This window comes from Salinibacterium sp. TMP30, from assembly GCF_038397785.1.
Classification (GTDB): domain Bacteria; phylum Actinomycetota; class Actinomycetes; order Actinomycetales; family Microbacteriaceae; genus Rhodoglobus.
Window position 1 is genome coordinate 2,011,194 of record NZ_CP151642.1, and the last position, 56,962, is coordinate 2,068,155.

General features: G+C 60.4%; 59 protein-coding genes and 1 tRNA gene (2 of these 60 only partly in view). 19 read left to right on the plus strand and 41 right to left on the minus strand.

All coding sequences use genetic code 11. The annotated features are described in order from the left end of the window. Positions 1–930 carry the 5' portion of a VWA domain-containing protein gene (locus AADH44_RS09715; protein WP_341952604.1) on the minus strand. 759 nt of this gene lie to the left of the window's left edge, so the window shows 930 of its 1,689 coding nt (coding positions 1–930); the start codon lies at positions 928–930; the stop codon falls past the left edge of the window. A gap of 217 nt (positions 931–1,147) precedes the next feature. Continuing rightward, the gene (locus AADH44_RS09720; protein ID WP_341952605.1) at positions 1,148–1,537 is read right to left on the minus strand and encodes a PPOX class F420-dependent oxidoreductase; all 390 of its coding nucleotides are present in this window, start codon (positions 1,535–1,537) and stop codon (positions 1,148–1,150) included. 81 nt (positions 1,538–1,618) lie between these two features. Between AADH44_RS09720 and AADH44_RS09725 the strand changes: the two genes are divergently transcribed. Then, positions 1,619–2,548, plus strand: coding sequence for a hypothetical protein (locus tag AADH44_RS09725; protein WP_341952606.1), 930 nt, complete (start codon positions 1,619–1,621; stop codon positions 2,546–2,548). 4 nt (positions 2,549–2,552) lie between these two features. Here AADH44_RS09725 and AADH44_RS09730 read toward each other — a convergent pair whose 3' ends face one another. The 4 genes from AADH44_RS09730 to AADH44_RS09745 all read right to left on the minus strand — a co-directional run bounded on the left by AADH44_RS09730 (position 2,553) and on the right by AADH44_RS09745 (position 5,098). After that, positions 2,553–2,912: a zinc ribbon domain-containing protein YjdM gene (locus AADH44_RS09730; RefSeq protein WP_341952607.1), complete on the minus strand. Its 360-nt coding sequence runs from the start codon at positions 2,910–2,912 to the stop codon at positions 2,553–2,555. A 99-nt stretch (positions 2,913–3,011) separates the two neighbouring features. Then, a complete protein-coding gene (locus AADH44_RS09735) occupies positions 3,012–4,031 on the minus strand; it encodes a Ppx/GppA phosphatase family protein (RefSeq protein ID WP_341952608.1) in 1,020 nt (339 codons plus the stop codon). Positions 4,032–4,075: 44 nt separating this feature from the next. Then, a complete protein-coding gene (locus tag AADH44_RS09740) occupies positions 4,076–4,477 on the minus strand; it encodes a hypothetical protein (RefSeq protein WP_341952609.1) in 402 nt (133 codons plus the stop codon). A gap of 9 nt (positions 4,478–4,486) precedes the next feature. Further along, positions 4,487–5,098, minus strand: coding sequence for a nucleotidyltransferase domain-containing protein (locus tag AADH44_RS09745; RefSeq protein ID WP_341952610.1), 612 nt, complete (start codon positions 5,096–5,098; stop codon positions 4,487–4,489). A gap of 250 nt (positions 5,099–5,348) precedes the next feature. On the opposite strand from AADH44_RS09745, the gene AADH44_RS09750 reads away from it, so the two are divergent. Continuing rightward, a complete protein-coding gene (locus tag AADH44_RS09750; RefSeq protein WP_341952611.1) occupies positions 5,349–5,933 on the plus strand; it encodes a nitroreductase family protein in 585 nt (194 codons plus the stop codon). 23 nt (positions 5,934–5,956) lie between these two features. Here the strand turns inward: AADH44_RS09750 and ychF are convergent, their stop codons facing one another. The 3 genes from ychF to AADH44_RS09765 all read right to left on the minus strand — a co-directional run bounded on the left by ychF (position 5,957) and on the right by AADH44_RS09765 (position 9,622). Next, a complete protein-coding gene (gene ychF, locus AADH44_RS09755) occupies positions 5,957–7,033 on the minus strand; it encodes a redox-regulated ATPase YchF (protein WP_341952612.1) in 1,077 nt (358 codons plus the stop codon). Positions 7,034–7,095: 62 nt separating this feature from the next. After that, entirely contained in the window at positions 7,096–8,592 is a 1,497-nt protein-coding gene (locus AADH44_RS09760; protein WP_341952613.1) for a CoA-acylating methylmalonate-semialdehyde dehydrogenase, read from the minus strand. Between the two features lie 109 nt (positions 8,593–8,701). Next, on the minus strand, positions 8,702–9,622 hold the full coding sequence (locus AADH44_RS09765) for a LysR family transcriptional regulator (RefSeq protein ID WP_341952615.1): 921 nt from the start codon (positions 9,620–9,622) through the stop codon (positions 8,702–8,704). An 80-nt stretch (positions 9,623–9,702) separates the two neighbouring features. Here AADH44_RS09765 and rmuC point away from each other — a divergent pair, with 80 nt between their 5' ends. Then, complete coding sequence (gene rmuC / locus AADH44_RS09770; protein ID WP_341952616.1) at positions 9,703–11,010, plus strand: DNA recombination protein RmuC; 1,308 nt, start codon at positions 9,703–9,705, stop codon at positions 11,008–11,010. Positions 11,011–11,034: 24 nt separating this feature from the next. Here rmuC and glpX read toward each other — a convergent pair whose 3' ends face one another. Continuing rightward, positions 11,035–12,024 carry a class II fructose-bisphosphatase gene (glpX, locus tag AADH44_RS09775; RefSeq protein WP_341952617.1) on the minus strand — a complete coding sequence of 330 codons (990 nt, stop codon included), beginning with the start codon at positions 12,022–12,024 and terminating at the stop codon, positions 11,035–11,037. Positions 12,025–12,235: 211 nt separating this feature from the next. Here glpX and fbaA point away from each other — a divergent pair, with 211 nt between their 5' ends. Then, positions 12,236–13,261, plus strand: coding sequence for a class II fructose-bisphosphate aldolase (gene fbaA / locus AADH44_RS09780; protein WP_341952618.1), 1,026 nt, complete (start codon positions 12,236–12,238; stop codon positions 13,259–13,261). 90 nt (positions 13,262–13,351) lie between these two features. Here fbaA and AADH44_RS09785 read toward each other — a convergent pair whose 3' ends face one another. Then, positions 13,352–13,969: a DUF6264 family protein gene (locus AADH44_RS09785; protein ID WP_341952619.1), complete on the minus strand. Its 618-nt coding sequence runs from the start codon at positions 13,967–13,969 to the stop codon at positions 13,352–13,354. A 3-nt stretch (positions 13,970–13,972) separates the two neighbouring features. Beyond that, positions 13,973–15,019, minus strand: a complete 1,047-nt coding sequence (locus tag AADH44_RS09790; protein WP_341954981.1) for a 4-hydroxy-3-methylbut-2-enyl diphosphate reductase — start codon at positions 15,017–15,019, stop codon at positions 13,973–13,975. Between the two features lie 135 nt (positions 15,020–15,154). Here AADH44_RS09790 and xseA point away from each other — a divergent pair, with 135 nt between their 5' ends. From xseA to AADH44_RS09815, 5 genes are read left to right on the plus strand one after another with little or no spacing between them, the layout of a single operon-like run. After that, positions 15,155–16,375 carry an exodeoxyribonuclease VII large subunit gene (gene xseA / locus AADH44_RS09795; protein ID WP_341952620.1) on the plus strand — a complete coding sequence of 407 codons (1,221 nt, stop codon included), beginning with the start codon at positions 15,155–15,157 and terminating at the stop codon, positions 16,373–16,375. A gap of 19 nt (positions 16,376–16,394) precedes the next feature. After that, the gene (locus AADH44_RS09800) at positions 16,395–16,649 is read left to right on the plus strand and encodes an exodeoxyribonuclease VII small subunit (protein ID WP_341952622.1); all 255 of its coding nucleotides are present in this window, start codon (positions 16,395–16,397) and stop codon (positions 16,647–16,649) included. Continuing rightward, complete coding sequence (locus AADH44_RS09805; RefSeq protein ID WP_341952623.1) at positions 16,649–17,290, plus strand: DUF4245 domain-containing protein; 642 nt, start codon at positions 16,649–16,651, stop codon at positions 17,288–17,290. The genes AADH44_RS09800 and AADH44_RS09805 overlap by 1 nt, the downstream gene beginning before the upstream one ends. Beyond that, positions 17,287–17,928, plus strand: a complete 642-nt coding sequence (locus AADH44_RS09810; RefSeq protein WP_341952624.1) for a carbonic anhydrase — start codon at positions 17,287–17,289, stop codon at positions 17,926–17,928. The genes AADH44_RS09805 and AADH44_RS09810 overlap by 4 nt, the downstream gene beginning before the upstream one ends. A 55-nt stretch (positions 17,929–17,983) precedes the next feature. Continuing rightward, positions 17,984–19,381, plus strand: a complete 1,398-nt coding sequence (locus tag AADH44_RS09815; RefSeq protein ID WP_341952625.1) for a class II fumarate hydratase — start codon at positions 17,984–17,986, stop codon at positions 19,379–19,381. Here AADH44_RS09815 and AADH44_RS09820 read toward each other — a convergent pair. The 3 genes from AADH44_RS09820 to AADH44_RS09830 form a co-directional block, all read right to left on the minus strand. Beyond that, positions 19,378–20,145: a fumarate hydratase gene (locus AADH44_RS09820; protein ID WP_341952626.1), complete on the minus strand. Its 768-nt coding sequence runs from the start codon at positions 20,143–20,145 to the stop codon at positions 19,378–19,380. The genes AADH44_RS09815 and AADH44_RS09820 overlap by 4 nt on opposite strands. A 73-nt stretch (positions 20,146–20,218) precedes the next feature. Further along, positions 20,219–21,496, minus strand: a complete 1,278-nt coding sequence (locus AADH44_RS09825; RefSeq protein WP_341954983.1) for a PhoH family protein — start codon at positions 21,494–21,496, stop codon at positions 20,219–20,221. A gap of 288 nt (positions 21,497–21,784) precedes the next feature. Then, entirely contained in the window at positions 21,785–22,570 is a 786-nt protein-coding gene (locus AADH44_RS09830; protein ID WP_341952627.1) for an isoprenyl transferase, read from the minus strand. Positions 22,571–22,633: 63 nt separating this feature from the next. On the opposite strand from AADH44_RS09830, the gene AADH44_RS09835 reads away from it, so the two are divergent. Next, entirely contained in the window at positions 22,634–23,383 is a 750-nt protein-coding gene (locus AADH44_RS09835) for a hemolysin III family protein (protein ID WP_341952628.1), read from the plus strand. Here AADH44_RS09835 and AADH44_RS09840 read toward each other — a convergent pair. Next, positions 23,364–23,705, minus strand: coding sequence for a hypothetical protein (locus AADH44_RS09840; RefSeq protein ID WP_341952629.1), 342 nt, complete (start codon positions 23,703–23,705; stop codon positions 23,364–23,366). The genes AADH44_RS09835 and AADH44_RS09840 overlap by 20 nt on opposite strands. 96 nt (positions 23,706–23,801) lie before the next feature. Here AADH44_RS09840 and AADH44_RS09845 point away from each other — a divergent pair, with 96 nt between their 5' ends. Both AADH44_RS09845 and greA read left to right on the plus strand, forming a co-directional pair. Beyond that, positions 23,802–24,266 (plus strand): DUF4307 domain-containing protein, encoded by a 465-nt coding sequence (locus AADH44_RS09845; RefSeq protein WP_341952630.1) that lies wholly within the window; start codon positions 23,802–23,804, stop codon positions 24,264–24,266. A 67-nt stretch (positions 24,267–24,333) separates the two neighbouring features. After that, the gene (gene greA, locus AADH44_RS09850) at positions 24,334–24,825 is read left to right on the plus strand and encodes a transcription elongation factor GreA (protein WP_341952631.1); all 492 of its coding nucleotides are present in this window, start codon (positions 24,334–24,336) and stop codon (positions 24,823–24,825) included. Here the strand turns inward: greA and ilvA are convergent. The 6 genes from ilvA to AADH44_RS09880 form a co-directional block, all read right to left on the minus strand. Beyond that, a complete protein-coding gene (gene ilvA, locus AADH44_RS09855; RefSeq protein ID WP_341954984.1) occupies positions 24,822–26,060 on the minus strand; it encodes a threonine ammonia-lyase in 1,239 nt (412 codons plus the stop codon). The two genes, greA and ilvA, sit on opposite strands and share 4 nt — an antisense overlap. After that, positions 26,050–27,144, minus strand: a complete 1,095-nt coding sequence (locus AADH44_RS09860) for an AI-2E family transporter (RefSeq protein ID WP_341952632.1) — start codon at positions 27,142–27,144, stop codon at positions 26,050–26,052. The genes ilvA and AADH44_RS09860 overlap by 11 nt, the downstream gene beginning before the upstream one ends. Before the next feature lie 136 nt (positions 27,145–27,280). After that, positions 27,281–28,363 (minus strand): ABC transporter ATP-binding protein, encoded by a 1,083-nt coding sequence (locus AADH44_RS09865; RefSeq protein ID WP_341952633.1) that lies wholly within the window; start codon positions 28,361–28,363, stop codon positions 27,281–27,283. After that, entirely contained in the window at positions 28,360–29,238 is an 879-nt protein-coding gene (locus tag AADH44_RS09870; protein ID WP_341952634.1) for an ABC transporter permease subunit, read from the minus strand. Before AADH44_RS09870 ends, AADH44_RS09865 begins: the two co-directional genes overlap by 4 nt. After that, positions 29,235–30,107, minus strand: coding sequence for an ABC transporter permease (locus AADH44_RS09875; RefSeq protein ID WP_341954985.1), 873 nt, complete (start codon positions 30,105–30,107; stop codon positions 29,235–29,237). The genes AADH44_RS09870 and AADH44_RS09875 overlap by 4 nt, the downstream gene beginning before the upstream one ends. A gap of 106 nt (positions 30,108–30,213) precedes the next feature. Then, on the minus strand, positions 30,214–31,326 hold the full coding sequence (locus AADH44_RS09880; RefSeq protein ID WP_341952635.1) for an ABC transporter substrate-binding protein: 1,113 nt from the start codon (positions 31,324–31,326) through the stop codon (positions 30,214–30,216). Positions 31,327–31,521: 195 nt separating this feature from the next. On the opposite strand from AADH44_RS09880, the gene AADH44_RS09885 reads away from it, so the two are divergent. Then, a complete protein-coding gene (locus AADH44_RS09885) occupies positions 31,522–32,763 on the plus strand; it encodes a crosslink repair DNA glycosylase YcaQ family protein (RefSeq protein WP_341952636.1) in 1,242 nt (413 codons plus the stop codon). Positions 32,764–32,811: 48 nt separating this feature from the next. Here AADH44_RS09885 and AADH44_RS09890 read toward each other — a convergent pair whose 3' ends face one another. The 6 genes from AADH44_RS09890 to AADH44_RS09915 all read right to left on the minus strand — a co-directional run bounded on the left by AADH44_RS09890 (position 32,812) and on the right by AADH44_RS09915 (position 38,992). Continuing rightward, the gene (locus tag AADH44_RS09890; RefSeq protein ID WP_341952637.1) at positions 32,812–33,699 is read right to left on the minus strand and encodes a M48 family metalloprotease; all 888 of its coding nucleotides are present in this window, start codon (positions 33,697–33,699) and stop codon (positions 32,812–32,814) included. Between the two features lie 37 nt (positions 33,700–33,736). Continuing rightward, a complete protein-coding gene (locus AADH44_RS09895; protein ID WP_341952638.1) occupies positions 33,737–34,303 on the minus strand; it encodes a LemA family protein in 567 nt (188 codons plus the stop codon). Positions 34,304–34,393: 90 nt separating this feature from the next. Continuing rightward, positions 34,394–35,536: an FAD-dependent monooxygenase gene (locus AADH44_RS09900; protein ID WP_341952639.1), complete on the minus strand. Its 1,143-nt coding sequence runs from the start codon at positions 35,534–35,536 to the stop codon at positions 34,394–34,396. 27 nt (positions 35,537–35,563) lie between these two features. Further along, a complete protein-coding gene (locus AADH44_RS09905; protein WP_341952640.1) occupies positions 35,564–36,886 on the minus strand; it encodes a D-arabinono-1,4-lactone oxidase in 1,323 nt (440 codons plus the stop codon). After that, the gene (locus AADH44_RS09910; RefSeq protein WP_341952641.1) at positions 36,883–38,109 is read right to left on the minus strand and encodes an amino acid deaminase/aldolase; all 1,227 of its coding nucleotides are present in this window, start codon (positions 38,107–38,109) and stop codon (positions 36,883–36,885) included. The genes AADH44_RS09905 and AADH44_RS09910 overlap by 4 nt, the downstream gene beginning before the upstream one ends. A gap of 142 nt (positions 38,110–38,251) precedes the next feature. Beyond that, positions 38,252–38,992 carry a hypothetical protein gene (locus AADH44_RS09915; protein ID WP_341952642.1) on the minus strand — a complete coding sequence of 247 codons (741 nt, stop codon included), beginning with the start codon at positions 38,990–38,992 and terminating at the stop codon, positions 38,252–38,254. Between the two features lie 55 nt (positions 38,993–39,047). Between AADH44_RS09915 and AADH44_RS09920 the strand changes: the two genes are divergently transcribed. Further along, positions 39,048–39,350 carry a putative quinol monooxygenase gene (locus tag AADH44_RS09920; protein WP_341952643.1) on the plus strand — a complete coding sequence of 101 codons (303 nt, stop codon included), beginning with the start codon at positions 39,048–39,050 and terminating at the stop codon, positions 39,348–39,350. On the opposite strand, the gene AADH44_RS09925 is transcribed toward AADH44_RS09920, so the two are convergent. Continuing rightward, positions 39,347–39,592, minus strand: coding sequence for a PLDc N-terminal domain-containing protein (locus AADH44_RS09925; protein ID WP_341952644.1), 246 nt, complete (start codon positions 39,590–39,592; stop codon positions 39,347–39,349). The two genes, AADH44_RS09920 and AADH44_RS09925, sit on opposite strands and share 4 nt — an antisense overlap. Before the next feature lie 63 nt (positions 39,593–39,655). Next, on the minus strand, positions 39,656–40,342 hold the full coding sequence (locus AADH44_RS09930) for an MIP/aquaporin family protein (protein ID WP_341952645.1): 687 nt from the start codon (positions 40,340–40,342) through the stop codon (positions 39,656–39,658). A 66-nt stretch (positions 40,343–40,408) separates the two neighbouring features. Here AADH44_RS09930 and AADH44_RS09935 point away from each other — a divergent pair, with 66 nt between their 5' ends. Both AADH44_RS09935 and AADH44_RS09940 read left to right on the plus strand, forming a co-directional pair. Beyond that, positions 40,409–41,356, plus strand: coding sequence for a metalloregulator ArsR/SmtB family transcription factor (locus tag AADH44_RS09935; protein ID WP_341952646.1), 948 nt, complete (start codon positions 40,409–40,411; stop codon positions 41,354–41,356). 63 nt (positions 41,357–41,419) lie between these two features. Next, positions 41,420–41,842 (plus strand): arsenate reductase ArsC, encoded by a 423-nt coding sequence (locus tag AADH44_RS09940; RefSeq protein ID WP_341952647.1) that lies wholly within the window; start codon positions 41,420–41,422, stop codon positions 41,840–41,842. A 48-nt stretch (positions 41,843–41,890) separates the two neighbouring features. Here the strand turns inward: AADH44_RS09940 and AADH44_RS09945 are convergent. The 10 genes from AADH44_RS09945 to AADH44_RS09990 all read right to left on the minus strand — a co-directional run bounded on the left by AADH44_RS09945 (position 41,891) and on the right by AADH44_RS09990 (position 50,971). Next, positions 41,891–41,963 (minus strand) — tRNA-Leu (locus AADH44_RS09945). 34 nt (positions 41,964–41,997) lie between these two features. Further along, the gene (locus AADH44_RS09950) at positions 41,998–43,314 is read right to left on the minus strand and encodes an NAD(P)/FAD-dependent oxidoreductase (protein WP_341952648.1); all 1,317 of its coding nucleotides are present in this window, start codon (positions 43,312–43,314) and stop codon (positions 41,998–42,000) included. 38 nt (positions 43,315–43,352) lie between these two features. After that, positions 43,353–44,600 carry a S8 family serine peptidase gene (locus AADH44_RS09955; RefSeq protein ID WP_341952649.1) on the minus strand — a complete coding sequence of 416 codons (1,248 nt, stop codon included), beginning with the start codon at positions 44,598–44,600 and terminating at the stop codon, positions 43,353–43,355. Beyond that, positions 44,597–45,181, minus strand: a complete 585-nt coding sequence (locus AADH44_RS09960) for a DUF501 domain-containing protein (RefSeq protein WP_341952650.1) — start codon at positions 45,179–45,181, stop codon at positions 44,597–44,599. Before AADH44_RS09960 ends, AADH44_RS09955 begins: the two co-directional genes overlap by 4 nt. Then, positions 45,178–45,684: a septum formation initiator family protein gene (locus AADH44_RS09965; protein WP_341952651.1), complete on the minus strand. Its 507-nt coding sequence runs from the start codon at positions 45,682–45,684 to the stop codon at positions 45,178–45,180. The genes AADH44_RS09960 and AADH44_RS09965 overlap by 4 nt, the downstream gene beginning before the upstream one ends. Before the next feature lie 30 nt (positions 45,685–45,714). Next, positions 45,715–46,995: a phosphopyruvate hydratase gene (gene eno, locus AADH44_RS09970; RefSeq protein WP_341952652.1), complete on the minus strand. Its 1,281-nt coding sequence runs from the start codon at positions 46,993–46,995 to the stop codon at positions 45,715–45,717. Between the two features lie 61 nt (positions 46,996–47,056). Further along, positions 47,057–48,016 carry a CPBP family intramembrane glutamic endopeptidase gene (locus AADH44_RS09975; RefSeq protein WP_341952653.1) on the minus strand — a complete coding sequence of 320 codons (960 nt, stop codon included), beginning with the start codon at positions 48,014–48,016 and terminating at the stop codon, positions 47,057–47,059. A 53-nt stretch (positions 48,017–48,069) separates the two neighbouring features. Continuing rightward, complete coding sequence (hisS, locus tag AADH44_RS09980) at positions 48,070–49,362, minus strand: histidine--tRNA ligase (RefSeq protein ID WP_341952654.1); 1,293 nt, start codon at positions 49,360–49,362, stop codon at positions 48,070–48,072. A 36-nt stretch (positions 49,363–49,398) separates the two neighbouring features. Continuing rightward, the gene (locus AADH44_RS09985) at positions 49,399–49,998 is read right to left on the minus strand and encodes a TetR/AcrR family transcriptional regulator (RefSeq protein WP_341952655.1); all 600 of its coding nucleotides are present in this window, start codon (positions 49,996–49,998) and stop codon (positions 49,399–49,401) included. A 277-nt stretch (positions 49,999–50,275) separates the two neighbouring features. After that, on the minus strand, positions 50,276–50,971 hold the full coding sequence (locus AADH44_RS09990; RefSeq protein WP_341952656.1) for a MazG family protein: 696 nt from the start codon (positions 50,969–50,971) through the stop codon (positions 50,276–50,278). Between the two features lie 97 nt (positions 50,972–51,068). Here AADH44_RS09990 and AADH44_RS09995 point away from each other — a divergent pair, with 97 nt between their 5' ends. The 3 genes from AADH44_RS09995 to AADH44_RS10005 all read left to right on the plus strand — a co-directional run bounded on the left by AADH44_RS09995 (position 51,069) and on the right by AADH44_RS10005 (position 53,471). Next, on the plus strand, positions 51,069–51,542 hold the full coding sequence (locus tag AADH44_RS09995) for a hypothetical protein (protein ID WP_341952657.1): 474 nt from the start codon (positions 51,069–51,071) through the stop codon (positions 51,540–51,542). A 391-nt stretch (positions 51,543–51,933) separates the two neighbouring features. Then, positions 51,934–52,572, plus strand: a complete 639-nt coding sequence (locus AADH44_RS10000; protein WP_341952658.1) for a thermonuclease family protein — start codon at positions 51,934–51,936, stop codon at positions 52,570–52,572. Positions 52,573–52,607: 35 nt separating this feature from the next. Continuing rightward, the gene (locus AADH44_RS10005) at positions 52,608–53,471 is read left to right on the plus strand and encodes a CPBP family intramembrane glutamic endopeptidase (RefSeq protein WP_341952659.1); all 864 of its coding nucleotides are present in this window, start codon (positions 52,608–52,610) and stop codon (positions 53,469–53,471) included. A 22-nt stretch (positions 53,472–53,493) separates the two neighbouring features. Here the strand turns inward: AADH44_RS10005 and mfd are convergent, their stop codons facing one another. Then, positions 53,494–56,962, minus strand: the 3' portion of a protein-coding gene (mfd, locus tag AADH44_RS10010; RefSeq protein ID WP_341952660.1) for a transcription-repair coupling factor. 173 nt of this gene lie beyond the right edge of the window; the window shows 3,469 of its 3,642 coding nt (coding positions 174–3,642); its start codon lies beyond the right edge, outside the window — the gene reads right to left on this strand; the stop codon is at positions 53,494–53,496.

Here is a 56,962-nt window from a genome sequence, read left to right on the forward strand (position 1 = left end):
GGCGTTGAGCACTTGGTCGGAGCCACGAACTAGTTTTGCGAACCCCTCAAGCAACGAGGCACGATTAGTTTCTGCTTCGGCGAGGACGGCGCGTTCTTCGTCTGTCATCCGCGACTCTTCGAGTGCTGAGACTGATGAGTTGGCAACAAGGATGAAGGGATAGGTGAGCGCTGCTGTTCCCTCGGAGGGGTAGAGAGCTACGAGCGGTTCCTCAGGCTTCGACGCATTGTGCGCGACGATCTCTCGCTCGGTTGCAAGAGCGACCATGCGAGAGTCTGAGATGTGAAGCTCAGTGAAGGCTGCTTGTGTCGAGTCGGGGATGGATCGGCCGAGATTTATGAGTGCGCGGTCGAAATCGGCGGGGTCACCGGCGGTAGCCAGATCATCAAGCGTTGCGAGAGCGATCATACTGGCGGCGGAAACTTGTGGATCGGGCAGGAGCGTGCGGTAGCGCCCGGCGAGCATGGCACCCCATCCGACTTCAGTGGCCTCAAATTCGGCAACCTTGACGGCGGGTGTCGCGAACACGAGAGGGCTCGACGCGATCGAGTCCCATTCTTGCGTTGCGGGAACTTCGCGGCCGAGTGACACAGCAGTGCTTTCAACCCGGTTGAGCCATAGGGGTGAGTCAGGAATCCACGCATCGGCACCAGTAGAGGTGCCCGAAGCGAGCAGGGCTGCGGTATCAGCGGAACGCTGCGTAACGACCTTCGCCGACAAACACTTGCCGACATGCTCGGCGTTGTAGGCATTGGCGACGGTCTGCACTGTCGACGAGATAGTGGGATCGGCAACGACAACGAGTTCGGTTGCGTTCGGGCATCCGAAAGTCTGGGCGACAAAGTCGTCGAGCTTGTTTTGCGCGGCCAGCGCCACAAGCGCGCCCCCACCGGCGAGCGACAGGGTGAGCAGGGTGGCAAGGGCGGGCATGCTTATGCGGATAAGCCAGGATTTAAGCGTTCTGGAACGGTGGCGGGGTCGGGACACAGGGACTCCATCGATCACGGGTGCTACTCGGCTTCGGGGGAACCGAGGGTTCACCCCCTTTCAGGGGCAATGCACGATAGTGGCACGAAATCGCACCCCTAAAACGGTTGTCCACAGGTTATTTTCCGACTTTGCGATTGTGCCGGGCCGCCTGGGGTCGCTACGGGCGTAGCGAGACAGCGACGGATTGGCCCGCAGTTCCGCGTACTTTTTGTGCGAGTCGGATCGCAGCGTACTTGGCACCATACTTTTTTTGGAGTGCGGCATGCATCGCACCTAAAGTCTCGGCATCCTCGTGAACCGCTGCCGTCGCTGTCACCGTTAAGGCGCCATCAAGGACATTGCCGCGCATGTCACAGGGGGTCAGCTCTACGCGAATCGTGTGCCGGATGCGCTTCACCTTGCCCGAGGTCGGCGCAGTAGTGACGAGCAGTCGATCGCCCGCGGCGACAATCCACACCGGCGTCGCCACGGCATCCCCTGACTTGCGGAATGTGGTGAGCGAGACGTAGGTCGCCTCGGCGAGCGCAAAAAGGTCATGAGAAGTCATCGTTCCATTATGGCTGGCATACATCCCTGCGATTCCCCCAATAGCCTGTGCGCGCTGCGCCCCGAGGAGTACTGTGGCGCCATGGATGTCATGACATGGTTGTTAGACTCCGACCCGGCAATTCGTTGGCAAGTGCTTCGAGACCTGATGGATGCACCTGCCGAGGCCGTCAGCGCGGAACGCTCCCGGGTGGCAACCTCCGGGAGTGGTGCGCGGGTGCTTGACCTTCAGGGTGCCGATGGCCAATGGGAGGGCGGCGCCTACTTCCCTGAACACGACGATCAGCCTGGGCAACCATGGACGGCGACCGCATTCAGCCTGCAGTTTTTGCGCGAGCTGGGCATTGATCCTGTGGATTCACGTGTGCAGGGTGCTGTCGAACGCGTGCGGGAGAACAGCCACTGGGAGTACGACGGTTCACGCTTCTTCGACGGTGAAGTCGAGCCGTGCATCAACGGACTGACCGTCGGCATCGGTGCGTATTTTGGTATGCGCGTTGAGGGGATTGTCGAGCGGCTGCTTGGCGAACAAATGGCCGATGGCGGTTGGAATTGCGAAGCCGAGAACGGTTCTGTGCGCAGCTCGTTTCATACCACCCTCGCGGTGCTCGACGGGTTGCGCGAATATGAAGATGCCGTTGACGGCAATGATGCGGTAACGGTGGCGCGTCTGCGTGGTCACGAGTACCTCCTCGACCGTTACCTCATGCGTCGGCTGAGCACCGGCGGGCTCATCAACGAGCAGTGGCTGCAATTCTCGTTTCCTCCGCGCTGGCACTACGACGTGCTGAGCGCACTGGACTACTTTCGGGCATCCCGCACAAGCTATGACCCCCGAATGGATGAAGCGCTCGCCGTTGTTGAAAGCAAGCGCGGCACGGATGGGCGTTGGTTGCTCGAGAACACCCACCCCGGCAGCGTGCACCTCGAAATGGAAGATGGCGACGGCAAGCCGAGCCGCTGGAACACTTTGCGGGCGTTGAGAGTGCTGCGGTCGTTTGGGCGGTCCTGAGAGGTTAACTCTTCTTAACTACGCTCGACTTCAACTGCATCTGGCCGAAACCGTCCACCTTGCAGTCGATATCGTGGTCGCCAACTCCATCAACGAGACGGATGTTGCGCACTTTAGTTCCGACCTTGATCGACGTCGGGCTGCCCTTGACCTTGAGGTCCTTGATGATGCTCACCGTGTCACCATCGGCGAGCGGCGTGCCGAACGCATCCTTGATAACCGCAGCGCCCTGCTCAGCCTCGGCAGCGGCATCCGCCTCACTCGGCGACCACTCGTGCGCACACATTGGGCACACCAAGAGCGCGCCCATCTCGTAGGCGAGATCGCTTGAGCAGTTCGGGCAGAGCGGTAGAGCGTCAGGCATGAGTCACTTTCGGTTCAGCACGCAGTCTGCGGCGTCACCCAATCTACGCCCCATCGCGAGGGCTAGTTGCTGAGACGGTACTCTGCGGTGCCTCTGCCGCTACTCGTTCGGTGAGCCAGAACCCGCGACCACGTCATCCGGTGCAAGTGACAGCGCGACTCCATCGAGGATGTCGTGCTCACTGGTCGTTACCCACTCGAGCGGTCGCCCGGCGGCGGCCGTGGAACCCGCTACCCGCTGCAGAATGGTCGACCAGATGACAGCACCGGCGGTGATGACGTCGACCCGACCGGGATGCATATACGGCAGAGTCGCTCGTTCGGCGCGGGGCATGCGGCTGAGCGCATCACAGGAGCGAAGCACGTCAGCCAGTGGGAGGCGGCTGCCGCTGATGGCCTCTGGGTCGTAGGAATTGAGGCCGAGGGCGTGGGCAGTCACAGTGGTTACGGTGCCGGCCACTCCGATCACCTCGGTAGCGCGGGAGAGATCGACGGTGGCGGTAGCTACGTCGAGGGCTTCGGTGACGTCACGGCGGATGTCGTCGAGTTCGGTCTCGAGCGGCGGGTCACTGTGGATGTTGCGCTCGGCCAGGCGCACGCATCCGACATTCATCGAATAGGCAGAGTCTGGGGTGGTGTTGCCGCGCACTAGTTCGGTGGATCCACCACCGAGGTCAACGACGAGGTACTGAGCTGCGGGCTCGTCGGTGCCGGATGCTGCGGGCTCGTCGGTGCCGGATGCTGCGAGCGCAGTGAGTGCGCCGCGGAACGACAACGCTGCCTCCTCAGTGCCGGGGATTACTTCGGCCGGAACGCCCAGAATCTCGCGGACTGCGTCGGTGAACTCGCCACGGTTGGCAGCATCGCGTGTCGCAGAGGTTGCCACAAAGCGGATGCGCTCGACATCATGCTCGCGGCAGAGGTCGGCGAACTTCTGGATTGCGGCGAGGGTGCGTTCGAGCGCGGCCGCACTGAAGCGACCCGTTCGGTCGACGCCCTCACCGAGCCGAACCAGCTCGAGCGTTCGCACCACATCGCGCAGCCCGCCCTGCCCGTCAAGATCGGCAATGAGAAGGCGGATCGAGTTCGTTCCGCAATCGAAAGCGGCAACACGGGTCATGGGGGCTCCTCATTCGGGGCAATAGCTTCGAGGGTACGCGAGTACTACAGCGATGCCTTATCGACTAGGGCCCGCGCTGCCTTCTCGGCGCGCGCGAGTTGTGACTTGCTGATGGGGTCATGGCCATACCCGGCGCGAGTTTTCATTCCCAGCAAGACATTCAGTGATATTGATGCTTGGTTGTCTACGGCTGCGAGCAATGTAACCGCATCGTGGTGGCTGCTCCCTTTCGCATGTTTCCCGAGGGCGGCTGCGCAAATTGCGTCTGCTGCCGCGATTCCCGCGTGAACATAAAGAGTGACGACAGCGTCTCGCACGTCTTCTTCGTCTGATAGCTCACGGACATCCTCTGCGACGTTCAAGAACTGCTTCGCTTTAGCGCGTCGCCCCTGCTCAACGGCTTTGTCGGCCGCCACCGTTGTGACCTTGTCAGCCTTCGGATTCACGCGCGCTCCTTAACTGCTTCGAAGCCGCTTTCGCAACCACGAGTGGTCTCCAGCGATCTCGACCCCTTCGCTGAGCACGGAGTCGAAAATCGCGGCAGGCTGAACCTCTGAATCGCGGTACACCAAAGGACGCACATCATTGCCTGTCCACACGGTAACTTGGGCAGCAAATTGCTGCACGGACTCTTCCACAGCTTCATCGGCTGCCGAATCCGGCACTACGACCAAGACGTCGATGTCGCTGTCCGTGCGCATTTCGTTGCGGGCAGCCGAACCAAAAAGAGTGACCGTGAGAGGCTGAAACTGCCAACCAGAAATGGTGTGAACCATCCGGACGATCAGCTCACGCTTGGCATCAGCAATCTGCACAATGGCGCCAGCCAGAAGGTGCTCGCGATTGAAGGCGAAAGCATGGCCCCGCCCCGTGATGCGCTGCATGACAACGCCCTGTTCAACGAGTCGCGCCACCGACAGCCGCACTCCCTGATGGGAGCCGTCTTCGGGCAGCAGCTGATGGATCTCGCGAATTGTGAGGTGCTGCTCAGTGCGAACGAGCACCGAGAGCACCTGCGAGTCGATGCCCGTGGTGCTTATTGCTGAGAACGGGTTCTGCAGTCGCATGGCGCCTCCCTCGAGTGCTGCTGGATATCAACCAGCGTTACATAAAAATAGATGAATGTCTATAAATAAAGACGGACGTACTTAAAAATGGATACCACTTCGATATCAGCTGAGCCGTTCCTGCTCCCTTGAGCTTGAGGTCGTTGGCGCTGCAAATAGGTTCACAGAATCGGAATACCTACAGCGATGCCCCGGTTGCACCCAGCGACATTGCAGATCATCTCTGCTCAGCATCTGAAAGGCCCTCTTTATGACCATGCTTCGCGACCGGCTCGCTGCTACCGACTCCCCCATCCTTGATGTGCTTGCCGAGCGGTGGAGTCCCCGCCACTTTGACGCGACCGCGCCGCTCGATGAGGAGGCGCTCAGCAGCGCTCTAGAAGCAGCACGATGGGCGCCGTCCGCCTACAACGGGCAGCCGTGGCGATTGATCATTGCGCGCCGGGGCACTGCTCAGCATGCAGCCATTATCGAGACCCTCATCGGGTTCAACAAATCGTGGGCTGGATCCGCCGCAGCGCTAGTCGCCTTCGTCACAGAACGCACCAACGCTGATGGCAAGCCGCAACCTACTGCCTCGTATGACACCGGTCAGGCCGCCGCCTACTTCACGATCCAGGCGCAAAGCCACGGACTCTTCAGCCACCAGATGTCAGGGTTCGATGCCGACGCACTTGCGGCAGCGTTCGAAGTCGAGAGCCGGTTCACCCCAACGACCATCATGGCCATCGGCGCGATTGGCGATCCGTCCACGATCCCGGAACACCTTCACGAACGCGAAACCACACCCCGCGCACGACGTGCAGCTGCTGAATCGGTACTCGTCAACGCCTAACACTCGATGGCGCGTGGAGTCCGCTAGTTGTTAAAGCGGAACTCCACGACGTCGCCGTCGTTCATGACGTACTCCTTGCCCTCAACGCGCGCCTTACCCTTGGCGCGGGCCTCAGCGATGGAGCCGGTGGCGACGAGGTCATCGAAGCCGATGACCTCAGCTTTGATGAAGCCCTTTTCAAAGTCCGTGTGAATGACACCGGCAGCCTGGGGTGCCTTGGCGCCTTTCGGGATCGTCCAGGCGCGCGACTCTTTCGGGCCAGCAGTGAGATACGTCTGCAGGCCGAGAGTGTCGAAGCCGATGCGGGCGAGCTGGTCGAGACCGCTCTCTTCTTGGCCTGTGCTGGCGAGAAGTTCGGCGGCATCATCTTCGTCGAGGTCGATGAGTTCGGCCTCCAACTTGGCATCGAGAAAGATTGCCTTCGCGGGGGCAACAAGGGCTGCCAGTTCGGCGAGCTTATCGGCGCTGCCGAGCACCGCTTCATCCACATTGAAAACGTAAATGAATGGCTTGGACGTGAGCAAACCCAATTCGCGAATCGGCTCGAAATCAAGCTTCGTCGCGGACGACAACGGCTTGCCCTCGTTCAGCACCGTCTGAGCGGCGAGTGCAGCCTCGAGAACAGCAGGTTCGATGCGCTTAGTCTTGAGCTCCTTCTCGTAGCGAGTAATCGCCTTCTCGAGAGTTTGAAGATCAGCCAGAATCAGCTCAGTGTTGATGGTCTCCATGTCGGAGGCAGCATCCACCTTGCCGTCAACGTGAATAACGTCCGGGTCGCTGAAGCCACGCACGACCTGCGCGATAGCGTCAGCTTCGCGGATGTTCGCCAAGAACTTGTTGCCCAGACCTTCACCCTCGCTGGCGCCCTGCACAATGCCAGCGATATCAACGAAGGAGACTGGAGCAGGCAGAATGCGCTCGCTCTTGAAGATTTCGGCCAGCACCTTGAGGCGCGGGTCGGGCAGGTTGACGATGCCCACGTTAGGTTCGATGGTTGCGAACGGATAGTTCGCGGCGAGCACCGAATTCTTGGTCAGGGCGTTAAAGAGGGTGGACTTGCCGACATTCGGGAGTCCAACGATTGCAATAGTGAGAGCCACAGAAGTCAATCCTACCGGCGATAGCGCCCCCGAGGAACGGGGCCGCTATCGCCGAGCAGAAGCTAGCCGTTGGTTTGCGGGAAGCCCAGGTTGATTCCGCCGTGGCTGGGGTCGAGCCAACGACTCGTCACAGCCTTCTGGCGGGTGAAGAAACGGATCGCGTCGGGACCATACGCCTTAGCGTCCCCAAACATCGAATCCTTCCACCCACCAAAGGAGAAATACGAAACAGGCACGGGAATCGGCACGTTGATGCCTACCATGCCGACCTGCACTTCGCGCTGGAAACGGCGAGCCGCTCCCCCATCGCTCGTGAAGATCGCGGTGCCATTGCCATACTGCGAGGAGTTAATCAGTTCAAGACCCTCGTCGTAGCTGGCGACCCGGATAACCGAGAGCACAGGCCCGAAGATCTCGTGCTTATACACATCAGAATCAGTTGAGACACCGTCGATTAGCGTCGGGCCCAACCAGAAACCATTCGCGTCGCCATCAATCTCGATGCCGCGTCCATCAACAACAACCGTTGCGCCGTCAGTCGTGGCCAACTCGATGTAGCTCGCAACCTTGTCGCGGTGCTGCTGCGTGATGAGCGGACCCATGTCGCAAGAGCGGGTTCCATCCCCGACCGTGAGGCCAGACATCCGCTCCCCGATCTTTGCAATGAGTTCGTCAGCAACGGGTTCGACCGCAACGATGACCGAAATCGCCATGCAGCGTTCGCCAGCGGAACCAAACCCAGCGTTGACAGCAGAGTCTGCAACAAGGTCGAGGTCGGCATCGGGCAGCACCAGCATGTGGTTCTTAGCACCACCGAGAGCCTGAACGCGCTTGCCGTGGTGGGCTGCGGTCTCGTATATGTACTTGGCGATCGGCGTGGAACCAACGAAAGAAACGCTGGCAACATCGGGATGCTCGAGCAGGGTGTCGACGGCGAGCTTGTCTCCGTGCACCACGTTGAACACACCGTCAGGGAGCCCAGCCTCGGTGAAGAGTTCGGCCATCCAAATCGCGGACGATGGATCTTTTTCGCTCGGCTTCAATACAACAGTGTTACCCGCGGCAATTGCCATCGGGAAGAACCAGAGTGGCACCATTGCGGGAAAGTTGAACGGGCTGATGACCGCGGCTACACCCAGCGGCTGCTGCAGGGAATAAACGTCAACACCCGTCGACACGTTTTCGCTGTACTCGCCCTTGCTGAGCGTGGAGATCCCGCACGCGTACTCAATAACCTCAAGGCCACGAGCAATCTCGCCGGCGGCATCCGACAGCACCTTGCCGTGCTCGGCCGTAATGATCGCGGCAAGCTCATCTTTGCGAGCGTTGAACAGCTCACGGAACGCAAACATCACGCTCGTGCGCTTCGCGAGTGAGGTCGTGCTCCAGTCGGCGAAGGCGGCCTTAGCAGAGGCAACACCAGTGTTGACATCAGCGGCGGATGCCAGAGGAACAGTGCGAGCAACAGCGCCCGTAGCGGGATTGAAGACATCGCCGCGGTTGGGCGAATCGCCCTCGGTCGCGGAGCCGTTGATCCAGTGCGGAATAGTGGAGTACATGGGCCTACTTTCGATCGGAGGTGTGCCCAGTCTGCGACTCTAGTGATCTGCAATCAAGACCTAGTCATGCACGGACAATCTGCAAAAACGCACATTTGTGTCTGGCCCGCTAGCGCGGCGGCAACAATTCAGCACCGCGCCGAGCAACCTCACGATGCAACGCAGCACGGACCAACTGCACGGCTTCGACCTCCGCAGCTTCCTTTCGCACCGAAAGCGCAAACTCCAAACGAAAATCCACCGCGTCAGGCAGCACAGCAACCAGCCCCGGATCGTGGGCTGCCATGAACACATGCAGCAGCCCAACCCCGGCTCCCCGGCGTGTAGCCTCCAGTTGCGCAAACACACTCGTGGAACCAAAGCCCACCCGCATGCCGCCGAGCACCGGGGCCAGGTCGAGCTCGCGAACCGTGAGCAGTGCATCCACATAAAAAACGAGCGGATGCCTGTCGAGGTCAGCGACAGAACGAATCGGCGGATGCGCAGCCACATAGTCCGGCGAGGCGTACAGCCGCAGCGCGTAGGCCGCGAGAGGTTCGGAGGCGAGACGCGACGTCGCCGCGGAGCCGATCGTGATCGCCAAATCGAATCCGGCGCCGCGCAGGCTGAGCGGGCGGGTCGACGTGACCAATTCGACGGTGATGGCCGGATGCTCCGCCTGAACTGCCGCGAGCGCTGCGGTGACAAAGGTGGCCCCGAATCCATCGGGCGCAACGATGCGTACGGTGCCGCGCACTTCATCGGCTCCCCCGCTGGCTGCGCCGACCACGTTTTCGACAATGTTTTCGAGTCCGGCAGCCCGGGTGGCGACTTCGCGGCCGATGGCGGTGAGTTCCCAGCCGTCGGCCCCGCGGTCGAGCAACCTCACCCCAAGCGCGGCTTCGAGCCGGTCAATACGGCGGCGCACCGTGGTGTGATCGACGCCAAGAAGGGTTGCGGCCGATACCATCCGCCCGGCCCTTGCGACGGCGATGAGGTAGCGCAAATCGTCGGTGCTCACATCAAGCGGATGCACGGAATCGCTGGCCATTCCCCCAGCCTAGAGCGGGGAACCGCTTGCCCTCCCGCATTGCTCCCCGAAATGTCCGCGCAGGCTGGCACACTGGCGGAATGGATCCCCTCCTCGCACTCATCATCGGTCTGCTCATCGGCGCTGTTCTTGGCATCGTTATCGGGCTGCTCGTCGCCCGCGTGCGCGCGACAACGCCGACAGACCATGTCGACCCCGAAGTGCTTGAGGCACGCCACCAAGCTGCGATCGCGCAAGTGACCGCCACAGAGAAGGAGCAGCAGTCTCGGCTTTCGGCTGAATTGGCATCCATCACTGCCCGCGCTAGCGCACTGGGCGAACAGGTTGCTTCGTTGCAACAGCAATATAGAGAGACCATCGACCGCCAGCGTGATGAAGCTCAAGCTTTGGCTGAGCGCGAGCGCCGAGAATCAAAAGTCCTCCAGGCGCTCACTCCTGTGCAGGAGACGCTGCGCACAATGCAAAACAAGGTCACCGAGTTGGAGTCGCAGCGCAGCCTGCAACACGGTGAACTGAGCCAACAGCTGAAGTCGGCAACAGAATCTGAAGAGCGTTTGCGCAGCACCGCCGAGTCACTAGCATCGGCTCTGCGCAACAACTCCACCCGTGGCGTGTGGGGCGAGACTCAGTTGCGCAACGTCGTGCAAGCGGCAGGCCTTATCGAGCGCGTCGACTTCGACGTGCAGTCGAGCATCAATTCGGATGCTGGCGCTGGCCGCCCCGACATGGTCGTGCACCTCCCCGGCGGCAAGAACATTGCCGTAGACGCCAAAGTACCGTTCACCGCCTTCTTAGAGGCAAGCCAAATCTCCGTCACCGCCACCGGCGAAGAAGGTGCTCGCCGTGAGGCCCTCATCAAGCAGCACGTCAAGGTGATGCGCGGCCACATCGACACCCTGGCCAGCAAGGCATATTGGGCCGGACTCGACGCCTCCCCCGAACTCGTCATCGCCTTCATCCCCAGCGAATCGCTTGTGTCATCCGCAATGGAAGCTGACCCCTCGATCATGGATTACGCCTTCGGCAAACGCGTCGCCCTCGCCTCCCCCGTGACCCTGTGGTCGGTGCTCAAAACTGTCGCGTTCTCGTGGCAGCAAGACGTGCTCACCGATCAGGCCAAGACCCTGTTCGACCTCAGCAAAGAGCTCTACCAGCGACTAGCCACCCTCGCCGATCACGCCGACAAACTGCGTCGCTCAATCGACACCACCGTGAACAGTTACAACCAGTTCGCGAACTCTCTCGAAACTCGCGTGCTCGTGACCGCCCGCAAGCTCAACGCACTCGACGAATCAAAAGTCATCGGCACCACGAACACGGTCGAGGGAACGCCGAAGCACATCACGGCAGTCGAAATGGAACTCGAACTACCCGAAGAAGGCGCCTAGGTCAGTCGCTCCGCACCAACAGGACTAGTGGTCGAGCCACTTCTGTGCGAGGTGATCTGCAGTGATGCGACGGATCGTGCCCGAATGTGACCGAAGAACAATCGACTCCGTACGAATAATGGGGCCCATCCGGCGCACCCCTTTCACGAGTCCGCCATCGGTAACCCCCGTCGCCACAAAGAACGTGTTGTCACCGGAGACCATCTCGTTCGCGGTATAGACGTGGTCAAATTTCAGGCCGGCATCCACCCCCCGTTGACGTTCATCGTCAGTCTGCGGGGACAGAATTGTCTGGATCTCGCCGCCCAGAGCTTTGATGGCACACGCGGTCGCAACACCCTCCGGGCTGCCACCGATACCCACACACATGTCGATACGAGTGCCATATAGCGCCGCGTTGATTCCACCGGCAACATCGCCGTCGAGCATGAGCCGAGAACCCGCACCGCTGGCACGGATGTCTTCGATGAGTTGAGCATGACGAGGGCGGTCAAGCACCGCAACCACCACATCCTCGACCGGCTTACCCTTTGCCTTCGCGAACGCCCGAATGTTCTCAGCTATCGGCTTGCGGATATCGATAACACCGACACCCTCAGCGCCGGTAACAATCTTGTCCATGTAAAAAACGCTGGAGGCGTCGAGCATTGTTCCGCGGTCAGATACCGCGATCATTGAGATCGCATTCTGCCTTCCGGCGGCGGTCAGCGAGGTGCCGTCAATAGGGTCTACCGCAATGTCACAGGCGGGGCCACGACCGGTGCCCACGTGCTCTCCGTTGAACAGCATGGGAGCCTTATCTTTCTCCCCCTCACCAATCACCACGAGGCCGTCGAAATCGACGGTGCCCAAGAACTTGCGCATCGCATCAACTGCGGCACCATCGGCACCGAGCTTGTCGCCCTTGCCAATAAAAGGAACCGCGCGAATCGCAGCCGCTTCAGTAGCTCGCACGAGCTCAAGAGCGAGGTTGCGATCGGGGTGGAGGAAAAGCGTGCCGGTTTCTAAACTCACCTAGAGGCATCCTTCGTAGATAGTGGTCGACTGGGGACGCGCCGGTGGTGGTCAGCGCAGCGCCCAGCCTACCGGAATCAACGTTCACCCTCGCCAGCCACTGGTACCGCCGTCCCGCGCCGCAACAGTTCGCACCCGCCCAGTGGGGGTGGATAGAATCGACGCGAGCCGGACCAGAGCGGTAGTCGGTACCGTATGAGGAGAGACAACAATGCCCGTCGCAACCCCAGATCAGTACTCAGAGATGCTCGACAAGGCTAAGAAGAACTCTTTCGCCTACCCCGCCATCAACGTATCGTCGTCCTCGACGATCAACGCCGTGTTGCAAGGACTCAGCGATGCTGGCTCTGACGGCATCATTCAGGTAACTACCGGTGGCGCCGACTACTTTGCCGGCCAGTCGGTTAAGGCACGCGCATCCGGAGCTCTCGCCTTCGCAGCATTCGCCACCGAGGTTGCCAAGAACTACCCGGTGACCGTCGCGCTCCACACAGACCACTGCCCCAAGAACGCTCTCGATGACTTTGTTTACCCGCTGATCGCGGCATCCGAAGCTGAGGTCAAAGCCGGTCGCAACCCGATCTTCCAGTCGCACATGTGGGATGGCTCGGCTGTTCCACTCGACGAGAACCTCGCTATCGCGCGCGAAATCTTGCCTCGCATGAGGGCAATCAACTCGATTCTCGAAGTTGAAATTGGTGTTGTCGGCGGCGAAGAAGATGGCGTGAGCCACGACATCAACGACAGCCTCTACACCACGCTGGATGACGTCATCGCCACTGTAGAAGCGCTCGGTCTGGGCGACCAGGGTCGCTACATCGCCGCCCTCACCTTTGGCAACGTGCATGGTGTGTACAAGCCAGGAAACGTCAAGCTGCGCCCCGAACTGCTGGGCGAAATTCAGGCCGGTATTGCCGCAAAGTATGGCACGGGCGCGAACCCTCTCGACCTCGTATTCCACGGTGGATCAGGTTCGACCGACGCCGAAATCGCTACCGCTGTTGCGAACGGTGTCATCAAGATGAACATCGACACCGACACCCAATACGCCTACAGCCGGTCAATCGCCGACACTGTTCTGCGTAACTACGACGGCTTCCTGAAGGTCGACGGCGAAGTCGGAAACAAGAAGATTTACGATCCGCGCGCCTGGGGCAAGATCGCCGAGTCCGCCGTCGCAAAGCGTGTTGTTGAGGCGACTCAGCAGCTCGGCTCGGCTGGCCACTCCGGCAAGTAATCATTCACGCTAGACGGGGTCGACTTTCGGGTGGGCCCCGTTGCGTCGTTAACGCGCCCGACAACGCAGTGTGTGTAGAGCTCTCGATTACTACGGCTGCTGCTGAAGGCCGTCGACGTATGCCATGAATCCCGGATCGCTCATGACCGTAACAAGGATCGCGACGACGAGGGCTATTCCAGCAATTACGGCACCGACGATGGGGATCCAAAACGCGATGCGTTTGCGTTGAATCTGAATGAGCGAGAAAACGATGGCGAGCACCAGCACCACAAGGCGAACGATGTTGGCTGCGCCTCCCGCCTCGGCCGCCAAGGCCTCTGATGAGAATGACTCGACGCCCTGACCCGCAAGTCCCTCCCGCAACGCAGGGCCCAAGTTGGAGACGGTGCTGAAGGTATTGATGACATCCACAACGCCGAAGAGCAACAGGGTTGAGGTGAGCAAGACGTCCCACATGCGTCGTTTGCGCTCGGGCGCGATCGCAGCATTCGCCGTGTTGGCAAAATGTGGCTGCGCTGCATCGGGACGGTGAGTGGACGAAGCCGAGCCGAGGTCTCGCGGTGCCACCGGAGGAGCCGGCTGTTGCGGTGTCACGGATGCATCCGAGCTCTGCGAATCAACGGCACCATCACTAGGGTGTGACGGCGCAGCGATTGGCAGCGGTGCGTACTCGCCGTATTTTGGTCGGGGGCGCGGGTCAGTCATTATTTATTGCCAATCGAGTTTGCGATTGCGCCCGCCGAGGCCACGTTCGTCAGGGTTACCTGCGGCATCAGTGCGCAGTTCTTTAGGGAGCGAAAACATGAGATCTTCCTCGGCGGTTACGACGCTAGACACATCACCGTAACCTGCGTCCGCAAGGTCGGCGAGCACTTCTTGAACAAGAACTTCGGGAACGGATGCGCCGCTCGTGACACCGACGGTCGAGATGCCGTCGAGCCACTCCTGTTTGATTTCGCTCGCATAGTCAACGCGATAAGCGGCCTTGGCGCCGTACTCGAGGGCAACATCCACCAGTCGCACGGTGTTTGAGCTGTTTGCGCTCCCAACGACGATGACGAGTTCTGCCTCTTCGGCGACCTTCTTAATCGCGACTTGACGGTTTTGGGTGGCGTAGCAGATGTCGTCACTCGGCGGATCTTGCAGAGTGGGAAAGCGTTCGCGCAGCAAGCGCACCGTTTCCATGGTTTCGTCAACGCTCAGCGTGGTTTGTGATAGCCACACGAGGTTGTCGGTGTTGTCGATGACAATATTGGGCACATCGGCGGGACTGTTCACGAGGATGGTGCGTTCGGGTGCATGACCCATCGTGCCTTCAACCTCTTCGTGCCCGTCATGGCCGATTAGTAAGATTTGGTAGTTGTCGCGTGCGAAGCGAGTGGCCTCGCGATGCACCTTGGTGACAAGAGGACACGTCGCATCGATTGCGTGCAACTCGCGGTCGGCAGCGCCCTTGACCACTGCAGGAGAGACACCGTGGGCAGAGAATACGACCGTCGACCCCTCGGGCACTTCGTCGACATCATCCACAAATATCGCGCCCTGTGCTTCAAGGGTGGTCACGACATGAATGTTGTGCACAATCTGCTTGCGTACGTAGATGGGAGCGCCATAGTTGGCGAGCGCTTTCTCGACCGCGATGACCGCCCGATCTACTCCTGCACAGTAGCCGCGAGGAGCAGCCAGCAGCACACGTTTGACACCGGCAACCGGTAGATCTTTCAACTGTTCGCGGCGTGCAGGCATCTGGGGCATCGCTAGCGCTTGGGCGCTTCCGTTAGAAATGGTGCTCACCCAATTGATTCTACCGAAGAGTGCTGCACGAACGCCGAGCGCACTGCGGTATCGGCGGCATCCTCTACCCTGTAATGACGAGCTTGAGGAGGCTAGGTGACGATCACAGAGGGCCCGCCCACCGTTGATACTCCGTGGCCGGTGTCGGTGCTGTCGCACAAGATTCGCGGTTGGATCGAACGTCTGGGCACCGCCTGGGTTGAAGGTGAAATCACCCAGTGGGGTGGTTCGGGCGGCAACATCTACGGCAAGCTCAAAGACCTCGACGTGGATGCCACCATTTCGTTCACGATTTGGTCATCGGTGCGCACCAAACTTCCCAACGACCTGAAGCAGGGCGACCGCGTCGTCGCGCTCGTCAAACCCAACTATTGGGTCAAGGGTGGAACGCTCACAATGCAGGTGCTCGAGATGCGGCACGTTGGTCTTGGCGATCTGCTTGAACGCCTCGAACTGTTGCGCCAGAAACTGCGCGCGGAGGGTCTCTTCGACCACAAGAAACCGCTGCCGTTCTTGCCCAACTGCATCGGCCTTGTTACCGCGAAAGATAGTGACGCTGAAAAAGATGTGCTGCGCAATGCACAATTGCGCTGGCCGGCCGTAAAGTTCCGCATGGCCTACGCGGCGGTGCAGGGCGAACGCGCCGTCAAGGAAGTCTCTGAGGGGATCAGAGTGTTGGATGCCGACCCTGAGGTCGATGTCATCATCATCGCCCGCGGAGGTGGAGACTTTCAGAACCTGCTCGTGTTCAGCGACGAATCGTTAGTGCGCACGGCTGCGGCCTGCCAGACTCCTCTAGTTTCTGCGATCGGGCACGAGAATGATCGGCCCTTGCTCGACGAGGTCGCCGACCTGCGAGCATCCACCCCCACGGATGCCGCCAAAAGGGTCGTCCCCGATGTTGCTGAAGAGTTGAGCCGGGTGCAGCAGGCACGCGCGGGGATGCGGCTGCGCATCACTCAACGCTTGGGGCATGAGGGTGATCGCTTGGAGTCTTTGCGCACCAGACCGGTGCTGGCGAATCCGGTGTCGCTCGTTGATGCGCACGCCGATGAGCTTTCCCGTTACGTTTCTCGCAGCAACGAGTTGGTTGAGCGTGCGATCGAGAAGGCGCATGCCGGGGTGACCGAACTCACGGGTCAATTGCGTGCCCTTTCTCCACAGCGCACTCTGCAGCGTGGCTATGCGATTGCGCAGCTTCCGGATGGCTCTGCCGTGCGTTCGCGCGCCGATGCCCCCGACGGCACCGAGTTGTTACTCACGGTGGCCGACGGCAAGATTTCCACCACTGTCACCGGCCAGCCGGCAGACACCTAGAGAACAGTAGAATTACATCGTGGCTACCCCCAGTGAGACTCCCGTCAGTGACCTCAGTTATGAACAAGCTCGGGATGAACTCATCTCCGTTGTCAATGAGCTAGAGCAGGGTTCTGCGACGCTTGAACAGTCACTCGCCCTGTGGGAGCGCGGCGAAGCGCTGGCACAGCGGTGTGAGGAATGGCTGATCGGAGCGCGTGCTCGCCTCGATGCCGCGAGAAGTGTTGCGCCGACGGGTGCTGATGCCACGGGTGACACGAGTGCTGACCAATAATGGCAAAGAGCACTGGACCACGCGTCGTCGCAGAACTGGGCCGCCCCGAAACGCCTGACGAGACGTTCGCACGTAAGGCCGAGAACTCGCGCAAGCACCGAGCGAACCAGACGCTGTTCAACCTTGTCATCGCAACGGTTGCTTCTCTCGGCATTGTCTTATTTCTTGTGTTGGTCGTGGTCCGCCCGACCAGCGAGGAGCCTGTCACTGCGGACTACCAAACCATTGCCGCTGACGCCCAGACGAATGCCAGCGAGCCCCTTCTCGCGCCGACCCTGCCCGCTGTGTGGTACGCGAATTCGGCTCGGCTCGGTACCACCTCGTCAGTTCAGACCTGGTATGTCGGCTTCGTGACACCGGCATCACCGTCGTCGCAGTTTGTTGCTCTTGAGCAGGGCATCGACTCGAACGAGACCTGGCTCTCAATCGTTACCGACGGTGCGCTCGCGACCGACACCACGACGATCGGTGGAATCGATTGGACAATCTACGACCGTCGCTCGTCCTCAGACACCGGAAACTACGCATACTCCATGTCAGCGCAGATTGCAGGCAGCACGGTTGTATTGCACGGAACGGCCACAAACGAAGAATTCGAACTACTGGCGGCCGCGATCGCTGCCGAGTCGGAGAGTGAATGACGAATCCCACCAAAACACCGGCACAGGTGTGGAACGAGATGGCGCGCGGCAATGAGCGTTTCGTTGCTGGCGAGCCCCACCATCCTCGCCAAGACGTTGAGCGTCGCACCGAACTCGCGCTGGCTCAAGCGCCTCACGCTGCGCTGTTCGGGTGCAGTGACTCTCGCCTCGCTGCTGAGATCATTTTTGACAAAGGTCTCGGCGATCTTTTTGTTGTACGCAACGCCGGCCAGATCATCTCCGACTCCGTGATCGGCTCCCTCGAGTACGCAGTCGGCGTGCTCAACGTGCCACTCATCCTCGTGCTCGGGCATGACGAGTGCGGTGCGGTTGCGGCAGCGATCGAGTCGCAGGTGGCAGACGCTCCTGTGCTCCCCCCACACATCGAGTCACTCATCGCGAAGATCGTGCCCGCCGTGCGCCGAGTGGCCGGTAGCGAAACTGGCGCCATCGACATGGCGACGATCAGCTCGACTGATGTCGGCCGCGAACACTTGCGCGAAACGATCGCCGAACTAGTGAGCTCCTCTGAACTCATCAGTGATGCGATCGCCGCGGGTACGCTTGCAGTAGTGGGCGCAAACTATCGCTTGCTTGAAGGTAGGGCTGTGCCTGACGTCGTCGTCGGCATGGTCTAGCGCTCTCCACCACGTTCTCACACCAATTCGCTCGCAAACAAAGGACTAGAACGCTGTGACGAGTTCAACCGAATACCGCATCGAACACGACACCATGGGCGAGGTACGCGTGCCCAAGGATGCCCTCTACGGCGCTCAGACCCAGCGTGCCGTTGAGAACTTTCCCATCTCGGGCACTGGTCTAGAGCCAGCCCAGATCGTCGCTCTCGCGCGCGTCAAGCGCGCAGCAGCGATCGCCAACAACGAACTCGGCAAGCTTGATCCGGCCATCGCAGACGCCATCGTCGGCGCCGCAGACCAGATCATCGACGGCCAGCACCACGACCAGTTCCCGGTAGACACCTACCAGACCGGCAGCGGCACCTCCTCGAACATGAACATGAACGAGGTGCTCGCCCGTCTCGCGAGTGACTCGCTCGGCAGCGTCGTTCACCCCAACGACCATGTGAACGCTTCGCAGTCATCAAATGACGTGTTTCCCACTTCGGTGCACCTCGCCGTGACCGGTGCGCTGATTGGTGACCTCATCCCTGCCCTTGAACACCTCGCTGCAGCGCTCGACGTCAAGGCAGAGCTGTGGAAAGGTGCGGTAAAGGCTGGCCGAACGCACCTCATGGACGCAACCCCCGTAACCCTCGGCCAGGAATTCGCGGGCTACGCTCGCCAAATTCGTCTCGGTGTCGCGCGCGTGCAGTCGAGCATCCCGCGGGTCGCAGAAGTACCGCTCGGCGGAACCGCAGTCGGCACCGGAATCAATACCCCGTTGGGCTTTCCGCAACGCGTGATCGCAATTCTTGCCGAGAACTCAGGGCTGCCGATTACGGAAGCCGAAGATCATTTCGAAGCTCAGGGTGCGCGCGACTCCCTCGTTGAAGCATCGGGCGCACTGCGAGTGATCGCCGTCTCCGTCACCAAGATCTGCAACGACCTGCGCTGGATGGGCTCAGGCCCCAACACGGGCCTCGGCGAACTACACATCCCCGACCTCCAGCCCGGCTCTTCGATCATGCCCGGCAAGGTCAATCCCGTCATTCCCGAAGCCGTGCTGATGGTGTGCGCACGCGTCATCGGCAACGATGCCACAATCGCCTGGGGTGGAGCATCCGGAGCATTCGAACTCAACGTGGCTATTCCTGTCATGGGAACCTCGCTGCTCGAGTCGAGCCGACTGCTGTCTAACTCGCTGCGAGCACTCGCCGACAAAACCGTCGACGGCCTCGAAGCGAACCTGCCGCGTGCACTCGCATTGGCCGAGTCGTCGCCGTCAATTGTGACACCGCTCAACAAGATCATCGGCTATGAAGCCGCCGCCAAGATTGCCAAGCACTCGGTTGCAGAATCGATGACGGTGCGCGAAGCAGTAATTGACCTCGGTTTCGTCGAACGCGGCGAAGTCACCATCGACCAGCTGGATGCCGCACTCGACGTACTGTCGATGACTACACCCGGCTAGTCTCCGAGATCCACCAGCGTGAGGGGCGCACCGTCGAGAGCTTCGACGGTGCGTTCTCCTATGGGGTCACTCAACGAGATGGGAATTAACACTGATCCGGTGAGGTCGTCACCCACCGGGCACCCCACAATGTTGTCAGGCGTCGAACCATCACTGGGCGTGGGAAGCCCGTAGAGCACAGCAAGCTGAACCCGTTCGGGCGTCTCGATCACCACTACACGTCGCGGAATGCACAGCAGCGGCCCCCGCACCTTGACAACCACATCCGCGCCACTAATCGTCGAATCTGTCTCGTTGGGCGGACTGCCGATATAACCCGGGATGTTGGTGGTTCCGAGGCGGGAGAACGGCTCGAGATTGAGCAGATATAGCGGCGCTCGTTCTTCGTCGTTCACCGGCAAATAGCTGTCGATCGGCACATCAACGAGAGTGTCGTCTGTCGACTGGTTCGTTTGAAAACTGCGGTACACGAGCAGCGGCTGTGGCGTTCCCCACGTCTGCTCGATGTCGTTGGTGCGTGGCAACTCAACAGGTTCTCGACCGGCAGACCACATCATCGCGAGCACAATTGTCAGTAGCGCTACGCCAAGGGCTATCGCGGAAATGAGCCGACGGTAGGCGTAGGCGGCACCGCCCGGTTCAGAACTGTGCACGTCGGTTACAGACCACGAAAAAAGGCTGCGCCACTGGTTTCGGGGAGCAAAAATCGCCCACGCAGCGGCCACCCCTAAGGGAACCGCGATTAACCACCAGACCCAGCCCACGAAAAAACCTTACGTTGTCTGAGCGTGACTCGCTGACACTCGCACGGCACGCTCAGACTTCGAAAGGCAATTCTTAGGTGAGTTCGTTACCCTCCAAGAGCTCGGTGACGAGGGCCGCAATCGCAGAACGCTCGGAGCGAGTGAGAGTAATGTGCCCGAATAGCGAGTGGCCCTTCAGCGTTTCAATGACCGAAGCGACACCATCGTGGCGTCCAACACGGAGGTTGTCACGCTGTGCAACATCGTGGGTCAGAACGACACGAGAGTTCTGACCGATACGGCTGAGCACTGTCAACAGAACGTTACGTTCGAGCGACTGTGCCTCATCCACGATCACAAAGGCATCGTGCAACGAGCGACCGCGGATGTGCGTGAGCGGAAGCACCTCAAGAAGGCCACGATCAAGCACCTCTTCAAGAACATTCTCAGAAACAACCGAACCCAGAGTGTCAAACACCGCCTGAGCCCACGGGTTCATCTTCTCGGAAGCATCACCGGGCAGGTACCCCAACTCCTGGCCCCCCACCGCGTAGAGCGGCCGGAACACCATGATCTTGCGGTGCTGCTGCTTCTCCAGCACAGCCTCGAGGCCGGCGCAAAGCGCGAGAGCCGACTTGCCGGTTCCTGCCCGACCACCGAGGGAAACAATTCCGAGTTCCGGATCGAGCAACATCTCGATCGCCAGACGCTGTTCAGCGCTGCGCCCGTGAAGACCGAAAATGTCGCGGTCGCCACGTACGAGCGACATCTTGCCTCGCGCCGTTACCCGCGCAAGTGCCGACCCCCGCTCCGAGTGCACGATGAGCCCCGTATTGATCGGCATGTCACCGACAGTGCGTGAATGGAGTTCCTCTTTGTCGTATAGTTCGGCGACCTGCTCGCCACTCAACTCGATTTCCGCCTGCCCTGTCCAGCCAGAGTCAACCGCAAGCTCGGCGCGGTACTCCTCAGCGGCGAGACCGATGGATGCCGCCTTTACCCGCAAAGGAAGATCCTTTGAGACGACCGTGACATCCAATCCCTCGTTTGCGAGGTTCAGCGCAACAGCAAGGATTCGCGAATCGTTGTCGCCGAGCTGCAGCCCAGACGGCAACACCGACATGTTGGAGTGGTTGAGCTCGACGCGCAGAGTTCCGCCATCCTCACCGACCGAAATCGGAAAGTCGAGGCGCTCATGCTTCACCCGCATCTCGTCAAGATTGCGCAACGCTTGCCGCGCAAAATACCCAATCTCAGGGTCATTTCGTTTGGCTTCGAGTTCGGTGATCACCACTACGGGTAAAACAACATTGTGTTCGGCGAACCGCTTGATCGAACTCGGATCGGAGAGCAATACGGAAGTGTCGAGCACGTAGGTGCGCTCGGCTTGTCGTTGGGCCCGCCCTCCCGCCTTCGACGTGGTGTTCGTGGTCTTGGGGGTAGCTAGCTCGGCCAACGTGCACTCCATCCCCGGGTGCGCGAGCACTCGGATCCAGTCTGCGAAGACGGCCAGTACTTTACGAAAACGAACTTACGTGGCCGTCTCGATCAGGTGCCATACCTGATGTGTGAACGCTAAACCTGTCGTGCAATCTGGGCGCAACGACACGCCATGAGAAACCATTGCGTCACAAACTGGGGCCAAAGTTCATGTCGCCGACTATTGGCCAAAACGGCGGTGGCGACGCGCGAAGTCTCGCAGCGCTCGCAAAAAGTCAACCTCACGCAAATCGGGGCCGAGTGCCTCAACAAAGTACAACTCGCTGTGCGCCGTCTGCCACAACATGAAATCACTAATGCGCTGCTCACCCGATGTGCGGATCACGAGATCGGGGTCGGGCTGACCCCTCGTATACAGGTGCTCGCCGATCAGTTCGGGAGTCAATAACTCCGCCAACGCCTCAAGGCTGTGACCCTCATCGCTGTGGTTGCGCACGATATTGCGCATCGCCTCGGCAATTTCGTGGCGGCCACCATAACCAATCGCCAAATTCACGTGGAGCCCAGTGTTCGTGGCTGTTCGATCACGGGCCGCAGTGAGCTGAGCTTTAAGTTGCTCGGGGAGCCCGGCATCCGATCCGACGTGTTGCACACGCCAGTCGCGAAAGTGCGAAAGATCTTCAGCCAAATCGCCGATGATCGTGAACAACTCGCCCAGCTCTTCGGGGGAACGCCCCGTGAGGTTGTCATTGGACAGCAAGTAGAGAGTGGCAACCGAGATGTCGAGGTCGTCACACCAGACCAGAAATTCTCGGTACTTGGCAGCACCGGCACGATGACCGTGCGCTGCCGTTTCGAGGTCTTTCAACTTCGCCCAACGCCTGTTGCCATCAATGATCATGGCGACGTGGCGCGGCAATTGCTGGCCCTCTAGTTGGCGCCGCAACTTCTTCTGGTAGAGACCGTAAAGAAAACCACGACCGAGGGGAAACTTTCGCTGACTCACGGAACTACGTTAGACCACTGCGGTGCGCAGCGAGTGAAAGTGCGCCGGGCGTAAACTGTGCACATGAATTATGACGCCTCAGAAACTGCCGCGCTCGAGGCCGTCGACCAGGAGGATGCTGCAGGTCTCCCCCAGCTCCCTCTCGTCGAGGACGCGATCGCTTTCGACGCCGTAGAGAAGAAGCCAACGTGGCGTGGCTGGATTCACGCCGGCACCTTTCCCGTGGCGATCATCCTTGGCGTAATCCTGCTGGTACTGGCCGAAGGAGTCGCCGCTAAGGTGAGTTCCGCAGTCTTTGTTGCATCGTCGCTCATGCTGTTCGGGATTTCGGCGCTCTACCACCGCTTCAACTGGAGCGAGAAGACGCGAATGCTGCTCAAGCGTTTCGATCACTCGAACATCTTTTTGTTGATCGCTGGCTCATACACGCCCATCACGGTGCTCGCCCTACCGCCAGAGAAGGCAGCCATACTGCTCACGATTGTCTGGACGGGAGCGGCTCTCGGAATCGGGTTCCGCATCTTCTGGGTTGGCGCCCCACGCTGGCTCTACGTTCCCCTCTACATTCTGCTCGGGTGGGGAGCGATGATGTTCATCGTCGACTTCTTCCAAGCCAACTGGATCATGATGACGCTGATCTTGGTCGGCGGACTCTTCTACACCATCGGAGCCGTCATTTATGGCCTCAAGCGCCCCAACCCGATCCCCGGAGTCTTTGGATTCCACGAAATCTTTCACACGCTGACGCTATTGGCGTTCCTATGCCACTGGGCAGGAATCTTCCTTGTGGCGACTAATCCGCCCGTTGTGTAGGAGGACCATCGGTGTCAGGCGCGCGGCTCGTGTCGATACCCTCGACATCGCCACTTCCCTCAATCGCACCATCAGCAAGCGTCTGCTCATTGCGAATGGTTTCTTGAGCGAGCTCCCGGTAACGGACTCGTCGAACGCGGCGATTCATGTCCACGATGATGAGCAGCGTCGCAACCGCGATAAAGAGCGTCGCGACGAAGCCCACAACGCCGGGGGTAACCAAATTAACGTCACCGTTGTACTCCGGGTACAGGCTCGGCTCAGGACTCGGAGTCGCGGTCCAGAGAATCGCGCTGTGGGCGAGCGAAGTGAAAGAAATCAACTGTTGTCCTCTGAAATGTACACCCGATGATTCCATCATCCGAGTTTGCGAATAGCCTTGTAATCACCAGAATACCGTCGCCACAAGGAGCAACGCGTGCCCGAATCATCCACTAGCAACTCAGGCACCGCTAACAGCGCTGACGCCACACCAGTTGAGGGGCCCGCACGCACCGATCTCGACGCACGGTATGGCCGAAGCCCGAAAGCAAAACGCAACAACCGCCTCATTGTCGTGACTGTCGCGATTGGATTCGTTGCCGTGTTCACTGCCTGGCTGGTCTGGGGCGGACTGCTGGAGGCGCCCGCCCAATTCGAAGCCAAAGACACTGGCTTTGACCTCATCGACGATTCCACTGTCACCGTTCGCTGGCAATTCAACGTGCCAGAAAACACGGATGCTCGCTGCGCTGTCCAAGCGCTCAACTCAACATTCGCCATCGTGGGCTGGAAAGTCGTCGACGTTCCCGCCAGCGATCTGCGCAACCGGGCGCTCAGCGAAACAATTCGCACAACGGAACAAGCAGTGTCTGGCTTGATCTACCGGTGCTGGCTCACCTAGGCTGGAGCAAATCATCTCGAAACCGGCCAATAGCGGCCGGTTTCTCTTTTGTATAGGGAGAAGCACAGTGGCTGCACAAGATAACGTCACGTGGTTGACCCAGGAGGCGTTCGATCGTCGCACCGCCGAACTGGAGCAGCTCACGGGTGAAGCACGGTACGAAATTGCCAAAAAAATTGAGGCCGCCCGCGAAGAAGGCGATCTCAAGGAGAACGGTGGCTACCACGCTGCCAAGGAAGAGCAGGGCAAGATTGAGGCCCGCATCCGCGTTCTCACCGAACTACTGCGTCACGCCGTTGTCGGCGATGTGCAAGATGCTGACGGTCTCGTCGAGCCGGGTATCCTCGTCACAGCCAACATCATGGGCGACGAAAACGTCTTCTTGCTCGGAAGCCGCGAAATTGTCGCTGACGACAGCGACCTCGACGTCTACAGCGAGAAGAGCCCGCTCGGCATGGCAATCAACGGTCTCAAGGTGGGCGAATCGACCACGTACACTGCGCCCAACGGCAAAGAGATCACCGTTGAAATCCTGAAAGTAGCAACCTACTCAGGCTAGAAGTCGACCTGAGGGTCAAAGCCTTCGTCCCTGAGCCGTGAGAGCACTGACTCCGCGTGCTCAGGGCCACGGGTTTCAATGTGCAGTTCGAGCTGAACCTGGCTGAACTGCGCTTTGTTGTTGTGTCTGCTGTGCAGCACCTCAACCACGTTCGCATTCGCCTCGGCAATGATGCCGGAGATTCGCGCAAGCTGGCCGGGTCGGTCAGGGAGCGGAATGCGCAAACGCAAGTACCGTTCGGATGCAGAGAGCCCGTGACTGATGATGCGTTCCATGATCATGGGGTCGATATTGCCGCCGCTCAACAGAACAACCGTGTTGCCGCTCGGCGGGATCTTGCCCGAGAGGATGGCGGCTACTCCGACGGCACCCGCCGGCTCCACCACCTGTTTGGCGCGCTCCAGAAGTACCACTAGCGCGTAGGCGGTCTGGTCTTCGGTAACGGTGATGACTTCATCGACGAGATCGCGCACCATGGCGAAGTTCAGTTCGCCAGGCTTGCTGACCGCGATACCGTCAGCGATGGTGGGTGACGTCTTTATTTCTACGATCTCGCCCTTGTCGAGCGAGGGTGGGTAGGCGGCTGCGTTGGCCGCTTGCACGCCAATCACACGAACAGTGCGGCCTTCCTCACGCGCGCGAAGCTTAATCGCTCCAGCAACACCAGAAACGAGTCCGCCGCCCCCAATAGGCACAATGACCGTATCGACGTTAGGTACCTGGTCAAAGACCTCCAACGCCAGGGTGCCTTGGCCGGCAACAATATCGAAGTGGTCGAAGGGGTGGACGAGTACGGCACCGGTCTCTTCAGCGAACCGTGCGGCTGCGCGCAGTGGTTCGTCTACCGTGTTGCCTCGCAAGATGACCTCGGCCCCGTAGTGACGAGTTGCCTGCAGCTTGGGAAGGGGCACACCCACCGGCATGAAAATGGTGGACTTGATGCCCAACTCACGAGCCGCGAACGCGACGCCTTGAGCATGATTGCCTGCCGAAGCTGCGACCACGCCCCGGGCCTTTTCTTCGTCCGTTAGACCAGCAAGTCGATTGTAGGCACCGCGAATCTTGAACGAGCCCGTTCGCTGAAGGTTTTCACACTTCAAGAAAACAGGTGAACCGAGAATCTCCGCGAGAAACCGCGACGTTTGCATGGGCGTTACATCAGCAACTTCCGCGACCCGCTCACGTGCTTTCTCATAATCAGCAAGTGTGGGGCCGGGCATCCGATTATCTACCATCGTCGAGGACATAGCTCAAGGTGGGGCGAGGGTTCGTGCGCCAGTCGCCACTGGCAATGTACTCGGTCATAACATTCACTACGGCCACGAGCGGAACTGCGAACAGGGCCCCCGGAATGCCTGCGATGAAGGAACCCGCGGCTACCGCAAACACGACGGCGAGGGGATGAACTTTCACGGCGGTGCCCATGATGAGTGGCTGAAGAATGTGCCCCTCAAGTTGCTGCACGAGCAAGACAATACCGAGCATGATCACTGCAGGAATCGGGCCCAAGAATACGAGTGCGATAAAGATCGCGAGCGCTCCCGTGATGAGGGCACCAACAACGGGAATAAATGAACCCAAGAAGACGGCAACAGCAATCGGGATGACAAGAGGAAAACCACCGTAGAACAATCCCAAGATCCACGCACCAACGCTGATGCCCACGGCATCTACTGCGGCAACCAAGATCTGCACCTTGACAAATGTGGTGAGTGTGAGCCAACCCGCTTGGCCTGAACCGTCAACCGCGGCACGCGCCCGACGCGGGAAGAGTCGCACGGTCCACGCCCAAATGCGCTTGCCATCGATGAGCACAAAGATGGTGGCGAACACGCTGAGAAGTGCTCCTGCCAACACGTGGCCGGCTGTGGACCCGAAGGAGAGGATGCCCGAAACGAGTGCTTCGCTGTCTCGCTGAATAACATCGGTCAGTTGTGTCAGATAGCCATCGATGTCTTTATCGCTGAGCTGCAGCGGCGAATCGCTCAAGAACGTGCGGAAACTCTCGTAGGCCGCAATTGACTGCTGCTGAAGTGAGGGCAGCCCCAAACGCACCTGGCTGACGACCACGACAATGAGACCAGAGACAATCGCAAAGAATCCGAGCAGGGCAACCGTGACTGCGAGCCACTTGGGCCACTGGTGACGTTCGAGAAAGTGGACCAACGGCACGAGAAGCGCACCAATCAGGGTCGCGATGAGGAACGGGATCACGATGTATTTGAGCGTGATGATCAAATAAACGACTACCGCGAGCAGGCCCAAAATTACGAGCAGTCGCCATGAGTACGCAGCAGCGATCGAGAGCGCTTCGGGCACGGCTGCCGGCTCCGCGGTGTTGGCGCGTGACTGTACCCGGCTGGTTGGTTTTGTACGTCGTCCGAATAGCACGTGCCCATCCTAGTTGTGCTTGCGTGTGCTCCTGCTGCGCGTTACTTTGTGCTCGCGCGCGCAGCTACTTTTTCGGTTTCGGCGGCAGCACACTCACCGGTGCACCCTTCAAACGCACCGACACTGGTTCCCCGGGCAGGGGATGCCGTTCCACCTCATGCTGGATCGCGACGACCGTTCCGTCGCTCAGTCGCACGCGCGTGCGCCGCAACGAGCCGAGGAAGCTTGAGGCAATGACGGTGCCCGCGATGCCGTCCGCTGCGAGAACCATGTCCTCCGGCCGAACCAGCGCGATGACGGGGCCATCGGGCATCGGATCGCCGAGAAGATTGAGGTTGCAGCCGTGCAGCGTGACTGTGCCGTCGATGAGGTTTGCGGGCATCCGGTTGCTGAGGCCAACAAAGTCAGCAACGAAGGCGCTGGTGGGGGTCGCGTAGAGCTCTTCTGGAGTGCCGATCTGCTCGATGCGACCATCTCGCATGACGGCGACGCGATCGGCGACGGCGAGCGCCTCCTCCTGGTCGTGGGTCACGAAGACGGTCGTGATTCCGAGCTCGGTTTGGATGCGGCGGATCTCTTCGCGCAACTGCACCCTAACTTTGGCATCCAGCGCGCTGAGCGGCTCGTCGAGCAGCAGCACTCTTGGCCGCGTGACGAGGGCACGAGCGAGGGCAACGCGTTGCTGTTGTCCGCCGGAAAGTTGGTGGGCGAAGCGGTCGCGGTGCTTCGTGAGACCGACCATGTCGAGTGTTTCGAGGGCGCGCTCACGACGACGAGCGGCCGGGACTTTGCGCATCTTGAGCCCAAATTCCACGTTCTCCAGCACCGTCATGTGCGGGAACAGCGAGTAGGCCTGAAAGACCATCCCGATGTCGCGTTTGTTCGTGGGGGTGTCTGCGACATCCTCGTCATCGATCAGGATGCGCCCGCCGTCGATGCTCTCTAGGCCCGAGATGCTGCGCAGCGCCGTGGTCTTTCCACAACCCGAGGGCCCGAGCAGTGCGACGAGCTCACCGGGGGCAACGCTTAGGTCGATGCTATTGAGCGCTGTGTGTCCAGCGAAGGCTTTCACGACGGCGCTGAGCTGAACGGTCGCTCCGGTAACGAGTGCACTCGTTGCACGACTCTCGGTGAGCGTTGTGGTCATGATTTTCTCCTAGAGGGCGTCGCTGATCCGAGTCGACCAATGATGAGTAGCAATACGAAGGCCAGGGCGAGCGCGAAGAGCGCAAAGATCACCGCAACCCAGGGGTCGGACTGCGAGACCTGCAGCAGCGCGGTCTGAAGGTTGCGACGGTTGAGCAGGCTGGCGATCGTGAACTCGCCAAGCACTACTGCAATGGAGATGAAGGATGCTGCCAGCACTCCCCGACGCAGGTTCGGCAGCAACACGAGCCAGAGCACGGTTATCCAGCCGGCGCCGAGAGTACTGGCCGCTTCGCTGAGGGTCTTCACAGGGATCGCGTCAAGGTTCGACTGGATAGCGCGATACGCGTAGGGCAGCACGGTGATGCCATAGGCGAAAGCGAGAGTCCAGGTTGAGCCACCGAGCACTTGCACGACTACCGAGTAGACCGGGGCGAGGCCCACAACGAGAACGATGGCCGGCACCGTGATGGGGATGATGCAGATGAACTCGAGCGTGCGCTTGAGGCGCGGAAACTGCAGGTGTACGAGCACCATGGTCGGCAGCAGCAGTACGAGCACGATGCCGACGGTGACGGCGGCCAGCACGAGTGAGTTCTCAATCGCTTGGTAGAGGCCACGGTAGGTGCGCGCACTGTCTTCGCTGAAGAGTCCCGTCCAGTGGACGACGGTGTAGCCGCCGGCGAGACCGTCCCGGAACGTGAACTCGATCATCGCGATTACGGGAATCAGGAAGATCGTGCCAATACTGCCGAGGATGATACGACGAGCGAGGGCGCTGGGTTCGGCTCCGATGCGCACGGCATGGTTTGCTGGCTTCGTGCGTGTGCGCGGCGGCTCGACCGGATGCACGGGGGCCGCGACGTTGGCGCTCACTGTTGCCACCGTGAGGTGCGGGACTGCAGCACTGAGTATGCCCACATGACGACGACCATGACCACGATCATCCCGAGCGCGAGTGCACCGGCCATGTTTTCGCGGCCCAGTACGGTCTCGCTGACGAGCGCCGAACGGATCTGCAGCGGAACGATTTGTGACCCCTGGCTGATGAGGGCAGCGGCGGTTGCGAAGGACGAGAACGCGTTGGCAAAGAGCAACAGCAACGATCCCAAGAAGGCGGGGGTGAGCACCGGCGCCGCGATGTGTCGCCAGTAGGCAAAGCGTGTGCCGCCGAGAGTTGCGCTGGCCTCAGCCCACTGCGGTCGCAGCGCGGTGAGTGCAGGTAAGAACGTGATTACCATGAGGGGAACCTGAAAGTAGACGTAGGGCAGGATGAGGCCCGGCACTTGGTAGAGCCAAACACCATCAGCAAAAATGTCGATACCGAAGGTGTCACGCAGGATAACCGTGACGAGTCCCTGAACGCCAATCGTGGCGATGAACGCAAAAGCGAGCATCACGCCACCGAACTGGGCGAGCACGCTTGCCGCTGACTCGATGACGGTTCGCAGCAGTCCGCCGACTCTGGTGCCGAGCATCGCGTAACAAATGATGGCGCCCACGACGGCGCCGATCACGGCGGTGACTCCCGAGAGCCAGAACGAACTACCGAAGGTGGCGAGGATGGTCGGGGTAAATAACCCCGTCACATTATCGAAAGTCAGCGTACCGTCGTCGGAGAAGAAGCCCGTGACGACCGCGAGGATGGTGGGGAGAGCAAGAAAAATGAGAACGTAGGCCGCAAATGGCGTGAGCCCCACATAGGCGAGGCGTCGACGCCGATTCGATGGCTTGGCCGGTGCCACCCGAGGATGGTGCCGAGCGGAGTGCTCGACACCATCCTGTTCGGGCGCTGGCGCAGTTGCTAGCGACACGATGTATTTTGTGAGATGAGCTCTAGCGGAATGGGCGTTAGCCGATTGCCGCAGCCCACTTTTCCGCCAGGATGGTTGCGTTCTTCGCTGCCTGTTCCGGCGTCGGAGTCACAAGTTCACCCTCAAGCGCGCCAAGGGCGTCGAGTGCGTCGGTGTCAACCGTTCCGGCATCCTGCATCGCCTGGATCGTTACGGGGTAAGCGCCCCCGACGATGAACAGGTTTTGCGCTTCGGGGCTGTAGAGGAACTCTTGCCACAGGCGAGCAGCGGCAGGGTGCGGGGCATCCTTGCTGACGGCCTGGTTGTAGAAGCTCGTGTACACCGGACCGGAAAGCGTGGTGACCTTCCAGCCGTCGACCGTTGCTGCAGCAGCGAGGTTGTTGTAGCTCCAGTCGAAAGCAACCTTGGTCTCGCCGGCAGCAATTGTTGCTCCCGTAACGTTGACCGGAATGAAGTTGCCAGCCTTGTTAAGTTCACTGAAGAACTCGATGCCGGGGGTGAAGTCGTCAAGCGTTCCGCCACTCTGGACTGTGGCGAGTCCGAGAGCAGCAAACGCGGCTCCTGCTTGCGTTGGATCACCGTTCAACGCAACGGCACCGCGGTACTCGGGCTTGAGCAGGTCGTCGAGGCTCGTGGGCTCGGGAACCGAGTTGGAGTCATAACCGATTGACATGCTGCCGGTGTAATCGTTAACCCAGAGGCCGGTTGCTTCCTTGTTGCCCTCGGGAATCTCATCCCAGTTGGCTACCATGTAGGGGGCGAAGTAGTCAAGGCTGTCGAGCGCTACAGCTGTTCCGAGGTCGAAGACGTCGGGTGCGGTGTCTTGGCCCTTGAGGTTGTCGGCGGCGGCGATTTCTTCGGCACTCGAGATATCGGGGTCAGCAGAGTTGACGATGATGTCGTACTTCTCTTCAAAGAGAGCTTTGATCTCGCCGTAGTTTGCCCAGTTGTCGGGAAGGGCGATGACGTTGAGCTCTCCCTCAGCCTGCGCGGCCGCAATGAGAGCGTCCATGCCACCGAAGTCTTCAACGGTGGTTGCTACCGATGCGTCGACATCGCCAGCTGTTGCCTCAGGCGTGCTGCAGGCACTGAGAGTGATCGCCGAAGCTGCAACGAGTGCGACAGCGGCGAGAGTGCGCTTAGTGAACAAGAGTTCCTCCAACGATCGTGACGACCGCCCGCGCTGTGAGCGGGCTGAGGGAGCCGAAACGATCCGTTGATGACCGTACTCAGCGGCTTGGTGTGCTCCGTTGCCCACGGGTAAACGATCTATGAACGACACAAACACACTCTCCGCAGGCTTCGCTCGTGCCCGATGTCCTCACTCCTCGGTAGAGTCGGCTTCGTGGTCGACTCACTCTCTGCAGCCCAAGCGCGCCGCGTACTTCTGGCTGCTCAAGGCTTCGGCCGGCCCACCGCGACAGCGGCGAAGCCCGCAGGCACGCGGCAGCTCAACCTGCTGTTTGACCGCATCCGACTGCTTCAGCTCGACTCCGTAAATGTCTATGAGCGCAGCCACTACCAGCCCGTGTTCGCCCGCCTCGGCCACTATGACAAGAGCGGGCTCGACGCTCTCACTTTTGGCCCGGCCACCCCGAGCAGACCGAGTCGCTACATCGAATACTGGGCCCACGAGGCCGCGCTCATTCCGCTCGAATCGTGGCCGCTCTGGCGGTGGAAAATGGATACCCTCCGCCAACATGATGCTGAACGATATGAATGGGTGCGCCACAACCAAGCAATGCTCCAATGGTTGCGCGACGAGCTCGCCAGCACCGGCCCCACCTCGGCTCGCGAGATTGAGCACGACGCCAATCGCCGCACCGGCCCATGGTGGGGCTGGTCAGACGTGAAGCAGGGCTTAGAGATGCTTTTCCGCTGGGGCGAAGTCGTGAGTGCCGGGCGCACGCGCTTCGAACGCCGCTACGCGCTCACCGCGCATGCTATCCCCGCGGAGTTACGCGAGCGTGAGGTCTCTCGCGCCGACGCGCATCGAAGCCTGGTCGCACAGGCCGCGCAAGCTCTAGGAGTCGGTACGGCATCCGATCTGGCTGACTATTTTCGTCTCAAAAGCAGTGACGTGCGGCCCGCTATTGACGAGCTCTCCGACAGCGGCGAGCTTGTGTCCGTGACCGTTGAGGGTTGGAATCAGCCTGCGTGGCTGCACCGGGATGCTCGAATCCCGCGACGCATTCACCACGTCGCGCTGCTCTCCCCCTTTGACCCCGTGGTGTGGGATCGCAAACGGGCCGAACGCATGTTTGGGTTTCATTACCGCATCGAGATTTACACACCAGAGCCCAAGCGTCAGTTTGGCTACTACTCGCTGCCCGTGCTGGTGGATGATGCGCTCGTGGGCCGCATCGACGTCAAGACCGATCGGCAGGCGCGTGTGCTGCGCGTGCAATCGGCCTGGCATGAGGAAGGCCTCGAGGCACGCGCGGGCGGTCTCGGCGGTCTCGGCGGTCTCGCGGAGCGCATCGTGCCGACCCTCCGCGAGATCGCGCAGTGGCAAGGCATGGACCCCATCACGGTTGCTGGTCGCGGAACGCTCTCGCCCGCAATTGAGGCAGAACTACTGCGCTAGCAATCTCCCAGCGACTGCCGTCGATGCCGGCTCGCGCCGCAGCGCTAGTTAGAAGCCGCCGCCGATCTTGCCGAGGCGCGTGATGCGTTCGGCGAGCGGCGGGTGAGTGCTGAACAGGCGATCCATGATGCCCGGCTTGGTGGGGTCAGAGATCCACATGTGGGCCATCGTCGAGTTCTGCTTCTTCATCGGTCGACTGTAATCCGAGAGCTTTTGCAGGGCACTGGCGAGAGCATCCGGATGCCGCGTAGTGAGTGCCCCCGTCGCATCCGCTAGGTATTCACGTTGGCGCGAAATGGATGCCTGCACAGCCGCGGCGACGAGTGGAGAAATGACGAGCGCTGCAAGACCAACGACGATCATGATCGGGTTGGAGTTGTTGTTGTTATTGCCACGGCCACCGAACAGGGTGAATCGCAGCGCAATGTCAGAAATGAAGCCGACCGCGACGACGAGGCCAAACACGATCATCGACACTCGGATGTCATAGTTCTGCACGTGACCCATCTCGTGGGCCATGACGCCCTCAAGTTCGGAATCGTCAAGCAGCTCCAGGATGCCCGTGGTCGCAGCGACTGCGGCGTGCTCAGGGTCGCGCCCGGTGGCAAACGCGTTCGGCGCAGGGTCGTTGACGATGTAGACCTTCGGCATCGGCGTTCCCGTAGTGATCGACAAGTTTTCGACGATCCTGTACAGCCGCGGGTTGTCTGACTTCTGGATCTCGATCGCACCACTCATCGACAACGCTTGGCGCGACGCCGCGAAGTACTGGATCACCGTGAAGATCCCGGCGCCGATGACCGTTCCGATCGTGACCGTCAGCGGATCGCCTCCCATGAGGAAACTCAGCGCAAAGCCGAGAAACCCGATAATGATGACGAACAAGATGATGATAAAAACGGTGTTGCGCTTGTTTTTTGCTATGGCGCGATACATCTAAACTTCCTGGTCACGCTCTCAGTCACGCAGAGAATTAGAACTGAACGCGGGGCGGCTCGGCGATGGATGCCGCATCCGCAACCTCGAAGAAGTCTCGCTCGGTGAAGCCAAGGTTGCGCACGAACAGTGTGTTCGGGAAGACCTTGATCTTGGTGTTGAGCTCGCGCACACCACCGTTATAGAAGCGACGGCTGGCCTGAATCTTGTCTTCAGTGTCAACCAGTTCGCCCTGAAGCTGAAGGAAGTTTTGGCTGGCCTGCAGTTGCGGGTACGCCTCAGCGACAGCAAAAATGCTCTTGAGGGCAGATTGCATGTGGTTCTCCGCGGCAGCCGCATCTACCGGACCCTGCGCGTTGAGCGTTTCAGCACGAGCCTTCGTGACCGCCTCAAAGACGCCCTTCTCGTGAGCCGCATAGCCCTTGACCGCCTCGATAAGGTTCGGCAGCAGATCGGCACGGCGCTTGAGCTGCACCGTAATATCGCTCCACGCCTCATCAACGCGAACGTTGAGAGTAACGAGCGAGTTATAGGTCGACCACAGGTAAATACCCACAATGACGACGAGCAGAACGATGACGCCAATTACGATCAGGAATTCCATGCCTCAACTATAGGACGTACTGCTGTGCCTCCACCGATAAATCGGGGCAACGCTGGCCCCCAATCGCGGGCGAACAAGCTATTCGCTCGGCTACTTGCTCGGCTTGGTACCCGTGATCGCCGAGCTCACGAACTTGCCGAAGAATGGCGAGCGCAACAGCGCGAGAGATGCGCGACGCCCCCACAACTGAAACGCAGTGCGCGGAAGGAAGCCGCTAGCGGCACGACGCCCGGCGGCCTGCTTCTCAAGGACAACCGGCATCCACTCGTCTTCGTATTCGGCGAATGCGGCGCTGAGTTCAACACCACTCGTGATCTTCTCGACCAGAAGCACTCCTCCGGCGATCGCGAGCGAAGCGCCCTGCCCCGCAAGCAACGACACTGCCTGGCACGCATCGCCAGCGAAGACAACACGGCCACGGCTCCACACCGGCAACTCCACCTGGGCAACTTGGTCGTAGTACACGTGCTGCGGGTCAGGGCACTTCTCGAGAGCCTCGGCGACGTCATCACCCATTCCCTCATAGGCCGCGAGAATGGCCTCCCGCGGGCTAGCAGGGAGAACCGGATCGCTGACTCGGTGAGCAGCAAAAAGAGCTACCCTGCCATCGCGCAAACCATAAAGCCCGACCATGCGATCCAGCTCATCGGTTGACACTAGCGCGTCGCCCAATGTGTCGTGCAGTCGCGGAGAATCGAAAATATAGGCGCACGTGTGCATGCCCAGTTGCCGATCAAAAGCCGCCGAATCGCCAAACAGGCTGTGACGCACCGCCGAATGGATGCCATCAGCCGCCACCACAATATCGCCAGAGATCCGCGACCCATCCGCCAACACCGCCGTCACGTAATCGGTGCGATCTTCCACATCGACCACCGCGCTTGAAAAACGCACATCAACACTGTCGGGAAGTACCTCGAAGAGTGTCTGCTCAAGATCTTGGCGCATAAGACTCATAAGCTTGCCGCCCTCATTGGCGGCGACGATGCCGTAATCGACTGACCGGCTGCGACCATTGGGCCGCACGAAACGTGCCTCACGAATCGGGTAATGAAGTTCACGCAGCCGCTCGAGAATGCCAATCTTCTCCGCAGCGTCAAAGCCCGGGCCAAAGAAATCGATCATGTAGCCCTGAGTGCGACGCTCAGGTGCGGCCTCGAGGAGCGTCACCTCCCAGCCATTGCTCGCCAACTGACCGGCGACCGTCAGCCCCGCAATTCCTGCTCCACACACTATGGCTTTAATAATCGCGCCCTTTCATTACTGCCCTAACACCTGACACAAATAATCGTTCGCAAACATTCGACCAGGGTCTAGTCGGTCACGAACCGCCAGGAACTCATTGAAACCCGGATACGTTGCCGCCAGCGACTCGGCATGCCGGTTATGCAGTTTTCCCCAATGAGGGCGCCCATCGTGAGCAACCATAATCGCCTCAACTTCGCGAAAGTACTCGCTCGGGTCCTCGCGCCAATACCGGTGCACCGCGACATATCCGGTTGCCCGCCCTGACGCGGTTGACAGCAGCAGAGAGTCCGCCGCCGCCGAGCGCACCTCGATCGGGAATGAAACTCTCCAATTGCGGCCGGCGATCAGTTTCTGGATGGCGCGTACGGCATCCGGCACCGCTTCCACCGGCAGGGCGTATTCCATCTCGCGAAAGCGCACGGTGCGATCTGTCACGAATACGCTGCTGGAGACGTCAGTGAATTCGCGGTTGCCCGAAAGCTTCACGGCGAGTCGGTTGATGGGAGGGATAACCGCGGGAGCTGCCGTTCCCGCAGCAACGATCGCGCGGAACACACCGTTGGCCATGAACTCGTCATCAAACCAGCGAGAAAACTTGGTAAGTGGATGCCGCGGCGCATCTGCGGGCAAGCGCGTGTTGCTCTTGGTCAGTGCCGTCGTGGTGTGGGGCCAGACATAGAACTCGAAGTGGTCGGTTTCGGCGCTGCGTTGCAGCCACTCCTGCAGGACGGTGTCAGCGGGTTCTGGCCGTTCGACCGCGTGCAGGAGGAAGGTGGGAACATACTCGATAGTGACGTCGACAAGCACTCCGAGTGCGCCGAGCCCGAGGGCTGCGGCCGAGAGTAGTTCTGGGTTTTCTTCGGCGTTGATGTGCAGCACCTCGCCCGCGGCGGTGGCGAGCGTGACGCCGCGCACTTGGGCGGCAATACCGCCGAAGCGTGCACCGGTGCCGTGGGTTCCCGTGGAGATCGCGCCAGCAATCGTTTGGCAGTCGATGTCTCCCATGTTGGCGAGGGCGAGACCGAGAGGTTCGAGAAGGGCAGGCAGTTGGTGGAGGTGGGTGCCCGCGCCGAGGGTGACGTGGTTTTCGTCAACCGCGATAACACCATCGAGTGCCCCAACGTCGAGGTGGAGACCGGCGGTCGCGGCAATCGAGGTGAAGCTATGGCCGGCACCCCACGCTTTCACGGTGAGCCCGCGATCGCGCGCAAAGTTCACCGCTGCGATGACCTCGTCAACGCTCGCCGGTTGGGCAGTGAATTCTGGGCGGCTGCGCTGAGAACGACCCCAATTGCTCCATTCGGTGCCGGGGCGAATGCCCACAGGTGCCGTCACAGGAAGGCCTTTCCTTCTCCACGGTAAGTGGGCACCGTTTCGATGATGCGACCGGTGTCGACCACCGCAAACTCGTTCAAATGCTCAGACAGCTCACCCGCTTTGGTGTGGCGAAACCACACCCTGTCTCCCACCTCTAAGGCTTCGGCTGCGGGCCCAGTGAGCGGTGACTGCACTTCGCCTGCGCCCTCGCGGGGCAAATACTTGAGACCCGCGGGCCACACCGGCTGGGGCATCCGGTCGGGGCCCGGTTCTCCGGAGGCGATCCACCCACCACCGTGAACCGTGGCGATGTGTGGCGAGAATTTGCGGTCGACGGACAGCGCGAATGCGGCAGCTGGGGCCGGAGCGAAGTGGCTGTACTGGTCGAAAAGGTGTGGGCCGAACAACCCGCTGCCGGCAGCGACTTCGGTAACAGCGGGATCGTCGGCAGTGGATTCCAGCGATCCCGTGCCTCCCCCGTTGACGAACTCAAGCTCGGCTATCTCGCGGATCGAAGCGACGATCTCACCGCGGCGCGTACGCAACTCCTTAGCCGATGACCGCTGAACGACATCAAGCATTTGCCCATAGAGAGGTCGGCTCGGCGGACGATTGCCGACACCCGCGATTTGCGCTTCGTAAGCCATAACACCCACGAGAGTGAAGCCGTCACGATCAACCACCGTGCTCGCGAGGCTGCGCGCTTGAGCCGCCGAGTGCACCGGCGAACGGTGTGCACCGACGTGGCCGAGCAGAGGAGACTGCCACGAGGCATCAATGTCGATGCACACCCGAATCGTTTCGCGATGGTGCGGTGAAAGAACCGAATCAACAAAGTCGAGGTGCTCAACAGAGTCGATCATGATGGTGACGCGTTCCGCGAGCGCCGGGCTTGTGCCGAGTGCAGCGATAGCGGCACGATCCACTGTGGGATAACCGACCACGACATCGTCGATGGTGTCGGCAAGCCAGAGTGCCTCGGCGAGGGTGTAGGCGAGAACGCCCCGGTAGTCATCGAAGGCGAGTACGGCATCCATTACTTCGCGGACACGAATCGATTTACTGGCGACACGGATGGGGAGACCGGATGCTCGTCTCACCAGATCGGCAGCGTTGTGCGAGAGCGCATCGAGTGACAGCACACCGTAGGGTGTGTCGAGGGCTGCGGTTGCTTCGCTGAGTTGCTTCCAGTAGTGCTCGGGTGTGCGCCAGGGGCTTGCGGGAGTGCTGAGCAGCTTCACAAAGTTCCTTCGGGTGCACGGCGGTTGGCCAGAGTGCGGAATCAGCGCCTTGGTTGTTCAACTTTCCCAGAACCACACGCGCAACACAACGACACCCGCGCACGCGGCGGGCTTTCGGCACCCGGCACCTCGGCGTCGGCTGCTAGGCGCTGAGTTGCCCAACCGCATGAGCGATCACGAGGGCAAGCATCACGAACGCGCCGAGGGCCTGCACCAGCAACAGACCCTTCACTCTCGGCGAGAGCGGCATCGCGGCCCCAGGGCTAAACGCCATCGAACTAATCGCCGATTCATACAGATAGTCGACGAATGACGGAGTCCAGTCGATGCGTGCGGATGAGCGGCCCGCGACCTCCTCGATGGCGTCGTGATCCTCATCTTGAGCAAAACGGAAGTCTGCGAGCGGGAGTTCGGAGCGTTCGCTGGTGTGCCGCGTCACCGGACCACCACGATCGAGCTCCCAGTAGACGATGGCGAACGCAATCATATTGGTGAGCCATACCTGGGTGGCCGCGATCAACATCGACGGTCCATCCTGAGTGCCGGTGGTGATGAGCTCAATGACGACAAGGACGAGTGCCGCCACATTTGCGGTTGCCAGCAGCAGCCCGAGCCCCACTGATAGCGCGCGCGACCACGACGTTTGTTTCACCAAGCGCACAGGGTTGAGGGCGATCACGGGGATCAGCATGGCGAGCCCGAGCGTCACGACCACGATTCGCACAGGCAGCGGCATGATCGCGGTCGGAAGAAATGCGTAGCTGGCAAGAACAACAAGCACTCCGGCTGCGGCCGGCCACCGGTGCTCGCCTCGCGCATGCCGTTTGATGAGCTTGTCTTGCTGAGCATCCACATCAGCTTCAGCGCGTGATTTCTTGGCCATAGCTCATTATCACTCTCGACTTGACGGATTGTGGGCGGTGACCTTAGGTAAAGGAATGACTTTTGCAAACGTAGGCACCCTCGGGGTACAGCCCGGCAATCGCGATGCCGTTGTCGCGATTCTCACGCGTCGCAGCACCGACCTCGATGGGGCCGGATGCCTCAGCTATGAGGTTGGCGTCAGCGACGAGCATCCCGACACTGTGTTCGTTTCTGAACTCTGGACCTCGGCCGAAGCCCACCAGGCTTCGCTGCAACTCGCGAGCGTTCAGGCAGCAATCAAGGAAGCCATGCCGTTGCTCAACGGACAAATGGGCGGCAACCGTTTTGAGGTAATTGGGTCGCCGTTGCGGGCTTAGTGTTTGCGATGGGTGGCGCGAGTGAAGCCCGGCAGGCCGCTACTTTTGCGCAGCATGCGCCAAAAGATCCACGCCAGCAGCCCAAAACCAGGAAACAGGATGAGGGCCGCAACCCACAGCGCTGTCATTAGCGGCAGAACCGTGCCGTCTCGAACGGTGACAACGATCGCCCAGATAGTGACGACGTAGAACGCGATTATGCCCAGCACGATAGCGAACTGTACACCCGCGAAGTCGACCATGTTGTTTCCTCCTTGGCGAAACCCTGCTCTGACTTTGCCTTGAGGGTACTCCCGCTGCTGCGACTATGCGATGCGACGCTCGGGAAATAGCCACCGCACTAGCGCAAACCCGATCGCGGCACCGATGAGTTGTGCGGCGATGAAGCCGGGAGCGGAGGTTGGCGCGATTCCGGCAAAAGTGTCGCTGAAAATGCGGCCTATGGTGATCGCGGGGTTGGCGAAACTCGTGGAGCTGGTGAAGAAGTAGGCGCCGCCGATGTAGGTGCCGACAGCGATGGGCGCGAGGTGCGAACGGCCCGTGCGTACGAGGGCGAAGATCACGACGATGAGTCCGGCGGTTGCCACAACCTCGCTGAGAAAGTGGCCCGGTGTGAGGCGCGCTGTGGTGCTGAAGCTGACGGCAGGCTGCGCAAACATGAGGTTCGCGAGGATGGCGCCGACGACGCATCCGAGGATCTGGGTGGGAATGTAGAAGGCGGTGTCGCGCCACGACCGCAACCCGCTGAGCGAATCGACGATCGAGACGACCGGGTTGAAGTGGGCGCCGCTGACGGTCATGAACACGAGGATGAGCACGCCGAGCCCGAATGCGGTCGCGACGGCATTCTCGAGCAGTTGCAGCCCGACGTCGCCGGGCGACAGTTGTTGGGCTGCGATGCCGGATCCGATGACGACGGCGGCGAGGCCCGCGCTGCCCACAAATTCTGCGGTCAGCCGGCGGGCAAGGGCAAAGCGATGGGGCACGGTCATGGGGTGATCATACCGAAACATTGATAACTGTCTATGAATCAGCGTTCGGCGTTTAGACTGCTTGCTATGTCAGCGACCGCACCCCAAGCCTCCGAACGCGCCGTCGCCCAGCGCATCGCTCAGAGCATGCGGGCGATTGCTGATCCGACCCGGGTGCAGATTCTTCGACTGCTGATGGATGCCCCGGATGGCCGCCGCGGGGTTACCGACCTCGCCGGTCGCTTAGGTCTCACCCAACCGACCGTGAGCCATCACGTGCGCATCATGGCCAACGATGGCATTCTGCAGAGCACGCAGGAGGGTCGCCAGGTCTGGTATTCACTTGTGCAATCGCGGCTCGCTGACGTGTTCGACTTTGTGCAGCGCTCCCCCGCGGATGCCCCGGCCGCTGCCGTCGATCCGATCGTGCTCGAGCGCATCACAAACGACCTCGCGTTGCGTTTTGCCGGAGTCTTTTCTCGCGAAACTGTGGCCAAATATGTCGCCAGCAGCTACAAACTGTTGCGCCAGGGGGCTCCGCACGATCGCCACTTGTCGTCGCATACGTCGCGGTTCGCCGCCGACCGACTGGGGTCTCTTTCCGCAGCGGATGCCGCAGCAGCCGGTTCTGTCACTGACGTGCTGTTCGTGTGCGTGCAGAATGCGGGCCGTTCGCAACTGGCATCCGCGATTCTGCGCTCTCTGGCCGGAGATCGGGTGCGGGTATTGACTGCCGGATCGCAGCCGACCGAAACCATCAACCCGAAGATTGTGGCGGCACTCGACGAAATCGGCGTTTCGGTCAATGGCGAATACCCGAAGCCGCTGACCGATGAGGTCGTGCGTGGTGCGGATGTCGTTATCACGATGGGTTGCGGCGACGCCTGCCCCATCTACCCCGGTCGTCGCTACCTCGATTGGGAACTGCCCGACCCTGCCGCCATGTCGATGGATGGCGTGCGTGCCGTGCGCGATGACATCGATCGACGGGTGCGCGAACTGTTGCAGTCGCTGCCGCCGGTGAACGCTGGGTAAACTCATCGCAGCCAGCATCGTTGCCGCTCGCGCAATGCATAGACACTCATCTATGCTTAGGTCATGACCACTGAGACTGTCGCACCCCAGAAGCCTGTTGTTCTTTTCGTCTGCATTCATAACGCGGGTCGCTCGCAAATGGCTGCCGGCTACATGAACGCGCTGTCGAATGGCGCTGTCGAGGTGCGTTCGGGCGGTTCCGAGCCGGGTAATGAGATCAACCCGACCGCAATCTTGGCTATGGCCGAAGAGGGCATCGATATTTCGCAGGCAGTCCCTCAGCTGATGACGACCGACCAGGTGCAGTCGTCGGATGTTGTCATCACGATGGGCTGTGGCGACGTCTGCCCCATCTTCCCCGGCAAGCGCTACGAGGACTGGGAACTCGTCGACCCCAAGGGCAAAGGCCTCGACGAGGTGCGCCCCATCCGCGACGACATCAAGGCGCGCATCCAGAAGCTCCTCGCGGAGATTCTGCCCGTCTAAGTACCGCTAGGTGCGCACAAAGTCGCGCCGTCGTGCGATAAAAAAGGGTACCCCGACAGGGACTCGAACCCTGACTGGGATGATTTTAAGTCATCTGCCTCTGCCATTGGGCTACCGGGGCGCACCCCACGCAGTGCGTGGGGTACAGCATCACACTACTTGGGGCGTGACGCGAACTCTTCGAATGCGCGGCGCGGTTCTTCCCGTGCCTCAAGCGAAATTGTGTCGCGACCCCAGAAGAAGTTGGTGATCCAGTTGCTGAAGACGCGAGCCTTGCGCTCGAACATCGGCATTGCCAAGCCGTGGTATCCACGGTGCATGATCCACGCTGGGAAGCCCTTGACTGCGAGCTTTCCGGACTGGAAGACACCCTCGTACAGGCCAAGGCCGGCAACGGCACCCTGGTTCTTGTGGAAGTAGTCCTTGGTGCCTTCTCCACGAAGCGACGCAGTAATGTTCTTGGCCATGAGCTTGGCCTGACGAACAGCGTGCTGAGCATTCGGAACACAGAAACCGCCAACGCCACCACCGGTGAGGTCCGGAACAGCACACACGTCGCCAGCACCCCAAGCACCCTCGACAACACCGTCGTCGTTGATGACACGGAGGTCAGCCTGCACGCGCATGCGTCCGCGCTCGTCGGTGGGAAGGTCGGTGCCACGCAACACTGGGTTAGCCATTACGCCTGCAGTCCACACGATGGTGTCTGACTCGAAGCTTTCGCCGGTCGACAACTCAACCACGCCATCCACCGCAGACTTCAGCTGGGTTTCAAGGTGAATCTTGGCGCCGCGCTGATCAAAGTTCTTGATAACCCACTTGCTGGTTTCAAGCGAAACCTCGGGCATAATGCGACCCATAGCCTCGATGAGGTGGAAGTGGGTGTCTTCAAACTTGAGGTTGGGGTAAAGCGGCAGTAGCGACGAAGCAAGGCTGCGCATCTCACCGAAGGCCTCGATACCGGCGAAGCCGCCACCGACGACAACGAAGGTCAGGAGACGATCGCGCTCAGGGCCAGCAGGCAGGTTAGCGGCATTGTCGAAGTTGGTGAGGATGCGGTCCCGCACCTCAATGGCCTCTTCGATAGTCTTCATACCAATCGCCTGGTCCGCGACTCCCGGAATCGGGAACGTGCGCGACACAGCACCGGCAGTAACGACGACCAGGTCGTAGTCAATCTGCCAGGAGTCGCCCACTTCGGGCTGAATCGTTGCAGTCTTCGTTGCGTGGTCAATTCCGGTGACCTTCGCCGTGATGACCGTGGTGGTCTTCAGGTGGCGACGGTGGGGAACAACCGCGTGGCGAGGCTCGATCGAGCCTGCAGCGACTTCAGGCAAGAATGGCTGATACGTCATGTAGGGAAGCGGGTCAACCATGGTGACCTCAGCTTCGCCGCGGCGCAGCCATTTTTCGAGCTTACGGGCAGTGTAAAAACCGGCGTAACCGCCGCCGACAATCAAGATTTTTGGCACGAGTTAGAGTCTCCTAAAAGGGAAGTTCGCCACCAAACTTACTCTGTCTCGCGCGTACTCCTAAACCGACGCCAACCGGCAAGGCCCCACACGGCCATAATCGCCAGAAATATGCCATAAACAGCAAGCGGTACGCCCACGTTGCGAAGCATGCTCACGGTAGGAAGCAGGGTTCCGAGCGGGCTGACGGGGCCAGCAGCATCCGGTGCAGCATCCGGAACCGGCGCTGGGGTCGGACTAAACGTGGGTAGCGGCACGGCCGGTGACTCTGCGCGACGGTAGATCGTGATCCACTCGGCAAGACTGCCCATGGGGTTGCGCGAAACGAGCGGCACTTGTGCCTTCACCGCATCCTCGGCATCGATCAGCCCGAAACCGTAAATCGCATCGGTGCCCGGAGCACCAGTATCGTGGGCGGTCTTCACGATTCGGTTGATTACGTTGGCCGCATCGAGCTCCGGATGCGCAGCACGCACCAGCGCAACAATGCCCGCCACAATCGGGGTTGCCCCACTTGTTCCATTCCAGAGCACATGCGACCCACCAGGGGCAACCCCCACAAGGTCTTCGCTCGGCGCCGAGACACCGATCGTGATGCCCTGAGTGGATGCGTTGAAACTCGCCACACCGTTAACATCAACGCCGGCAACCGTAAGAACTCCGGGCATCGTTGCGGGCGCACCAACCGAGGTAGTTCCGCTTCCGCGGTTTCCTGCAGCCGCAACAACAACAACATCGTTGTCCATGGCATAGAGGAACGCGCTGTCCCAGCTGAGGGGCCAATCCAAAGTTTCGCGAGTGAGCGACAGGTTGATGACATCCGCCCCCTGATCCACGGCGTAACGCACGGCCTGTGCAATCTGGTCGTCTGAACTAATTTCCCCGCCCGTGAACCCGATCGAGATGGCCATAATGTTGGCTTCGGGTGCTGCACCGATCACGCCAGTGCCGGCCCCCGTGCCACGTCCGGCAGCCAGCGACGCAACAAGTGTGCCGTGTGCGGGATTCTCATCGCCAACAGGCTTCTGCCCATTGGGTGCGCCCTTACCCGAGAAGTCGGTACCACCCGTCACTGCGCCCACGAGCTCTTTGACACTTCCATCAACTCCGGTATCAATCACCGCAATCGTGACGCCGGCACCCTTCGTGGTCTGCCACGCAGCCTCAATACCGTACTCCTGAAGCCAATACTCTTGGTCGCGAACCGCATCCGCAGAGGCAGGTGTAGCCACCAACAGCGACGCCAAGCTCGCCATCAGTACAGCGCCGACCGCCCACCGCTTCATTGGCCCATCTCCTCTGGCGCCTTCGCCGAAACCGCGTTCGCCACAGCACTGTCAGTCGCAGCACTGTCAGTCGCAGCTTCCGAGTAGTCGGGGCACTGGCACACGGAGGGGCTCCACGAGGCACGCTCAAGAGCAATATCGCCAATAGGGTTCACTCCGGGGCCCGCGGCGAGCGAATGCCCGACGAGCGCGTGAAGACACTTCACGCGAGTGGGCATGCCGCCAGCAGAAACCCCAGCAAGCTCGGGAACGACCTCTACACCTTCGCGATCAGCAATGTACGCATCATGTGCTGCCTGATATTGCTCACCGATTGTGCCCTCAAGCAGTGCAGCCAGTTCAGGCATGTGTCCTTCGGCCTCAAGCGTTGACACGGATGCCGTAGCAGCCGGGTGACAGAGGTAATAGATGGTGGGGAATGGCGTTCCATCGCTCAACCGCGGCTTCGTCGAGACAACGGTCGGCGCGCCACACACGCAGCGTGCGGCGATTCCGATCACATCACGGGCCGGGCGACCCAGTTGACGCGACACAATGCGCACATCTTCATCGCTGACGGTGTCAAACGGTGGGGTGGTCATTGCGTTGGTCCTTCAATAACGGGAACTGTGAGCTCAGCAGGGGCGTCTTCGGTGAGACCGGCAGTGTAGATCGACGACACGAGAGTCTGCACCCAATCGATCTTGGTGGTCTGGATGCTCGTGCTCACCGGTACCCCATCGTTGGTGGTTACGTCGGCAGCATCACCGGTCACCAGGTAGCTCACTTCGCCGGGATACACGTAGTACAGCCGGTCGCGAGCTTGGGACTCAATGTAGGCTCGGTCGTCCCACCGGGCGACATTCTCGTTGAGGCTGTCGACGGACTCTTGGGCCTCATCCACTTCTGTCTGCAACTGGGCGATGGTCTGCTGTTGCTCTATGAGAATGCGCAGGTTGGGGGCGAGAACGATCACGGCGAGTATGAGTAAACCAAGCATGAGCACGGTGAAGCCCGAGAAGCGGATCGTGCGCAACCAGTGTTCGGGCGCGCTCTCCTCGGGCAGCGCTACCGCTACCTTTTTTGCTCGCACTCGCCTAGCCATGCGTTCGATGCTAGACGACGCTGATGGGCGCTAGCCGATGAACCGCGGGAAGGCGGAACGGCCGGCGTAAACTGCGGCATCGCCGAGCTCTTCTTCGATACGCAGCAGCTGGTTGTACTTAGCTACGCGCTCTGAACGGGCCGGTGCACCGGTCTTGATCTGGCCCGTGTTGAGGGCAACCGCGAGGTCAGCGATCGTGGTGTCTTCTGTCTCCCCCGAGCGGTGCGACATGACGGCCGCGTAACCGCTGCGCTGAGCGAGGGACACCGCATCGAGGGTCTCGGTGAGCGAACCGATTTGGTTCACCTTGACGAGGATTGAGTTTGCGGTGCCCATTGAGATTCCTTTGGCGAGACGCTTCGGGTTGGTCACGAAGAGGTCATCGCCAACGATCTGAGTCTTGGTGCCAATCTCGGCGGTGAGCTGAGCCCAGCCCTCCCAGTCGTCTTCGTCGAGCGGGTCTTCGAGCGACACCAGCGGGTAGTGAGACACGAGCTCTGCGTAGTACGCGCTCATTTCTCCGGCGGACTTCGAGGTGCCTTCGAAACTGTATGCACCATCTTTGTAGAACTCGGTTGCTGCGACGTCCAACCCAACAGCGATGTCCTTGCCCGGCGTGAAGCCAGCCTTCTCGATTGCTTCCATGAGCAGATCGAGGGCTGCGCGGTTGCTGGACAGATCGGGGGCGAAGCCACCCTCGTCGCCGAGGCCCGTGCTGAGTCCCTTGCTCTTCAGGAGGCCTTTAAGCACATGGTAGGTTTCGACACCCCAACGGAGACCCTCGCTGAAGGTGTCTGCACCGTGCGGAAGAATCATGAACTCTTGGATGTCGACATTGCTGTCGGCGTGCGAGCCACCGTTAATGACGTTCATCATCGGCACGGGCAGCACGTGTGCGTTGGGGCCGCCGAGGTAGCGGAAGAGGGGCAGGTCTGCGGAATCCGCTGCGGCCTTGGCGACGGCAAGCGATACTCCGAGGATCGCGTTTGCGCCCAGGTTTTTCTTGTTTTCGGTGCCATCAACGGCGATGAGCTCGGCGTCAACGAGGCGCTGGTCAGAAGCATCCAGACCTTCAATTGCTGGGCCGAGCTCGTCGATTACCGCGTCGACAGCCTTCTGCACGCCCTTGCCGAGGTATCGGTTCGTGTCACCGTCGCGAAGCTCGTAAGCCTCAAACGCACCGGTGGATGCTCCCGAAGGAACTGCGGCGCGCGACACTACGCCGTCCTCAAGCAAAACCTCAACTTCGACGGTCGGGTTTCCCCGGGAGTCAAGAATTTCGCGGGCGCCAACTGCTTCGATCAAAGCCACAGGGGATCTCCTTCAAGAAAGATTGTTTGGACTATTAGTGGTGGATGTCCGAGCGACAAGCCTACTCCGAGCCAGCAAGCGATGCCGACTCCGCAGGTAACGCGGAGTCTCGCGCTGCGGGGGCGCGAAACTGACCCGTTGCTAACAAAACAGTGACAAGGAGAAGAGGAACTAACCACCCGGTCCAGCCAAGAATGGTTGCTTCGAGTGGACTAAAGGTTTCGCCCGCCATAACAAACACCAGCGAGAACCCGGCCGCAGCGTTGAACGCACCGTGAGCTAGAGCCGCGGGCCATACAGACTCCGAGCGGATGCGCAGCCACGAGAACACCGCACCGATCACGATTGTCATGCCCACCATTGCCGCGAGCGCGAGCGCGCCGGGAGCATCACCGTAGTTGTAACCGAGCAGGATGAGCGGCGCGTGCCACAGCCCCCAGATCACGCCTGAGATCAGGATCGCCGGAACGACTCCTAGCGGTAGAAGTTTGGGCAGAAGCCAGCCACGCCATCCAAGTTCTTCACCGAGGGCGGGAATAACGTTCACGATCGAACCGATCAGCACATTGAGGAACTGGGCTGCGACGAGAAGACCAATGGGGATGGCAACGGGTGCCTGCCCGAATGCCTCAAGTTGGGCATCCACGGTCTCTTGAAAGCCGGAAAAGTTCACGAAATCCGCTGGATAGACACCGAACACCACACCGACAGCCAGCGCAGCGAGAATGAGTGCCGGCGGCACCACGAGGGCAAGCCCGAGATAGCGCAAGAACCGCCCCACCGGCCGAACCGAACCCAAGCCGAGCGCGCGACGTCGCGAGCGCCCATCCGGGTGCTTCTCGACAAAGAACACCACAATGAGAGCGGCGATTGCGGGAGTAAACATCATCGCGACTGTCACCCCATAAAACAGTGGCAGTGGGCTAGCGAGGCCCTCGCCCAGCCACAACGGGATTGCGATGAGCCACGACAGCCCAAAGCTGATGACCACATAGGTGACGATCGGAGCGGACTTGCGCATTACAACTTCTTCCCCCAAGTGAGCTGCCGCGTGCTGAGTTGTTGTGCTCTGAACTACTGCCCACTGAGCGGCTTGAATTCAAGGCTAGCAACGCTGAGAGTATCTGTGCGCACTGTTGCGAAACTCGTGAATCCGCTCTCACTCAGCTGATCGAGTAGCTGCGGCAACTTGCGTGGCCGCAGCTCGAGTCGCACACGTTTGCCATCCCGAATGAGTTCAGCTTGCAGACGCACGAGAGTCGCCGCGTCGACATCCGCGTCGTAGACGAGAGCAACCTGATCGTCGCTGTCAGCGTCATCCAATTCGACGAGATCAACGAGGCGCTCGAAGCCAAGCGAGAACCCGACGGCGGGAACTTCGCTGCCGAGGAAGCGACCGATCATGCCGTCGTAGCGACCACCACCACCCAGCGAATAGCCGAGAGAGGGGTGAGCCACCTCAAAGATTGCCCCCGTGTAGTAGCCCATTCCGCGCACCAACCATGGATCGAACTCGATGAGGGCCCCCGAAGTGCCTCGACCGGCTTCGACCGCGTGACCAATAGTCGCGATTTCGGCAATGACCGCCTCGTTGACGCCCGCGGGGAGGGCAGCCCGGATGGCATCCGCCGTGAATTCTGGCGTTGTCTCTGGCTGCGGGCGTGTGAGAAATTCGGCGAGCGCCGCAACCGGTGCATCGGGGAACGCACGTTCGCGTAGTTCTGCGACCACGCCGTCAGCGCCGAGCTTGTCGAGCTTGTCGACGGTGATCAACACGGACTCGTGTTCCTTCGACGGGAACCCCAGCGCAGTGAGCGCACTCGTGAGAAGGCGACGGTCGTTGATTCGAATGGTGCACCCCTCGATACCGAGGGCGTCGAGCGTTGCGGCAGTGGCTGTGATCAGCTCGATCTCGGCGCTCGCGCCAGGCTCCCCCATGATGTCGATGTCGCACTGCACGAATTGGCGGTAGCGCCCCTTTTGCGGTCGTTCAGCTCGCCACACCGGGGCAATCTGAATTGCCCGGAACACTTTTGGCAGTTCAGCACGGTGGGTGGCGTAGAACCGGGCGAGCGGCACCGTGAGGTCGAAGCGTAACCCTAGGTCGGCAAGATCGAGAGCTTCGGATGCCGCCTGCAGCTTGTCAGCGGTGAGCCCCCGCTTCATGACAGCGAACGCGAGCTTCTCGTTGTCGCCGCCCAAACCGGAGTGAAGCCGTGAACTGTCTTCCATCACCGGGGTCTCGATTTCATCGAACCCGTGTGCGCGATAGCTGCCCCGGATCACACCGAGCACCCGCTCACGGTGGGCTTTATCTGCGGGGAGGAAATCGCGCATGCCGCGAGGAGGGTTAACAGTTGACGCCATGATTTCTATTCTCTCGTACGTGGCAATTTTTCGTGGCTAGCGTGTTACTTCGCCAATGTGGGATTCGATGCGGTCTCGATGATGCTGCACCGCAGCGTTAAAGACGGCGTTTGAGGCGACAAGGTTCTCGTTCACCATGAGATCGAATTGCATTCCCTGCAACGTATTGACGAGCAGTCGAGACTCGATTACCGCCTGCTCCCGGTCGACGCCTAATGCGACGAGCGCACGGGCACCAAGGTCGACCCATTGATGGAAAGAGTGGCGTGTGACGGCGAACTGGTCGCGCTCGACTGCTTCTAGCAGTCCTGCCTCCAGTTCAAGCCGTTGGCGGTGCAGGTTTTCGGGCAGCTGAGTCCACTGCCACGCCGAGTAGAGACTCGCTATGTACTCGTCGACGGTAGCGGCCGGCAAATCCGCGGCATCCTGTGCTGTCATTCCCCTCACGTTGGCACGAACGATCTCGCGCACGAGTTCAGCACGGGTGCCGAAATGGTAAACAAGCGTGAAGGTACTGACGTCGAGAGCTTTCGCGAGCGAACGGAAGGTGAGGCTAGACAGCGGCCGATCAACAAGGAATTCGAGTGCTTGCTTAATCAGTGCTGGCTTGCGGGTCGGGTCGGGTTTGCGAGCCATAATCATTAACATAACGGGTGTTTGCTTATCAAGTCGGTAACGGTTATGATTTCTCCTTGTGCCAACAGTCCGCTTGCGGCGCCCATTCAACTAGAAATCCCTTCACCAGGGGCTTCTCCAACGCTGGATCGGTTGGCCGGGTAATCCCACCGATCCCTCAGCGCGCGATGCCATAACTAGATGATCGACGTGCGATCACATGTCTCATCTACGGGTGTCGCGCCGGTGCCCTCTCTATTCGGGTTAGGGAGGGCACCACCCTTTACCCGGGGCCCCGCTAGTTGTCGTCTGTCGTCGGCGATGTGAGGTCTGCCCGCGCAGACTCACCCTCGTGCGCCTGAATCTCATTGCTCAACCCGCGCAAAGCTGTGCGCAGGGCCCGCTCCGAATCAAGACCGTTAGCTTTCGCGGATGCCACAATTGCCAGCAATAGCGGGCCGAGTTCGTCTTCTTCCGTGACGTTGATCGCCCCCGGCGCTGTGGCATCCAACAGTCCCACTTTGTGGGCCCGCCCCAGAAGTTTGTCCGCGAGTGCAAGCGCGGGCATCCCCTGAGGAATACCATCGACGACACTCGTGCGATGCGGTTTCTCGGTTTTCTTCAGGTCGTCCCACACCGCGATGACGTCGTCAGCCGTTTCTGCGGTCGTGTCGCCAAAGACGTGGGGGTGGCGGCCGATCATTTTGGCGGTCATGTTCGCCGCAACATCTTCGAGGGTGAATTTTCCTGCTTCAGCTGCAATGTCGGAGTGGAAAAGCACCTGATAGAGAACATCGCCGAGTTCTTCGACCATGTCGGCCGGGTCTCCCGCCTCAATTGCCTCGACGAGTTCGTAAGTCTCTTCGACGAGGTACTGCACGAGAGACTCATGGGTTTGTTCGCGATCCCATGCACAGCCGCCAGGCGCACGAAGTCGCTCTAGCGTGCCGATCAATTTCTCAAGCTCGGGGTGGGGTGCGGAAGGCTCGGTCATGGCACTATCTTCCCACCTTCAAAAATAAGTGAAAGTCACGTACGGATTCGAGTATGTCGCACTCAAAAACGACTGCGAGATGAGCCACCATGTGGGTGTGGCCGCGACGAATAAAAACCCTTCGGCCGCCGCGCGTAAACCTCCAACGCGAAAATCGAGGAGCCGGATTGCTGGCGTTCTGATTCGTCTTGTTCGACCGCTGCTCAAGGTCAACCTGTTGGGCTATCGCGCTGAAATGGCCAATTCGCTCTTTCCTGATGGGCCGCCCGAGGGCGAGGTTCCCGGAGCCAATCCGATACGAATGCTCTTCATAGGGGACTGCGCCGCATCTGGCTATGGTGTGCTCAACCACGGACTCGCCGTCGTCTCCCAGACCGCGCGCTATGTCGCAAGCGACCACAACCGAGGGTGCTCGTGGACGACCATCACCGACCCAGAACTCACAGCCATCCGCAGTGCAACACAACTCGCCAGTGTCACGACCGACATCACCTTCGATGTTGTGGTTGTGCTCCTCGGGCCCCCGATGTGCTGGTGGGAACAGCGGCGGAGGAATGGGCGTCGAGCCTGACACGCGTCGTCGAGCAAGTGCGAAAGGCCCCCGACTCCAACTGCCCGGTGGTTCTAGCCGCAATTCCGCCGATGTACCGGTTTCGCCCCATGCCGGACTTTGTTCGGCGCGTCTTCGCGCTTCAAACCCATCGCCTCAACCGCACCTCACGCGCGGTCGCAGACACGCTCCCCCGGGTCAGCTATTCTCGGTTTCCCCCGATGGGCTCTGACGGGACTTTCATCATGGAAGTGTTGAGCTGGCGCACAATTCATTCTCTTTGGGGCAAGCAGCTGGGAAGAGATGTCTCACTGGTTGTGGGTTCGGGCGACCAAGCAAACTAGCCCCTCCGCGCCGTTGACCTCACCAGGACCATGCAGTCGATCTGGCCGAGGCGTGCGAGAATCATCCGGTGGCCGACCAGCACAAACGCCCCCGACGTGTCGCTGCCGCTATCGCTACTGCGGTCGTCGGAATCGTCGTGATCACCGGATGCTCCGGAGTTTCAGTGCCGGGATTCCCTGACACCCATAGCGGATCTCCCAGCGCACCAGCGACATCCGCCGATCCAGAGTCTGACAGCGAAACAGGCGACGGCGATGCCGTGTCTGAGGGCTCCTCATCCGGGATCCCCTCTGGCGCTTTCGAGGCGACCGTCAACTATGTGCGCGATGGCGACACCCTCTACCTCGATAACGGAAACACCGAGCTGAAGGTACGACTGATCGGAATCGATACCCCCGAACTCGACAGCCAGTACAACCCCGATGCCGGCGAATGCTATGGCGAAGAGGCACGCCAACTTCTCCGCGACTTTCTCCCGGTAGGCACAACGGTCTGGGCGCTCGAGGATCGTGAGTCTGAAGACCGTTACGGCCGCTCGCTGCTCTATGTGTATCTCAACGACGGGACCTTCGTAAACCTTGCCATGATTGAACTGGGCGCCGCCGAATCGCTCAAGGTGGGGCTCAACGACCGCTTCTGGCCTCAGTTGCGCGAGGCCGAAGACCAGGCCTACGCTGCGCAACGGGGAATGTGGGGTACCTGCTAGCCGGCAACTCAGCCAACGCATGGCACGATTGGTGGATGCTCGACCCCTCCAATCCCGTCATGCTCGTGCTCTTGTGGCTCACCCTCGTCGGGGTGCTTGCAGCACTTGCCCTGCGCACGTTCCGCCGGGATCAGCGCGAGTATCGCCGCTTCAAGAGATTTCGCACCACGAAACGTCGCCAACTCATGTTGCGTCGCTGGCTGATCATCTCGTTTACCCTGTTCGGTGGAATGGCTGCGGTGACGCTCGTAGCCAGTGGCAGTTTCGCCGCTCCCCTACTGGCAGAGGTGCAGGCCTGGCCCTGGGTGTCGTGGCTACTTTCTGTGCTCGCCGCCAGGCCATCGGTGACGTCCGGCGTCATCATCGGCGTCATCATCGGCGTGGTCGGCCTCACGGTCGTCGGTGTCGTCGCGGTGCGAAAAGAGGGTGATGAGATCGTCAGCGTTGGTGACATTCAGGCGATCCTGCCACGTAACCGCCAAGAGCTTGTGCTGGGCGGGCTCCTGTCGATCAACGCCGGGGTGGTCGAAGAACTTCTCTTTAGGCTCGCCCTGCCCGCACTGCTCTTCGCGACAACCGGCAACGCCATTGTTGCGGTTGTGGGAAGCCTGCTGCTGTTTGGTCTCCTGCACTCGTATCAGGGGGTTGCGGGCATCGTCATCACGACGGTGATCGGAGCGCTCTTCATGGCACTCTATGTGCTGAGCGGCAGCATCCTCGTTGCTATTATCGCCCATGCTGTGGTCGATTTGCGGTCGCTCGTCGTGATTCCGATGGCTGTTAGCCGCGTCCACCTCATCGACGGACGCCTCAATCCGTTCGCATTCACTCCGAAAAGGGAAACGGCTGCCAGTGGTGCACGCGCTGAGCCACCAGCCGTCACCCCGACCGAAAACTGACTTTCGCCACTGACGTCACGCACTACGACTTTGCGGAATCTGCCTCTGTAGCTACGGTTTCGTCCACTGCAGCTTTCTCAGCTGCCGCAAGCTCGGCAAGCTCTGTGGCGGTGTCTCGCCCACCAAAGATTGATATCAGCAGGTCGTTGGTCCACTCGATCAACTGACCATCGTTGGCACCTGGCGGCAGCGGGATAATCGCCGCCGATGCTGCGGCGTGATACTTCGATCCCGGATACATGCGCTGCAATCGCACCTGAATGGAGTCGAGAAGGTGTGCCGGCGCAACGCGAAGCTTGTCGCCCATCACGACCACCTCGCTGAGGCTCGCCTTCTGTGCCATGCGGCGCAGTCGGGATACCGCAATGAGATGCTGCACTTGCTCGGGCGGCTCTCCATAGCGGTCGCTCAACTCTTCGAGCACACGATCAATGCTGTCAGGGGATGCCGCGGGTGCACTGGCCGTCGATAGCTTTTGGTATGCCTCGAGTCGCAGTCGCTCGCTCTCCACATAGTCTTCGGGAATGTTCGCGTCTACCGGAAGCTCGAGGCGCAGCTCGGTTTGCCCCTCGGCAACGTCTCCCCGGAAGGCCGACACGGCTTCACCGATCATCCGCAAGTAGAGGTCGAATCCGACCCCGGCAATGTGGCCTGACTGTTCGCCACCGAGCAGGTTTCCGGCTCCCCGAATTTCGAGGTCCTTGAGTGCGATCTGCATTCCAGCACCGAGCTCATTATTGGCCGCGATGGTGTCGAGGCGTTCATGAGCGGTTTCACTCAGCGGCTTTTCTTCGTCATAGAGGAAGTAGGCGTATGCCCGTTCGCGACCACGACCGACACGTCCCCGCAGCTGGTGGAGTTGGCTCAGCCCATACTTGTCAGCACGGTCGATGATCAGCGTGTTCGCGTTAGCGATGTCTAGTCCGGTCTCAATGATGGTCGTTGACACGAGAACATCGAATTTGCGCTCCCAGAAATCGACCATCACTTGCTCAAGCACTGCCTCAGGCAGTTGCCCGTGGGCAACAGCGATGCGAGCATCCGGAACCAACTCGGCAAGCTTTGCCGCCACCCGGTTGATCGAGCTCACTCGGTTGTGCACATAGAACACTTGGCCTTCGCGCAGCAGTTCGCGCCGAATTGCTGCAGAAACCTGGCGCTCGGAGTAGGGCCCGACGAAGCTCAAGATAGGGTGTCGGTCTTCTGGCGGTGTCGCCAGGGTCGACATTTCGCGGATTCCTGTGACAGCCATCTCGAGGGTTCGAGGAATCGGGGTTGCCGTCATCGCCAAGATATCGACGTTGGTCTTGAGCTTCTTGAGAGCATCTTTGTGCTCAACGCCGAAGCGTTGCTCTTCATCGATGATTACGAGCCCGAGGTCTTTGAATGAGATGTTTTTCGACAGCAGACGGTGGGTGCCGATGACGACATCCACGGTTCCGTCGGTGAGACCGGCAATGGTTTCGCGAGCCTCTTTGTCGGATTGGAAACGGCTGAGCGCTCGCAAGTGCACGGGAAAACCGGCAAAACGGTCAGCAAAGGTCTCTATATGCTGGCGCACGAGTAGCGTAGTCGGCACAATCATCGCCACTTGCTTGCCATCCTGAACGGCCTTGAATGCGGCGCGCACGGCAACCTCGGTCTTGCCGTAGCCCACGTCACCGCTCAGCAGCCGGTCCATCGGAACCGGGCTCTGCATGTCGGCCTTGACCTCATCGATCGTGGTCAGCTGGTCGGGGGTCTCGGCGAATGCAAACGCTTCTTCGAGTTCGCGCTGCCACGGAGTGTCCACCGAAAACGCGTAGCCTCTGCTGGCCATACGCGCGCTGTACAGCTTCACGAGTTCGACCGCGATGTCGCGCACAGCCTTGCGCGCCTTCGTCTTGGCGGCCGACCAGTCGCTGCCACCCATCTTGTTAAGCGTGGGAGCTTCACCACCGACGTAGCGCGACAACAGGTCAAGCTGATCTGTCGGAACATACAATTTGTCTCCGGGGTATCCGCGCTTGTTTGGTGCGTACTCGAGCACCAGAAATTCGCGCTGAGTCTTGACCGCATTGCGGCCACCGGTGCTCACCTGGCGGGTCACCAGCTCACGGAACTTGCCGATGCCATGAGTGTGGTGCACCACAAAGTCGCCACTCTTGAGCTGAATCGGATCGACAACGTTTTTGCGTCGCGTCGCCAACTTGCGCGTCGGGCGTGACGCATAACCCGCCGAACGACCAAAGAACTCGCCCTCGCTCAGCACCGCCAACTTGATGCCGTCAACTGAGAAACCGTAATCGATGGATGCTTGCAACAGGTATGCAACGCCCGGTTCCGCCGCGGCAGGGAACGACTCCACGGCACGCCCCGATAGCTCGCGTTCAGCCAGCAGGTCGGCGGTGCGCTCTACGAGACCGCTGCCCTCGGCAATGATTCCCACCGTCCACCCATCGGTCAGCAACTGGGCAACATGATCGAGAGCGCCATCGACTGTTCCGGCAAATGAGGGCATCGCTGAGGCATCAATGCGCACGTACTCGGATGCTTCTTCGGCAGAATCGAGCAGGCTTGTGGCATCCGCCTCACCAGAATCGAAGGTGCTGAGCGTCCACCACGGGCGCGAGCCAGCAGCTTCACGAAGCGAGTTGAGGGTGAGAAAATCACCGGCATCCAAGTCGATGGGTGCTTCGGCTCCAGCAGTTGCCGCGTTCCAGGCGGCACTCAAGAATTCGCGGTTCGTTTCAGCGAGATTCACCGCACGCGAGGCGACCTTTTCTGGGGACAGGACCGCGATTGCTGCATCCGCAGGGAGGTAGTGAGTGAGCGGCACCAGCTTGTCGACGAGAGCGGGCGCGAGCGACTCCATTCCATCAACAGGGATGCCCTCGGCAATCTTGGCGAGCATCGTCGACAGGCTGGGAAACTCGTGTTGCATCTCGCGGGCACGTTGGCGCACCGACTCGCTCAGCAGAACTTCGCGGCTGGGCACCAGCTCAGCAGACATAATCTCGCCCTCGATGGAGCGCTGATCGGCAACGGAGAACTCACGCAGTTGTTCAAGCTCATCACCAAAGAATTCCAGCCGCAGTGGATGCTCGTGGTTGGGTGCAAACACGTCGAGGATTCCGCCGCGCACCGCAAATTCTCCACGACGCGTGACCATGTCCACGCGGGAATATGCCAATGCGATAAGACGTTCGGATAGCGCTGAAAGATCGTAGTTGCGGGCACCGGCCGTTAATCCAATGGGCTCAATCTCGGTGAGGTTGTCGGCGATGGGCTGGAGCGCTGCTCGCACAGAAGCCACCAACACAAACTGCCCGACAGGGTTCTGTTGCCAGCGTGCCAGATCGCGCAGTGCCTGCATCCGCTTTCCGACAGTCTCAGCGCTCGGGCTCAATCGCTCATGAGGGAGAGTCTCCCACGCCGGAAACTCGACAATCTGGGCTTCGGGAAGGTAACTGGTGAGCGAACGGCGCAGCGATTCGGATTCGCGGCCCGTC

Excerpts from the sequence above, each read along its gene's own strand:
- AADH44_RS09785 (WP_341952619.1), bottom strand. The coding sequence starts at position 13,969 with ATGACTGACCCGCGCCCCCGACCAAAATACGGCGAGTACGCACCGCTG.
- AADH44_RS09985 (WP_341952655.1), bottom strand. The coding sequence starts at position 49,998 with ATGGCTCGCAAACCCGACCCGACCCGCAAGCCAGCACTGATTAAGCAA.
- hisS (WP_341952654.1), bottom strand. The coding sequence starts at position 49,362 with ATGGCGTCAACTGTTAACCCTCCTCGCGGCATGCGCGATTTCCTCCCC.
- AADH44_RS09745 (WP_341952610.1), bottom strand. The coding sequence starts at position 5,098 with ATGCGACTGCAGAACCCGTTCTCAGCAATAAGCACCACGGGCATCGAC.
- rmuC (WP_341952616.1), top strand. The coding sequence starts at position 9,703 with ATGGATCCCCTCCTCGCACTCATCATCGGTCTGCTCATCGGCGCTGTT.
- AADH44_RS09790 (WP_341954981.1), bottom strand. The coding sequence starts at position 15,019 with ATGCCCCAGATGCCTGCACGCCGCGAACAGTTGAAAGATCTACCGGTT.
- AADH44_RS09890 (WP_341952637.1), bottom strand. The coding sequence starts at position 33,699 with ATGTATCGCGCCATAGCAAAAAACAAGCGCAACACCGTTTTTATCATC.
- AADH44_RS09960 (WP_341952650.1), bottom strand. The coding sequence starts at position 45,181 with ATGACCACCCCACCGTTTGACACCGTCAGCGATGAAGATGTGCGCATT.
- AADH44_RS10005 (WP_341952659.1), top strand. The coding sequence starts at position 52,608 with ATGCTCGACCCCTCCAATCCCGTCATGCTCGTGCTCTTGTGGCTCACC.
- AADH44_RS09915 (WP_341952642.1), bottom strand. The coding sequence starts at position 38,992 with ATGGCCAAGAAATCACGCGCTGAAGCTGATGTGGATGCTCAGCAAGAC.
- AADH44_RS09965 (WP_341952651.1), bottom strand. The coding sequence starts at position 45,684 with ATGGCTAGGCGAGTGCGAGCAAAAAAGGTAGCGGTAGCGCTGCCCGAG.
- AADH44_RS09765 (WP_341952615.1), bottom strand. The coding sequence starts at position 9,622 with ATGGCCAGCGATTCCGTGCATCCGCTTGATGTGAGCACCGACGATTTG.
- AADH44_RS09805 (WP_341952623.1), top strand. The coding sequence starts at position 16,649 with ATGGCAAAGAGCACTGGACCACGCGTCGTCGCAGAACTGGGCCGCCCC.
- AADH44_RS09750 (WP_341952611.1), top strand. The coding sequence starts at position 5,349 with ATGACCATGCTTCGCGACCGGCTCGCTGCTACCGACTCCCCCATCCTT.
- AADH44_RS09935 (WP_341952646.1), top strand. The coding sequence starts at position 40,409 with ATGTCAGCGACCGCACCCCAAGCCTCCGAACGCGCCGTCGCCCAGCGC.
- AADH44_RS09720 (WP_341952605.1), bottom strand. The coding sequence starts at position 1,537 with ATGACTTCTCATGACCTTTTTGCGCTCGCCGAGGCGACCTACGTCTCG.
- AADH44_RS09735 (WP_341952608.1), bottom strand. The coding sequence starts at position 4,031 with ATGACCCGTGTTGCCGCTTTCGATTGCGGAACGAACTCGATCCGCCTT.
- AADH44_RS09925 (WP_341952644.1), bottom strand. The coding sequence starts at position 39,592 with ATGGTCGACTTCGCGGGTGTACAGTTCGCTATCGTGCTGGGCATAATC.
- AADH44_RS09990 (WP_341952656.1), bottom strand. The coding sequence starts at position 50,971 with ATGACCGAGCCTTCCGCACCCCACCCCGAGCTTGAGAAATTGATCGGC.
- AADH44_RS09940 (WP_341952647.1), top strand. The coding sequence starts at position 41,420 with ATGACCACTGAGACTGTCGCACCCCAGAAGCCTGTTGTTCTTTTCGTC.
- AADH44_RS09865 (WP_341952633.1), bottom strand. The coding sequence starts at position 28,363 with ATGACCACAACGCTCACCGAGAGTCGTGCAACGAGTGCACTCGTTACC.
- AADH44_RS09730 (WP_341952607.1), bottom strand. The coding sequence starts at position 2,912 with ATGCCTGACGCTCTACCGCTCTGCCCGAACTGCTCAAGCGATCTCGCC.
- AADH44_RS09895 (WP_341952638.1), bottom strand. The coding sequence starts at position 34,303 with ATGGAATTCCTGATCGTAATTGGCGTCATCGTTCTGCTCGTCGTCATT.
- AADH44_RS09835 (WP_341952628.1), top strand. The coding sequence starts at position 22,634 with ATGAATTATGACGCCTCAGAAACTGCCGCGCTCGAGGCCGTCGACCAG.
- AADH44_RS09810 (WP_341952624.1), top strand. The coding sequence starts at position 17,287 with ATGACGAATCCCACCAAAACACCGGCACAGGTGTGGAACGAGATGGCG.
- AADH44_RS09930 (WP_341952645.1), bottom strand. The coding sequence starts at position 40,342 with ATGACCGTGCCCCATCGCTTTGCCCTTGCCCGCCGGCTGACCGCAGAA.
- AADH44_RS09955 (WP_341952649.1), bottom strand. The coding sequence starts at position 44,600 with ATGAAGCGGTGGGCGGTCGGCGCTGTACTGATGGCGAGCTTGGCGTCG.
- fbaA (WP_341952618.1), top strand. The coding sequence starts at position 12,236 with ATGCCCGTCGCAACCCCAGATCAGTACTCAGAGATGCTCGACAAGGCT.
- ilvA (WP_341954984.1), bottom strand. The coding sequence starts at position 26,060 with ATGGTAGATAATCGGATGCCCGGCCCCACACTTGCTGATTATGAGAAA.
- AADH44_RS09975 (WP_341952653.1), bottom strand. The coding sequence starts at position 48,016 with ATGCGCAAGTCCGCTCCGATCGTCACCTATGTGGTCATCAGCTTTGGG.
- AADH44_RS09760 (WP_341952613.1), bottom strand. The coding sequence starts at position 8,592 with ATGTACTCCACTATTCCGCACTGGATCAACGGCTCCGCGACCGAGGGC.
- AADH44_RS09920 (WP_341952643.1), top strand. The coding sequence starts at position 39,048 with ATGACTTTTGCAAACGTAGGCACCCTCGGGGTACAGCCCGGCAATCGC.
- AADH44_RS09725 (WP_341952606.1), top strand. The coding sequence starts at position 1,619 with ATGGATGTCATGACATGGTTGTTAGACTCCGACCCGGCAATTCGTTGG.